Genomic DNA, 57,671 nt, shown 5'->3' on the forward strand with positions numbered 1-57,671 from the left:
CGGGCAATCAAAAATTTTGCGCATTTGGTTTTTCAACGATAAAAAAGCAAAGGCACAACTAGCAATTATCACTAGTTGTGCCTTTTTACGCGCAAAACTTCCGATTGTCCCCTATAAGAACCGTCCCCACGGTTTTCAAGTATATGATGGCAATAATGGGAGATCTGAATAAGTTCTTTTTTTGTCATATTCTTTTCAACTAACTTCATCTTTAGTGTTGAATAATTAGTGTATGTATTAACCATTTTTACGGAACAATACCTATATAGTAAATAATAAGCTAGGTGAAATAGATGATTTTTCTTATGATAAAAATAATTATTTGTATTATCTTAATTATGTTATGGTTACGGGAGTGTAAAAAAGATCCAGTTCAAACCTTAGGAAACTTTTTTTTTATCCTTTTTATTTTTACTCTAACTTTTGACGTTTTCGCACTAAATTATAAAATGATTACTTTAAAAGAAAAACCAATTAATATCTACCACTTATTTATCAATAGAAATATTTTTTTACCATTAACACTGTTCTTATTTCAAAGAATATCTCAACGACTTTTCAAAAAGATTTTCTATTCAATCGGATGGGTTTTTATGTTTTATTTTTTTATCAAATTAAATGAACAGTTCCATATTGTAAAGCTCAAGGATTGGACACTACTTAATTGTGGTTATATAGGAGGAATTATTGTCACTTTGTCTCTTTTGATGTCGTATGCACTTAATAAACTAGCAAGGAGTAGCGTGAATAATGCCACTTCCAATTAGATTTGACACGAACGAAATATTTATTATTGTAAATGGAATCATTCTTACTCTAATTGCAGTGAAACTTCTTCCTAATCGACTTACTTATACAACAAGTATTATATTGTACCTACATAAAATTGCTGTTGCTATTGTAGTTGACCATTTACTCGCAGGTCCACCTCTTGATCTCTATGATGTAATGGATACACCAAAATTTGAATTCTTCGATTTGATTATATATATTTTTGTATATGGACCATTCACTTATATCATTATTTACATTTATGATAAATGGTTTTACCATAAGTCTCATTTTAAAAAATTTATTTATCTGCTACTCATCACTCTAATAAATTTAGGTTGCGAATTTATTGCAACTAAACTAAATATTTATATTTATAAGGGGTGGACACTTTATTACTCTATCCCAATATATTTAATTGTCTATATTACGAATTTTTATTTACTTAAATATCTGAAGGATTACGAGAGTGAGTTAAGCCAAAAGGTAATTAATTAAATGATATATCTATTTGGTATACCAACAAATATTAATAACACTTTTGCATCAAAAAAATTAGCAGACCAAATAAATAATTTGGTCTGCTTTTTCTAATGTTTCTCCATTAAAATAGAACTCTTTTTTTATGATTCCTATATTTTATCTATTACTTTGTAAATTATTTATTATTGACTTATCCACAACTTTTTCTAGTTTCTGCTTTACCATCACTTGTGATACGGTTCCCCGTAACAAATATAGTGTACCTAATACTGCTTATGGGCAGAATAATCCTAATCTCTTCTGTAAACCTTCGTTAACTTCTATTGGCATTTCCTTAATCTTGATATCTTCACCGAGGAAAAGCAGCCAATTTGTTATTTCGGTCAATTCTTCGGGATTTTTTACATTGATAAAGGTCTTTAGAATGGCTGTGGCTTGGTAGGGATTCGTATAGGAAATGGATACTTTTAAAGGGTGGTATTTTTTAAACTGGGCAATTGCCTTCGGGCCAAGTTCAAGGGATAGGTTGGTTTCTCCTTCCTGCTTACGTAATTTTTCTAAAATCTTTTTCTTACTCCACCTTTTGTTCGTTGGGCTGGGTTGGACATTGGTAAGGTTGTCGACGTGAAAAATCTGCTTCTTTTCTTCCTTTGTGTCAAAGCCTTCAATCAGCCACAGGCTTTTTTCTCGATAAAGGTGCAAGAGATAAATGTGATACGACTCTTCTTTACTGGTAATGACTAAATTCCGATCCACAAGTAGGAGTTGGATGAGCTTTTCTAACATGTGATGGGGAAGGTCTGACAAATCAAGCAGGTCCGGATTATTCGGGTTGGTCCCTTCAAATAGTAAGATTTGATTTAATAGAACAAGGTCATCTTGCTGGTTTTCCGAGATGAGTCCTAGTAATTTTTCAGCTAAAGATTGGCGGCTCTTTAGATAAGGGAGCTGTTGGTTTCTTGTCGCCATAAAGGCGATAAAAAGTGCCTTAACCTCGTTATCGGTAAAACGGACATCAGGCAGGACAGAATTGTGCATGACAAAATAACCGCCATCCCTTCCAACTTCAGCAACAAGCGGCATCCCCATGGCTTCAATTTCTCTAATATCTCGAATAGCGGTCGAACGAGAGATAGTAAATTCCTGCATGATTTCAGAAATAGTAAAATGGGACCGGTTATTGATATAGCGCATGATGGTATTAATCCGTTCAACTTTTTTCATTCAGCTACGCATCTCCTAAACAGTATCACTTTTTGACATGATTTAAGGTTATTATAAACTCAGGAAGTGAAAAGACAAATTAATTTTTTAAAAAAGGAAGGTTTTGAAGATGGCAGATTATACATTAGAAGAAAAAGACAGCTTTACCGTTTTAGGTTTTGGAACGGAGCTTAAGAGCGACTACACAGACTATGCTGGCATTATGAAGGAAAAGTCAGACTTTTGGAATGCCGTGAACCAAGATGGAACGCTCGATACTTTAAAAGCTGTTGCAACAAACGACTACATTTTCCTTGTGAACGAAGCGGTGAACAACAAGATGATGCATTACGCCGGCGTCATGACAGAAAAAACATTGCCAGATGCAACCCGAGTGATTCAATTTCCTAAAGGGGAATACCTCGTTGTGAAAGGGGAAGCAGGAAGTTCTGAAGAGTTGAGTAATTTGCTAACGGGTATCGCCTTTGGCCAAGCCTTGCCAGAAGCGAGTGATGTTGCCTATGTTGGCGGGCCAAATGCATCGGTTGAGATGGGGCAGCGCAACGGTAAAGTTTTTGGTGAAATGTGGATTCCGGTTGTTCGGAAATAGTGGCATTAAGGAGAGTAGCGAATGTCCTATAACGTAGATTTTAAAAATGTTTCGACAGTTGGTTTGGAGTCTTCCCCTGTTGCAGATGCACTTGCTGGTTTACGGGCGAATGAAGCTCGTTACTTTATGAACAAATATAAGCATGAATTTACAGTTGTACCAGCAAACGATAGTCAGGAAACCCTTGATTATGTAAACCATATTTTGAAAAAAGAACGTGATATTGAGTTTGGTGCCAGGCCTTTAGAAACATCGCATTTCCAAGTGGAAAATATCAATTGGGCCTACGTCTTTTATGAGGATGGTCTTGAGGTCAACGTCCTTTACACGATTGATGGCCCTAAGCCGAAGCGGGCCGTTGGGTTTAAGCTTTCTGAGGGTATGGAGGTACCGAAGGAATTAGAAGGAAAGTTTAAGTTTGCTAGGCAGAAATCTAAACTAGCTGGAACCATAAGGGGCTCGTTTTTTGTCATTAAAGGAGAATATTAAAGGAAACAAGAGGTTTTACAGCATTAAAGCAGCATATAATTTCCTATAAAATTGACAAGAGGTGCGACTCATATAAGAGTCGCACCTCTTGTTATTTATTTTCTATACTATGCCGCCTGGCAAGTGTGCCCCGTATTTAGGAAGAATGGTATCCTTCGTATAATCATCAAGTTGACGAAGTGTTTCAACAATTGCCGCCATCTCTAAAGCCTTTACAAGTTCATTAATTGCCTGAACACCCCTATCAGCAAATACCTCTCTATCTTCAGGTGTTTTCAAAGGCGGGGTAGCCATATGATCAGATGGTTCATTAAAGTAAGAACCTACTGCACCGGATTGATAAGCGTATTTTCCTAATACATTTCCAGGATTCTTACCCATTCCTGCTAACATATGCTGCACATCATACGTAACAGAATGAGATTCAGGTACATTCAATGGAACATCTTCTAATCTGCCTAATACTTTATATGCACCAATGCTGATGTCGTGGAACGTATCCATCAGATTGAAATTGGCCGCCTCTGCTGCTTTTAATACATCCATATACAAGATAGGCACTTTTGTTTCATCAAAGAAATCACGAACCATACCACTTACTGTCATATGTGCTGGACCATGACTGGTGATATATATTTGTCGTCTAAAGCCTTGATTAAGTAATGACTTTGCTATTTTATCTAAATAAGCCATACCATCCTTAATGCTCATTTGAACTGTTCCACGACCAACAATCGTTCCGCCTGGAAAGAAATAAGGTAAGTTGTGCAAAACAAGCCCATCTGATTCTTCTGCCATCTTTAACGCAATGGCTTCTGCTAAAACAGTTTCAGCATCCAGTGGCAAAGCTCCATGAGTTTCCGTTACTCCAACTGGAACAAAGATAATATCATTACGATCTAAATAATCTTCGACTTCCCCGTTTGTCAGTTTTGAAAGAAATCTAGTACGCATATGAACCTCTCCTATTATTCTATTTAATAAGGATTTACCATAATGAACTTTCCTTATTACGATGCTCTTCTTTCTTTTAATACTGCATACATTTCATTTGTGCTCTTTGAATTTAGGTTAAAGATTAAACCTACACCGATTAGTATCAGAATAAATGCGACAACTGGCAAACCTGTGTACATTTTTAAAATACCTTCAGCCACTTCTTGTGATTGTGATTTTGCACCAGATACGAATCCAACCCAACCTAAAGAGTAACTACCAACCGCTGCCCCTAATCCCATTCCCACTTTACGAGCGAAAGAGTAGAGCGAGTAAAGTGTTCCTTCGATTTTCTTTCCAGTTTTGTATTCTGTATAATCAATACAGTCTGTAACCAATGCCCAAACAAGGATAACGAACACGGATGAACCGATTGTAGCGAAATTGTATAATGCCGCAAATACATATACATTATCAAACGTAACAAGTGTCATTAAAGCGGATGCAACTAAACTGAATGCTGAAGTACCAAGTATCAAGTTGCGTTTATTGAACTTTGCAACGAGTTTTGGAATGAAAACGAATAACACAAGGATAATTCCCATACTAATGAAAGAGTTGATCGCAAATGCACTCGGCATATTATAATACTCAGCAAATACATAAGCAGCTAAAGTAGTTGCACCAGAAATAATTAAGGTAGAGCCGAGAGTTGCCACCATCATACCGATTAAAGGTCTGTTGGAAAATGCTTCTTTAAATGCATCCTTAAAATCGTAATCCGGCTTAGCTCCAGCAAGCTTTTCGTCACGAATCCGTTCAGTTGTTAATTTTACAAGCCCTGTATAGGATAATAAGGATAAAATACTGAATACAATCGCGATATAGAAGAATGCTTCTGGAACAATATTTCCAGCTTTATCATAGATGAACGTTGGAACAAAAGATAAGAACCCAACGCCAACAATCATACCGCCGATTGAGCGGGCACGTGATAATTTTGTACGTTCCACAGGATCATTGGTGATAACAGAAGCTAATGAACCATATGGAATCGCATCAGCCGTATACGCAACACAGAAGAATAGATAAGCAGATACTACCCAAATATGAGTCGCGGCAGATCCCCAGCTTGAGATATCAGCAAAAGCGATTAAACATGCTGCTGCTAGTATCCATTTCGAAAAGCTAATCCAAGGCAGGAACTTATCTCCGCTCTTTCCTATTCTGTAACGGTCCGTAATGGTTCCCATAATACCAGTGATAATGGCATCGAATACTTTACCAACTAAAAACATCGTCCCCATAAAGTAAGGGCTTACACCTAATACATAGGTACAAAAGACAATAAAGAAAGAACCAATGTACAAGTTAACAAAACTTCCCCCAACATCTCCTAGCATATAACCAACTTGATCTTTTACTCCAAACTTTTTCATTAATTTCCCTCCCTAAATCGTTTACATTTTTTAATAAGTGCAAGCCTGTAAATCAAAGTAAAAGTAATACCTTTTTTGTAAGCCCTTTATTTAGTACTTTCAAAGTATACAACGAAGAATAAAACCACTTTTGTTCTACAATTGCATTGTTTTTGTATTATAATTGCATGAAATGTTGCCCAAAAATAGGAATAGACGCATGAAATATCATGCGTCTATTTGGTCACTTCTTGCTATTCTTTTTAAACTCAACAGGAGTTGCCCCTTCGACCTCTTTGAAAAGTTTAGAAAAATACTGGGGGTTGCTAAACCCAACCATGATGGCAATTTCAGTCATGGAAAGATTGGTGAAAAGGATTAGTTGTTTTGCTTCTTTTAGTCTTCTCAGATTCCGAAAATGACTAATGGTTATGCCTTTTTTCTTTTTAAACGCACGCATTAAATGGGACGGATGAACATGTAACTTTCCTGCCATTTCCTCCATTGAGATATCTTCAGCAAAGTTCATTTCAATATAGTTTTCTGCACTTTCTACAATGGTTACGTTCCCTCTTTTTGATTTTCGGATGGCTGGGTCGGAATACTCTGTTAACATATTTGAGTGAATCATATCTAGTTCAGAAAGGGTTTCAGTATGCTCAATCATAATGGCATATTTTTCAGATAAAAAGTGGCATTGCCAGGCACTTAACCCTCCCTTTCCAGCTGCATAGCTATAAAGGGTATTATGTGATAATAATATGTTTTTATAGGATCGAACCTTATTATTTGGAACTCTATTAAGAATGTTTAATAGATCAAATTTCTGAAACGCACCCTTATCAAATTCTGCTATCAAATCCCGATCACAAGTTTGAATTCCATAGAGAAATTTTTCCCTCTGCCTATGGACATCTTCAATATATTCAATAGTAGGCCCATTTCGATTTATCTGTAAATTTGGAGTATCTGCCTGCCAATGTTCCTTCATTTAATGTCCCTTCCCTATGAATTTTTCCTAAGGATACTATTTATCACAAAAAAAGCAAAATCCTATTATTGGAGATTTTAAAAAACAGCTTTATTTATGCTATTTTAGCTCCAAATGTAAAATATGTATATTATTACTTAGGACTACAAGAAATACCTGACTAATTTACTAGTCAGGCATTGTATTTTACATGGTTCGTTCTGTAATAGATCAAAATTAAGCTTCTACTATTTTATAGAGTTTATGAACCCTTATTTATCATAGATCTGACACCAATATGTCGTATACTTTTTTATTATACGGTAAGTCGCCGCTCCTTATGAAGAACCCGCTCCGTCAGCCTTCACACAATCAATGGCAACTACGAGTGCAATCATAATGGTCTCCATCTCTTCCTCCAGTATTTCTACCTTGTAGCTATCTCCCCAAGTGAACCACTCCTTGCTCACTTGGCCCACGACTTTACCATGCTGTACTACCTGAAAATCCATATCCCACCAATTTCCATGTACTTCAATGCCTGCACCATCAATCGTATAGCGTGCTTTTAAGGAAAACTCCTTCTTAATCGTTACGACCTCCCGACCCTTCACCTCAACGAAAAACTTTGGTAAGAAGCTGAACGCCTTTTTCGTAATGTGCGCTACTTCATCTCTTGCTGTATTCATAATGGAGAAAGTCTTGGGAATCTGCATAAAACTGCCTTCCACATAATAGACATCCTTCTCCTGCTGATCCTTTACTGTAAATTTGCCACTAAGACTAAATACCTTCTGCTTTATATAAAACTGCTTCATCTTTATGCCCCCTCTTATTTAGCATATTACGAATAAACAGAGTATTTCAACATTTTCATACCTTTATCATTCGAATCATATATAATGATAAAAAGTGAAACAGGTTTTTATCCGAAAGGGTGCTTAAAATTGCTGATTATCACTAGTTTTTTGGTGTTTGCATTACTCGGTGGATACCTCATTTTAAGAGCAAGCGGCACAATTATATTTATTGGGTTTCTCTTAGGATTAGCAGTTATACATTTGGGGATATGGAAAAAGAATGGCCTGCTGACAATACTAGGAGTGGTAATGATGATACTTTCATTCCTATTACCTAGTATTATATTTTTTTGAACTAAAAATATGGGGGAATAGTGTGAAAGTATTCAATAAAGTCATTGTCGTAACTGGTGCTGGCGGTGGGATTGGGAGAGAACTCGTTTGCCAGCTATTAGAAAAAGGAGCTAAAGTCGCGGCCATCCTCCACAAATCCGGGCTGGAGGAGACAAAGTCTTTCGCAACCATCTATGGTGACAAGATTTCAACACACATTGCTAATTTAGCTAACAGAGAGGAAGTGGAAAAGCTTCCAGAAGAAATCATCGCCGTTCATGGATGCATAGATGGAGTAATTAATAATGCAGGAATTATTCAACCGTTCCATAGCGTGAATGATCTTGATTATGAACAAATTCAACGGGTCATGGATGTCAACTTTTACGGTACGCTCTATATGTGCAAATCGTTCTTACCACACCTTTTAAATCGACCAGAAGCCCACATTACGAATGTTTCAAGCATGGGCGGATTTCTTCCTGTACCACGTCAATCGATTTATACAGCATCTAAAGCAGCTGTCAAAATGTTAACAGAAGGTCTTCATTTAGAGCTTAGAGATACCCGTGTAGGCGTGACCGTTGTCTTTCCTGGAGGAGTCGATACGAACATCGTTCAAAATGCTGGAATCGAAATAACAGGAGTGGAAAGCCATTCCTATAAGATGCTTAGCCCAAAGAAAGCAGCTGCCATCATTATTCACGGTATGGAAAATAAAAAATACCGAGTATTAGCCGGAAATGATTCAAAAATAATGGACTTTTTATATCGTTTAAATCCGAAAAAGGCAACGGACCTTATTGCTAAAAAGATAAAAACACTTTAAAGGAAACCGGGAACCGTGGAGACGGTTCTCCGGGTCACTTTCACTTGATTAATGGTTAAATGGTAGTGAAATGCTACCTAAGTCAGAATAAACAAAAAATATGTCCAGGAGAACCGTTCCCATGGACTCTGGACTTTATCTATACTCAAATATCCCCTTATCAAGTATGGCTTTACCAGTATCAGAGTTTACCAACTTAAAGTATACTCCGTTATCTACTTTCCAGCCGACAAATTGAACGTTTGTGCCTGGATAGCAAATACTTCTCATTTGAGTGGAGATTCGCGTCATTCTTTCTGGCTCATTTGGAATGATGGCTTCGATACCCATTCTGCATGCAAATCCAAGCGAACATAATCCCTGCATAAAAGGAGCCTTAAATCCTGCTTCTTTTGCTAGTTCTGGATTTACATGTATATGATTGGTATCCCCTGTCAGACGATAAAGAACGTTCTGAATCTCGCTGATAGAATCAGAAATAACATAATCTGGTTCACGATCAGGAATGACAACATTACTCTTAGGAGGTTTTTCTCCACCAAAGCCTCCCTTAGCAAAAATGACAGTGCTTGAATGGTTCGTGCAAATCAAATTCCCAGCTTCATCGAAAACCGGCAATTGCGTTTTAACAATAATGCCTTTATCCTTCCCACGATCATAAATATTGGTTATCGTATCTTCAAAAACAAGAGAACCTTTAATTGGATCAATGGGTCTATGCATGATTAATTCATGCTCCATGTGAAGAAAGCCTGGCGATACGCCTAATTCCCTTTGTAATGCTTCCTTGACAATAAGGGATGCAGGATATGGAGTTGGTCTTTGAGGAGTAGTATTAACTGCATTCCAATATGGGATCGCTCCGTAGGTTGGGATTACCTTCATGTTTTTTTCATAATAGTAGTTTAGATCTTCTTTACGAGCTCCTACGGCAAGAGCATAAAGGGCAATATCTCTCCAATTGTATTCCAATTTTCGCAGACCCGCACTGGCTCCAATATATTTCTCAACATCCATAATTTTCTCCCCTTGTATAGTAGGAATTATTTAAGTGACCGCTCTCCAAAAAGAGTACCTAAGCGGCTCAGTCCTTTTTCTGCCGTTAAAATCATCTCATCAAACAATTCCTGAACCGTAGGAATCGTTTTTATAAGACCCACTACCTGCCCGGCCCATCCGAAACCATCCAATTCTTCACCATCATAGATATACCTGCAATTCGCTTTACCGCTAATCACATCTTTCAGGTCTTCATAGGTAGCTCCTACCTTTTCACGTTCGAGAATGTCTAATGTATATCCAGATTTCAATACGCGTCCTGGCGAACCGATTGTTCTCTTGATAACCACTGTATCCGTCTCTTTTGCAGTAAGGATTGCCTGTTTATATCTCTCGTTTGCATGAACACACTCCTTTGTTGCGATAAAGCGAGTCCCCATTTCAATTCCTTCCGCCCCAAGTGAAAAAGCTGCCAATAAACCTCGTCCATCGCCAATCCCCCCACTGGCTAATACGGGAATCGATACAGAATCTACGACCAGGGGAATAAGCACCATTGTCCCAATATCTTCGCGTCCTAAATGTCCTCCCCCTTCCTGTCCCACCGCCATTACCGCATCTGCACCAAGTTCTTCAGCCTTTTGTGCCTGTCTAACGCCTGATACAAGTACAAGTGTTTTAATGTTTTCTCCTTTAATTCGTTCAAAAATAGGCTGTGGATTCGCCCCTGTTATCGAAATGACTGGCACCTTTTCCTCGATAGCAACTTCAAGCAGTTCTTGATATTGACCGTCATGCCGTGCAATGGCAAAGTTTACACCGAATGGCTTATTGGTAAGGCTACGTACTTTACGAATTTCATTCCGAAGTTTTTCAGGGGTACCTAGCGTTGCGGCAGTAATTTGTCCGAGTCCTCCTGCATTAGAGACGGCAGCTGCCAGTTCGGCATAGGCGAGGTAAGCAAGTCCACCCTGTACAATTGGATAGTCAATTCCGAAAATCTCTGTTACTCGTGTTTTCATCCATTTCTCCTCCAATACTTTGAATAAGATATATATTTGACCTACTAAATGAGGAACCCTGTTTTTTTCTAGAAATACTTGAATAGGAAAAAATGCTTTACTCCTTGATAGAAGCAAAGCATCCATTCAATAGAACAACTTGATCATTTTGCCTAAATTTCCACAACGATGTCCAGAAGTACCGACTCACATCAGTTGTTCATTTCCAGCAGGACTTTTCCTGTGCTTTGTCTGCTCTCAACCAAACGATGTGCTTCTGCTGCCTCTTCCATTTTAAAACTCTTTCCTACCTTCATGTCCAAACGACCTTCCGCTAAAAAACTCATTACGCGTTCAGCTGGTTCACGTAATAGTTCTGGACGGTTATTTCTCGTCGTACCTAAACTAAATCCGAGAACAGCCCGACAGCTGGCATGTAAATCTTTCGTAATAAATTGACCGAAATCTCCGCTCGCATTCCCAAAGTTGACCAAACGCCCGTACATCGCTAAACAATCCAGGCTTTTTTCTGTCACTTTACCAGCAATGGAGTCTAAAATGACATCGGCTCCTTGTCCGTTGGTTAGTTCATTTACTTTAGGGGCAAAGTCATCCTTCTCGTAGCAAATGACATGATCCGCTCCCGCTTCTAACGCAGTCGCAACCTTGCTTTCACGTCCTACGGTTCCAATGACACAGCCCGCACCTAAAAGTTTTGCCAGCTGGATCGCCGTCGTTCCAATACCTCCAGCCGCAGCATGAATCAGAACACTTTCACCCGGCTGCACCCTGCCTACATCGGCAAGAAGTTTATATGCCGTAAAAGCAACGACTGGACTTGCTGCTGCTGTCCGAAAATCAACGTTAGTTGGGATGGTAAAGGTAAGATTTTCATCTGCTACGATATATTCCGCATATGATCCGTTTTTTGGAAAAGCAATCACTCGTTGTCCCACTTTAAAGCTTTGTACATCGGATCCTACAGCCTCAATGATTCCTGCAGCATCTAATCCAGGAATAATCGGAGGTTTCCCTGCTGCATGATAGTTACCATGTCTTGTTTGAATATCAGCAAAATTGACACTTGTTGCTTCCACACGGACTAACACTTGGTTTGGGCCGATAGAAGGGATATCCATGTTAACCATTCTTAATACTTCAGGTCCCCCAAATTCGCTGATAACAATTGCCTTCATACACTATTCCTCCAATTGATTCATAATCACGAGTGAAACAAGAGGTTCACAACAGCTCGTATGAATAACGTAATTATTGATTACTACTAGGGAAAGCAAACTCAGTCTTGCTATCTTCCTTGGCTTCCGGCCATCTTTCTGATACCGTTTTTGACTTTGTGAAGAAGCGTGCGGTATCTGGTCCAAACATGTGGGCTTCACCGAACTTTGAACGCTTCAATCCACCGAAGTTGTGGTATCCAACTGGAATTGGAATCGGTACATTCACCCCAACCATTCCTACTTCAATTTCTTGTGTAAACTTTCTTGCAGCAGGACCACTTTCAGTGTAGATGGTCACCCCGTTGCCAAATTCGTGACTATTAATGAGGTTAATCGCTTCGTCTAATGTACTTACCCGTACAACGATACGTGCTGGTCCAAATACTTCATCACGGTATATTTTCATATCCGGAGTAACATGATCTAAAAGAGTGGCTCCTAAATAGAATCCCTTTTCTGGTGCATTCACTTCAGGATTACGTCCATCTACGGTTAAAACTGCGCCTTCTTCGATACTTTCATTAATATACTTGAGAACACTATCCTTTGATTGCTGTGTAATAACAGCCCCGAAGTCTGCACTTTCATCCGTATAAGCACCTACTTTAAGTTGTGCTACACGTGCTTTTAATTTGGCTACAAATGCTTCAGCCGTTTTTTCTCCAACTGGCATGGCTGCAGAAATAGCCATACAACGTTGTGAAGCAGATCCGTATGCAGCACCTAGAAAGGCGGTTACTGCTTGATCTAAATCTGCATCAGGCATGATAATCATATGATTTTTTCCGCCGCCAAAAGCTGCTACACGCTTATTATTTTTGGTTCCTTCACTGTACACGTATTCAGCAATTGGAGTAGAGCCAACAAAACTAATCGCATGAATCTTTGGATTCTTCAGGATCGTATCTACAGCCTCTTTATCTCCATTGATCACGGTCCAAACGCCATCTGGCAGGCCCGCTTTTTTCCAAAGTTCGGAAATATATAAGGCAGAGTTCGGAACCTTTTCGGAAGGTTTTAAAATGACAGCATTTCCGACCGCTACCGCCATAGACGTCATTGCAAGAGGTACCATAACTGGAAAGTTAAAGGGAGAGATCGCAGCCACTACGCCTAATGGTTGTTTGATTGAAAAGGAATTAATATCTCCACCAACATTTACGGAGTATTCCCCCTTTAACAAATGTGGGGCATTGATAGCCAAATCAACGGATTCAATTCCACGGACAATTTCTCCTTTTGCATCAGCGACCGTTTTTCCACTTTCCAAACCAATCATTTCAGCAAGGCGATTCGTTTCTTCCACTAACAAAGCTCTAAAACGATGAAGTACCTCTACTCTTTTTCCTAAAGATATTCTCTTCCACTTTTCGAATGCAGCATGAGCCACTTCAACCGCTTCATTTACTTCCTCTGTTGACGCAAGAGGACATAATGCAATAACTTCACCTGTAGATGGGCTATATACATCCCCGAAGCGTTCACTTTTACCTGGTGTCATTTCACCGCCAATAAAATGAGTTAATTTTTTTACTGCATTTTGTGTTGTAGTAGTCATATTCATTACTCCTCCTAATTAATTTTTTGATGCAACGAGGTTGTTCTCATTAATAGACTCTTTTACCATTAGATAGACGGCTGACATATCCTGTGGACCATATCCTTTTTCGACAGCCTTTGTATATAAATCAATCAATTGATCTCCAATTGGGAGTGGGCTTCCAACTTCCTCCGCCATTTGTTTTGCTAGTTTTAAGTCTTTTAGTAATAGATTTGTAGAGAATCCAGGGTTAAATTCGTTGGGTGCAATAAACCCTTTGTAGTTTCTTTCATAGATTCTGCTTTGCCCAAAACTTACGCTTAATACATCATAAATTGTTTCTGCGTCTACACCCATTTGCTCCCCTAATGCAACGGTTTCGGCTACTGCCTCCGTATAGAAACCGATCATTAGATTATTTAATAGTTTAATAACCGTTCCAGTACCAGCACTTTCTCCTAAATGAAAGATATTCTCTCCAAGTACATTCAAGACTGGAAGGGATTTTTCATAAACAGATTTTTCCCCGCCTACCATGATGGTAAGAGTGCCATTCACTGCACCCGATACACTTCCACTTACGGGAGCACCCAGGTAGTCAATCCCTTTTTCCTTTGAAGCAGAATAGACACTTTCATTTAATTGAGGAGAGATGGTACTAAAATCAATCATCGTGAGCGAAGCGTGTGCATTTTCGATAATTCCATTTCCACCCAGATACACCTTCTCTACGATTTGCGGCGTTGGAAGACTCGTCATAATCACGTCTACTTCCTTTGCTAAAATAGCAGGAGCCACTCCGATTTTTCCGCCGGCTTGCGAAAATTTATCTTCAGCATCACGAATCGTATCTACTCCATAAACTTCATACCCTGCTTTAACCAGATTAATAGCCATCGGAAGCCCCATATTCCCTAACCCGATGAATCCAATCTTCTTTGAAAGGTTACTCATACTATTTTCCTCCTATTTTTAGTTGATTGATTACTAACCTAAGAATGTGTATAACAAGATTGCTAGTGTGAGTGCGATTATTGAAATCCCAACGGTAAGAACAAAGATGGGCATATACGCCTTCTCATGCGTTTCATTACATACAGCTCGGATGGTGGTGACGATATATCCATTATGAGGAAGGGAATCAAGTCCTCCGGAAGCAAGGGATGAAATCCGATGCATCGCACCTGGATCAAGCCCTTGTGCCATATAGGCAGGTGCTAAGATAGGAAGAGCAATTCCAAGTCCTCCTGATGCTGAACCTGTAATTCCTGCAATAATCGTTACAGCTGCTCCTAATCCTGCATACGCCATTCCAGGCATACTAACAAGTGCATCGACAATCGAACTAAAGGCAGGTGACTGCTGAGCTACTGCACCGAAACCAACGACCGCACATATATTTGCCGTTGCAACGATAGCGTTTTCACTGCCTTTTCCAAAAATGGCACTATACTTCCTAGAGTATTTATTCATTAAGACAAGTCCAGCAATGACTCCTGAAAACAATCCCAATAACGCTGCTGCAGTTGGAGATATAAACCTTGACGCAACATTTAATACCGCAACAACAATGACTAATGGCAAAATCGCTAATAGGAAAGGCGGCAGTTTTACATTTGTTTGCGTTTCGATAGCTGCTGCCACTTCAGAAAGTGCACTTTCACTTCCTTTTTGAGAACCTGGTAAGGTAAACGTCTCACCATTTTTCACTGCCTTTGTAACCATGTACTTAAGGGCATAGCCCCCTGAAACCATGATAAACAGAGCAGTGATGACACCAATCAATCCTCCTGCAGTAGGCTGTGTTCCAAAGAACTGCATCGGAATAAGATTTTGAACCTCTGGGGATCCCGGTGCAGTCATTGTGAAAGAGATAGATCCGAATACGATTGCTGCAGGGATAAATCGATGGGGCAGATTGGCTACTTTGAATAAGGAAACAGCAATCGGATAAACAGAGAAACCAACGATTGCAATACTAACTCCGCCATACGTCATTAATGCACAAGCTGCTACAACGGCAAAGACTGCTCGTTTTGCACCCACTCTGACTTTTACCCATTCCGCAATGGAATCCGCAGCTTTCGTTTCCTCCATTACCTTTCCAAAAATGGCGCCTAATAGGTACACGAGAAACCATGAAGCAAAATAACCGGTGAATCCAGTCATATAATTCTCCGTAAGCGCTTTCTCTAAAGACAAACCACTTGTTAACGCAAGCAAAGTAGAGCAGAGAACGGCAGCAATAATAATATTTACCCCTCGCATAGTAAATAAAATTAGTAAAGCCAAGCTTAGGAAAAGACCAATAAAACTAAGCATGCGACACCCCCAAATTAATGTTTGTAATTATACCCTTTATACTGCAAGAAGTGTGCCAATTTATACTTTTGTGAAAATAACCAATATTTAAAACATTTAAAATGAAGAGTGTCTAAACTATTAGACAAATTGTTTAATAGTTTAGACACTCTGTTTAAATAATTAGACACTCTTATAGGTTGAACTCTTTTATTTTATTGTATAGAGTGGCTCTTGAAATACCTAACTTCTTAGCCGCACGTGTCTTATTCCCTTGTTCTTCTTTTAGTATTTGTATGAGCAACTCTTTTTCCTTTTGTAGTTCAGAGCGTTTCAGTGTATGTAACGAGGTAATCGGAGCGATTTTCCTCTCCAACACGGAATACTCGCTCACCTGTTCTTTATTCGGTTTATTCCGTTCCAAGAAGTAGCGTTGAAAGTCATCAAAATAAATTCCTTGACCATCAACCAATGTGATAAGCCTTTCCATCACATTAAATAACTCTCTGATATTACCTGGCCAAGTATATTCCATCATACCCGCAACGGTTTCTTTACTGATTTCTTTTTGCTGGATTTGATATTTCTCACAGATGGTTGTCATAAATTGCCCAATTAACAGAGGGATATCTTCTTTTCTTTCTCTTAGCGGTGGAATCGTAATGGGGATAACATTGATACGATAATATAGGTCTTCTCGGAATTTGTTTTCCTTTACCATATCCTTAATCGAACAGTTTGTAGCCGCAATGAGCCGAAAATCAACGGGAATCGGTTTCGAACCTCCTACTGGTTCTACCTCCCGTTCCTGTAAAACACGTAATATTTTCGATTGCATATGTAAAGGCATATCTCCAATCTCATCTAGAAAAAGTGTCCCCTTATGGGCTAAAAGGAATTTTCCTGGTTTCCCCTTCTTTCTCGAACCAGTAAACGCACCTTCTTCATAGCCAAATAGTTCGGATTCAAGTAAATGCTCTGGAATCGAAGCACAATTCACACTGATAAACGGACCTTCACAATATTTACTCAAGGAATGAATAGCCTTTGTAAATATCTCTTTTCCTACGCCGCTTTCTCCGGTAATTAAGATAGATGCAGAGGTTTGTGCAGCACGCCGGGCAATATTTTTTGCATGGATAAACCGTTCACTCTTCCCAATAACTTGGTTAAAAGTTGTCGGTTCTTCTTTTTGTTTTGGTTGTTCAATATGTACAGACGAGAGACCCGTCGTTCCATTTAATTCTTGAATTCTATCAAAAATGGTATAAAGTTCAGAAACTCCTTGAAAAACAAGGATGCCGATTCCCCCGATGATTTTATTGTTTTTCCAAATGGGGATGCGATGAGCTACAACTTCTTGCCCTTGCAAAAATTGAACTTGATTATGTTCAGGAATACCCGTTTGAAGGACAATATGTAAACGAGTGCCATCAATCACATTTACCACATGTTGATCAACCACTGCATCTTGATTGACTCCGAGATAATGACAATAGGCTTTATTAATCATTTTGACATACCCATTTTCATCGACGACGACAATTCCTTCATGGATATTGTCAAAACAGGTTATCAACCATTCAATCGTTTGTTCCAATACATCCATTTTTTTATACATTTGGGTTAATCCTGCGAAAACATCATTTTGATTCAGCATGCCTAATAAAACACCTTGTTTATCGACAACCGGAATACTGGATTTTCTTAGTGACAGTGACGACAATGTTTCTGAGAAGTAAAGAAAACGTGCGTTTTTGTCGTAATAATTCTCAATTACTTCATCAGGAGAAACACTATTTAACAAAGCATCCGTGATGATAGCCAATGACAAGATACCAAGATATCGATTTTGACCATCCACTACAGGAGCCTGATTTAACTCATTTTCTAGTAGAAGTTCTGCTGCATTTCTTAATGTAGCCCTAGTAGACAAAGAAAGAAAATCTGTATTCACCCAGTTTCCTACTTGCAACTCCCCTTTATAATAGTGACCTTTATCTTCTGTTAGGTGATGCTCCATAGGTTTTGTTCCCTCCGTTCACATTCATCAAATGGGTTCTAGAAATTCCATACTTTAAAATAGTAATAGTATTCAGATTAATAGAAATAAAAAAAGCTCCCCTTTACTATCCCATATAGCAGAGGGGGCTGTCATTACTCATTTTGAAATTTCACTCTATATACCGCTGTAGCAGATCAAGGAAAACTTCGATAAAGGGAAATGTGTTTTTAAACTACAAGTGAGAAACCAGTGAAATAAATAAGCGGAATTTTTCCGTCTAATGATAAGATTGGGTGCCCAGCTTAACGAATAACCTCAATTACAAGTAATAATCAAAGTAACTTTTGTGATATAAATCACATTTGTCCCTCATTACTAATGCTATCATTAGTAATGAGGTCAGATAAATAAACAACTAGAAGTTGCCGATTTTTTTCTCGCTAACATTTTTACTATTTCATTTTTCTCATAAACAGAGATTATATATTGGAGGTTTTTAAGATGTCTGAAGAAAAATTGTCTGAATTAATTAGTCCTGAAGCTGTCATTAATTTTGAAACTGGTGCAATTAAAGCAAGCACTTTGGATTCAATTATCAATATATTACCATTTGAAATGGGTTTTTGCGATGCCGACGATATTTTCCGCTGGTATTCAAATAATCCTAACCGAGTGCATGGTCGTCGTAAAGAAGCGATAGGCCGCCATGTACTTGAGCTTCACCCAAAAGTAGCTCACCACGTTGAAAAACTGTTGAATGACTTTCGTTCAGGAGCGCGTGACGAATGGGAATTTTGGTTTCCAAAACGCTCTGGTGAAGAGGCAGGGCAAATTTATCAAAAATTCATGGCGGTACGTGATGAAAACGGAAAATACCTTGGCTGTATGGATGTGACCGTTAATATCGACCTTTTCCAAGGAAAAGAAGGTAAACATACCCCTGAAACGATTGACGAATTTATAGCTGTTAAGTCTGAGAAAAAACCTTTCCATTTCAGAATCAGCTGAAAAACACATCGAATCCCCCGATTCAATGTGTTTTTCTTTATGATAGAAGTTTAGTCCGATTCACCAAATAATTAGCCAAGGAGAACTGTCCCGGTGGGCACGCATAACAAACAGGGAACGGCATGTGAAAATCAGAGCAGGGATTTTCTCTTCTTTCTGAACCGTAGTAAGGTCATTCTTTTTTTCAAATAAAAGAGGCGTAAGCATAAAGATTACTCTTTAAGCTTACGCCATAGGGTTGCACGATTAATACCTAATCGTTCAGCTGCCTTTGTTTGATTATGATTTTCCGCCTTCAGTACCCATTTAATGATTTCCTTTTCAATTTCCTTGAGAGTACCTTTTTGAAGAATGTCATTAGATGGTAAGTGTTCATTCGTCATCACTTTTTCAATGGTTTCTTTTTGAATCACATAGTCCTTCGAATTGAGGGCAACTTGCTTGATTAAGTTTTTCAAATCATCAATCTGATTCGGATAGGTATAGTTCTCTAAAAAACCTATTGCCTCACGGGTAATCTTCACAGCTGTTGTTCCATATTTCTGATTGTAGTAAGCAATGAAATATTGGGCCAGAGTGCGAATATCCTCTTTTCTTTCAGTAAGAGTCGGCATAATGATTTTCGTAAGTTTAAGTCCTGGAGGGAGCCCAGGAACAAACCCATTTTCTGAAATGATGAAAATACGAACCTGATGTTTTTGACATTCCTTTAGTAAGTGATGAAGCATTTCGCAATCGTCTGCAAACTCTGTATTCATCAACTTGATTGTCCGAATCTTACTTAACGGCAGCTGTTCCAAATAGTGTTGCTCAAATTCCTTGAAATTAATGGTAACAAGCATGCTGCCATCTGTAAGCTTTTGATGGATATAATGCGTAATAAAGGCCTTGCTTGTTCCTTTCCCTCCTTCTAAAAGGATGATTTGATTGCTTTTATATAGTGTTTCAATATGATTGAGTATCGTCTTTATCGAAACAGAAGTATCCGCAATTGGTTCACTCGCGATTTCCGTCTCGATTGCAAGCCCCTTCCGCTCGATTAGTGGCATCGTACTTTTTTCTATTACGATGACCTTGTAACGCTGCCCATCCACTTGAACACAAGTGCCCGTCACATTAATCATCCTATCATCAAGCATAAGATTTCTTGTCGCCTTATGTTGATTGACTTCAAGGTCTGTATTCAATAAATATAAATGGTCATCTGTAAGTGGATTGGAAGGAAAATCCGTCCAATGCTCATAAATCATCTTATTTTGCCCATCGATAATCATCAGATTTTGATTGTCCTTTACTACATATTGCTCGAAGACCTTTGTGACATTGTTTTTGTCTTGTAGATAACGATAGAGAATCTCCGCACCCTCAAGTGAAGTCATAATCGACTCTTTGCCCGATTGGAGCAAAAAACCCTTAAGACCATATGCCTTTGAGGTTTTTAGTGTAATCACATCACCCACAATTTGCTCATAGCCAGTGTTTTTTAGCTCTAAAATTAATGGGGCTACCTCTGATTGATCGGAAATCGTGAATACCTTTAATGGAAGGTCTAATAAGTCAATAACAGCTTGAGCCCCAGACGTAATATTTGAGAAGCCCACAATCGCTGTCTTTTTTTCCAAATTCGTGGCCAAAGAGAGCGATCGAATCATGTCATATCCGGATAGGTGCATATCCAAAACAGGAATCCGAACGTTCTTCTTAATTAATTGAGCCGTTCCACCCCTACTGATAAGAATGTCTGCTCCATTTTCCTCCGCATCAATCGCCTTCCTAACTCCTTCCTCTAAATCCCCAAGTGAATAGGAAATATCAAGTGTAGGAAAAAGAGGGATACATTCCTGAATAACAGGAATCATTGCTTCATACGGTACCACAATATGTATATTTATCTTCATCTGAATTCCTGCCTTTTAGCTAACATTTATCCATTGTATCATCCTATATTTTATCACAAAAGAAGAAAACCTTCCCCATGGTCCCCCGGACTCAACTTCCAACAGTCTAAATCTCTAACAAAATATACATGAATTAAGTAGAAGGGATCCAGTGCAACGAAACCAATAGGCCGTGTCTTCGGGATAGGAGTATCCATAGAAAAAGGCGAAAAGCACTTCTGCTTTTCGCCTCAGATTGTCGAGAAAGGTATCTTTCTCGACAATCTTTTTCTGCCTTCCCAAAGGCCTGTTGATTTCCGCTCCAATCAACAGGGGAAATGAACCAGGAAATTGCCACACACTTTTTCAAACCTGGCTATGTGCGTTGCAATCTTTTTCATATTTTGGCATGCTGCGGTAAGTAACACCTGCACACTCGCATTGTGCAATCCTCGTAACCTACAATAGTGATGCTCATGGAGTTCTTTTGAAACTGCGAAGCTTCACACTACCTTTTCAGTTCTAAATTATAAAGTATTTTACCCCAGACTTTGAAAGTCGGTTAAAATTAAAGCACGAATCGAAAAAGTTATTGAAAATTAAAGGCTCTTTTCTAACAGATAGATGCTTTTATCAATATTGAAAGCAAAGAGTGGATTGGAGCGAAAGGTGCTTGACTCCTGCGGGATGTAGAGGAAAAGTCGAGACCCCACAGACGCGCAGCGTCGAGGAGGCTCGACTTCCTCCCCGCGGAAAGCAAGCACCTGTAGCGGAAAGGAACGGTCCATATGTATACATAAGACAACGTTTTATACGAAAAGAGCCAAAATAAAATACTGTCGAGAGTTTCTCGACAGCCTGAGGCGAAAAGCACTTCTGCTTTTCGCCTTTTTAAGTATTTATAAGGTTAGTTTAATTCTGGCCAGTAACCTTTATTCGCTTCAATTAAATCATCCAAAATGTCTTTTGCGACTTTTGCGCTTGGTACTGTTTTTGATAGTGTTAAAGCCTGCCATAATTTTTGATAGCTTCCTTCAATGTAAGCTTGTACAACCAATTTTTCAACCGTTACTTGCTGGTACATTAATGCTCTTTGGAACTCAGGAATCTTTCCTTGGCTTAATGGCTCTGGACCATTGCTTCCGACAATACATGGAACTTCTACCATGGCATCATCATCAAAGTTCGCAATCGCACCATTGTTTTCAACAATCAACAGCATTCTTTCGTGTGTGTTAAAGGCAATAGCACGGGCAAGGTCAACGACAAAGGTTGCGTGAGCACCCATTTCAAATTCACAGCCTTCTGCTGTTCCTCTTTCAATGATCTGTCTAGCAGTAGTAAAGACCGTCTTTTCCCTGCCATCGATGACCTCATTTGCTCTTGTATATTCCGGATTTGAAGTCTTCACGACATAATCAGGATATAAATAGTATTTTAGATACGTATTTGGCAAGAATCTTGGATCAACGGCTAACAAGTCTTTCGCTTTTTTATGTGTTTCCTGCCAGCTGGCATCCGTATGCTGCGTATCTACTTCTTTTTGAGTCAGATAGCCGTTCTCTGCCACATAGTCTCGTACTTGTGGCAGATATTCATTACCTTCTTTATCTTTAATGCTTGTCCACCAGCCAAAGTGGTTTAATCCGAAATAACGAACTTCTAAATCCTGCGGTTCTTTCCCTACGATATGTGAAATTCTGCGAAGTGTACCTACTGGCATGTCACAAATATTCAATACCTTTGAATTTGGACGAAGCACGCGGCAAGCTTCCGCAACAATGGCTGCAGGATTAGAATAGTTTAACATCCAAGCATCAGGTGCATACTTTTCCATCATATCAATCATTTCAATCATATCACCGATGCTTCTCATCCCATAAGCAATTCCGCCAGGGCCGCAAGTTTCTTGGCCGACAACACCATGCTTTAATGGAATTTTTTCATCCTTTTCACGCATTTCATATTTTCCCGTACGGATATGAGCAAAACAGAAGTCAATATCCGTGAAAGCTTCCTCCGGATCCGTTGTATAGCAATACTCGATATCCGGCGCTTTTTCTTTTAATACAATTTCAATGGCTTCCCCTAAAACGGCTTGTCTTTGTGCGTCATTATCATATAATTTTAATTTTCGAAGCGGGAAACGATCCAGGTTATCCAATAACATCATAACAATCCCTGGTGTATACGTACTTCCTCCACCTGCAATAACGATTGAGAACTTTTTCATTTTCTCCATTCCCTTCTTGTAATCTTTGTTGTATTTATCTAGGTTCTACTCGTTTGTTGATAATCCCAAATAGCTGTCGACAGCTTTCCGAATGGTTGTTACCTGTAAACCATAAACAACCTGAACATTCTTATCTTTAATCACGACTCCACTGGCACCTGTTTCTCTTTTCAATACGTCTTCGTTGACCTTTTCAGGGTTATCCAGTGTTAAACGGAGTCTTGTGTAACAATTTGTTACGGTATTAATGTTGCTTGCTCCACCTAATGCATCGACGATCACTGGGGCAATTCCGTCATTTGACTGTGTCTCAGGAGTTCCAGTAACTCCTTTGCTTTTCGTTTCATAATCTTTTTTTGAATATAATTTTGTTTCAACGTCTTCATCTTCTCTTCCAATTGTTTTGAAGTTAAATTTCACAATTAGGAAGCGGAAAACCAAATAGTACGCCGCAAAGGAGAATAATCCTACTACGATATACATTGGCCAATGTGTTTTTTCAATTCCAAGCGGTACATTGAACAATAGAAAATCAATCATTCCATTTGGGCCAATCGCTCGGACATCTAATAGATGATACGCTACCATCCCTAAACCGCTTAAAGCAGCATGAACAACAAATAACAATGGTGCTACAAACAAGAATGAAAATTCAATTGGTTCTGTTACACCAGCAATAAATGAGGTAACAGCAGCCGGAATTAAAATGGCCTTTACTTTGCCCTTGTTTTCAGGCTTTGCAGTGTGGTACATAGCCAAACATGCACCGATTAAACCAAACATTTTTGAAATACCGCGAGCGTCCCAAACGACACTTGATGAAAGCTCTTTTACAGTTGGATCGATAATTTCCGCATAGTATATATTTCTTGCACCCTCGTATACTTGGCCGCCAATTTCTGTGGCTCCACCCAATTCGGTATATAAAAATGGCGTATAAATTAAATGATGCAAACCAGTTGGAATTAACAAACGTTCCAATGCACCGTATAGGAAAATTCCGAAGCTTCCGCTATGTTGGATTAGACCTCCAAGACTGTTAATTCCCGTTTGGAAAAATGGCCAGATGAACGTAAGCCCAACTGATAACAACACAAGAACAGGAATCAGGACGATAAAGACAAATCGTGATCCGCCGTAAATTTGAAACGCACCTTTAAATTCTGTATCAATAAATTTGTTATGAACGATAGCGGTTACAATACCGAGAATAAGTCCCAGAAACACACCCATATCAAGAATTTGCACGCCCAAGACCATCGTTTGTCCTGTTCCCTGCAAAGATTCTCCTTCATAAAGAACCCCGGTGAGCTGCATAAATTTATTCATGGCATTTACAAATACCAAATAGCCTAATAAAGATGTAAATCCTGCGATAGCTTTGTCTTTATTCGCCAACCCAACTGCTATCCCGACACAAAATATGAGCCCCAAGTTGGTAAGAATCGAAACCAATGATCCAGTTAGGATTGTCCCGAATCCGGTAGTAATTGGATTATCTAAAAAAGGAAAAACCTCCATTAATCTTGGGTTGGTGAATAAATTTCCGAATGCAATTAATATACCTTCAATCGGCAAAATAAGTATTGGAATGAACATCGCTTTTGAAAAGCGCTGCATGCCTTCCATGACTTTCGCTTTCATTTGCCTTCCCCCTTTTATTATGTTTTGTTTTTGTATTTGACAGGTTTAGAATACAATGTAAACGTTTTATAGTCGATAGATTCCACGTAATAAAGAACGTGTTTCAAACATTGAAACACGTTTCACTCATTCCTATCTTTTTTGGGTATTAATGTTCCTACATACTGTTTAACAATATTTTCGAACATCAGTAGTAGACCGGGGAAAAAACTATTCGGCAACATGTTTCTATCGTCTAGTTTATTATGATCAATGATTTTAAAATTTAAATCCGAAAGCTCTGCAATCCGATTTTCAGTTTCCTTTGTGAAAGAAACAGTAAAAATATGATGCTCTTTAGCAGCCTGCATTTTATCGAGGACAAGCTGAGTTTCACCTGATTTGGAAATGACCACTAAGGCACCGATATCCTCTAGATTATTTTCGAATACGCCAATCGAATCGGTTCCACTGGCAAAAATCGTTTTTCTCCCAAGTACTAATAGTTTTTTGTACAAATACTCTGCTGCTATCGCAGAAAAACCTGTAGCATATATAAAAATATAGCTTTGTCGGAGATTTAAGACTTTTTTAATGAAGATTTCAATATCTTCCATTGAATTATGGGCCATAAACTCCTTTACATTAATCTCAAGAAAGTCCTCCATCACTGCGCTATCCGGTAAATCAGCTTTTTTAACGAGTGGAATGAGGTGGTAATACATGTCGATGAATCCCGTATAGCCTAATTTTTTCGAAAGGCGGATTACAGTTGCAGGAGAGGTGAAATTCTCTTTCGCAATATTTCTTACGCCCATTTGCAAGACATTGTCGATGTTACGAATGATATATTTTACAATTTGGACTTCTATTTCTGATAAATTTTTCCCTTGAGTAATTTTGCTGATATCAACCATATCTTCTTCACTCTCACTTTTCCATTGTAGCGTTTGGGATTTTTCGTTCAATATTAAAAACCTCATTTACATATGATAAGGTTCATTGCGATTTATTCTAAACTCACTTCCTACCTACACACAATCACTTCACGATTGAATACCCCTTTCTTCGCAACGGCTCGGTCAACAATGACAAACCCCGCTTCAAGGAGAACTCCATCAACTGGTTCAACCGTTACGATTACCACTTTATCCGCAAACCTGCGGGCACTTTGAAGCATTTCCAGTTGTTCTTCAGGCGAAATGACCGAACACAAATTGTAGGGTAAATCGATAATCGCAACGTCGTACTGCTTCGTGATGTTCCGTATATCTTCAAACTTCACTTCACATGAATAACCAAAGTGTTCGATATTCTCTCGTGTTCCTGCAAGAATAACAGGGTTATTGTCGCTCCCCTTGATATCAATTCCCATCGACAAAGCTTCCACTAGGACCGTACCAATTCCGCAGCAAGGATCTATTGCTCTTATTCGGGTTGGATCCGGAATGGCAATATTCACTACTGCTCTTGCCACCCGAGTGCTGAGCGCAGTGGAATAATGATGCGGCTTCTGCTGATGTTGATGCCAAACAGATTCACTTTTTACGTAATCACCAAATACCCATCTTCCGTTGATATTCATAATCCCATGCAACCGCTGCGGCTGCCGGATATCAGCCACACCTTTAATTTGTAACCCGACTTCTCTCTCAATGGCACGCCGCTTCTCAAATGGTTCTTCCACGCTGCCAGTTTTCACATACATCACTTTAAACGTTTCCCCGATCTGCAAGGTGGCGACTTTCTCAAGAAGCTCGTGATAACTATCCGCTTCAAAAATAACTGCTAGTCTTTCTTTCATAAACGGACTCCGACTGGGATTAATTTTTACAGAACTCTCCAAAATACTCGTGTGTGACTCACTCCCAAATAAAGAGCGCATCTCCAAAGCACGCAATGAACGTTCATCTTCATAGCTGGCATACGTATAGATATAGGTATCCATTTCCTCACCTTTCCATATAAAAAAGACAATAGGATTTCCCCATTGCCTTCATTCTTTATCTAAAAAACACCTTGTCGACATTGTACTTCGACTTGGATTCATTAATGATAAACGTCTCATAAATTTCTCTATGTACGGGATCTTCAATGACACAAACTTCTATTTTTGTCACTTCATCACGATGGTTTTTGATTGGGGAAACTGTATCCTCAAAATGCTTTTTAATTCTTGGACGTAACTTCCTTGCTTTCCCTACAAACAGCAGTTCATCGTTTTTGTTATAAAACATGTAAATACCGCCCTTTTCACGAGTGATCAGGTGAAAATCGGTAAATCCATAAATATTACTTAGCTCAGGGTTGACCTGTTTGGTAATCGTAACATCTGGTTTTGGAACAGTTATATTAATCATGCAAGCTCACTTCCTTTTCTATATCGCTGTATATGCTAACACAAAACATCTATTATTACTATTTCCTGATATCATCTTTTTAAAACTCAGTGGACCGGGGTGACGGTTCAATCAAAGGAGCCCATTGTTTGGAATAATTCGCTTGATTGGGGAGATACGTAAATGGTTCGGCTTGGAAAGGCGACTTCTACTCCCTCTTCTTCTAATATCCCCATGATTTCAATGTTAATTTCATGTTTGATTTTAACATGTTCTGCCCAAACGGTTGTATTTGTGAAAAAATATAACAGAATATCAAGACTGCTATCATTGTAATGATCGAATGCTACCATAATCGTATCCGGATGAATCTCTTCATGGGTTCTTAACATTTGTTCAATCCGATGAACCACTCTTTGAATTTGTTCTTTAGAGGTTTGATAATTAAGTCCCAAATGAAAATTGATGCGACGTTTCCCCATACGGCTCCAGTTGGTAATCGGTTCGTTCGCAAGTGTAGAATTTGGAACGGTTACAAGTGCTTGACTAAACGTTCGAATTTTTGTACTTCGGAAGTTAATATCTTCGACTGTCCCCTCCACGCTAGGTGTTAAAATCCATTCACCAATGGAAAAAGGCTTTTCGGTCACAATGACGATTCCGCCGATTAGGTTTCCTACCGCTTCTTTTGCAGCTAAAGCAAACGCCAGTCCCCCGAGTCCAAGACCTGCGACCAATCCATTCACGTCATAATCAAATTCCTGACCAATAATACTGATACTGATGGCAATAAGAATGACCCGAACCGTTCTTGAAATAAACGGAAGGAGAATTAAATCAATCTTATTGTTCATCTTTTGATTCACACTGACTAAAATCCCCGAAGAAGGAGACGATAAATTAAACAATCCCCATGTAATCAAAACAATAACCATCGAACGCAAAAATTTTAAAAATAACGCATTATGCTGCTCGATAAAAGGAAAATAGTCCATGGCCAGATACAAGCCTATAATAATGAACCCCCAGCCTAAGGGACGCTCAAAACTCAAACATATTTGTGTAAAAAAATCAGTTGGTGTTTTTCTAGACAATTTTAAAATCAGCTGAAAGACATACTTCGTAAACAGATTTCGAAAAAGAATAAATAAAACCAAAATCCCGATAGAAATTCCTACATTTTTCAACATGTCATAGTCAATCCCCACCGGCAAAAAGGCCATGACAAACAGTTCTAAAGACATTCTACTATTCCTTCTCTCTTTTTGATTAAATTAGAAAAAATTACACCAACATATAATAACTGCTTAAAACAGATATTTGAATACACCAAAAGTCATAGATTCATTATTTTTTTCAGCGTTAACAGCCTTAATAAATTGCTCTGGCATATAGTAGATAAAAGCCATTTTAAGGTGGTGTTCATCATGACCAGTATCCAGGATGTTACGGATGTACTCTCCAGTCTGCCTCATCATCTGGCCAAAAATTGGCTGGGCAACGACCTTATTAAAAAGACGATTGCGGTAAGCTATGATTATTGGTTAGAAGATACCAACATTCCCATGACCTTAGAGGAATTCGTGATGCAGTATCTTGACCACTCAGCGTATCTGGGTGAATTGTTTGAGTAAAGCTTGAAGGGGGGAAATCCTGTGATTTCCCCCCCTTCAGCTTGATTTTAATATTCATAAAGCTCAATTGGCATCCCATCTGGATCACCAAAGAAGGTAAATTTCTTTTGGGTGCAGGGATCAATCCGAATTTCTTCCACCTCCACATGCATGAAGGTTAGATGACGAACTGCCTCTTCAATATCGTCCACTTCAAAGGCCAAATGCCTCAAACCAGCCGCTTCCGGATAACTCGATCTTGCCGGAGGGTTTGGAAAAGAAAACAGCTCAATTTGATAATGGCCATTCACCTCGAGATCAAGTTTATATGAGCCTCTTTCCTCTCGATACACTTCTCTTATAGGAGTAAGGCCTAATATTCTTACATAAAAATCCTTTGACACTTCATAGTTTGAACAAATAATAGCGATATGGTGGATTTTCTCCAATTTCATAGCTTACACTTCTTTCATCTTAGAATAAAACGCTCCGTAACTTCTATTGATTCGTATACTATTCGACTTGTTTCTACGAACCTCCTCCTAATCAAACGTTTGATTATATTTGGCATATTGACTTGTATATAACGTACTTTCTCATTTCCGAGGAAATTTTTATGTCGAATCCCCTGCTGCCTTTTCTACTAAAAATTTACACTTTCCTTAGAAAATAATTTAATTCTCCCAAACTCACTATTTTTCAATCATTTTCCCCATACCCATGTCCTAAACAAACGTTTGATTAGATTGGAGCTAAGTCCTTTTCTGAAAAGGACTTAGCCACTTTTTTCAAAAAGGTTTTTGTCGAGGATGATTGATTATCTTTATTCATTTCAGCCTTTCCTCTTAATAAAATCTAAGTACCTACAAACCTTGACAAGGTAATACAAACATAATTCCAATCAAACGTTTGATTAGTTTTTGCTAAAATCCCTCTACATTCGTTTTTTCACTCATTTCCTGTAAAAAAGGTGTCGATTAAACGTTTATGCATAACTAAAGGCAAGTGTTCAACAACCTCAATGCCATGCAATTTTAACCTACTAACAAGTGGAATAAAAAAGGGAGGGTTCTACGTTAATAGAACCCCTCCCGTTCAAAGTTACCAGCATCTACATCTAAATATACAAGTAATATTCCTGCATTGTTTGCGTTCATTGTAATCATGATCATATTTTTCGTTTTCACTAGAATTACAAGAATCATTTTTCATTTGATTATACTTGTTGTTTTGTTTATACGTACGGGTATAATCATTCTTTTTATATTGACCGTGTTGGTCGTTTTTGTCTTGTTTTTTACATCCGCAATCTTCGTGTTTGTCATCCCGGTCCTGCTTTTTCCAATCATCATGCTTGTTGTTATTATCTTGTTTTTTGCATCCACAATCATCGTGTTTGTCATCCTGGTTCTGCTTTTTACAATCATCATGCCTGTCGTTTTTGTCTTGTTTTTTGCATCCACAATTCTCGTGCTTATCATCCTGGTCCTGCTTTTTGCAGTCATCATGCCTGTCGTTTTTGTCTTGCTTTTTACATCCGCAATCTTCGTGCTTGTCATTCTTGTCCTGCTTTTTGCAGTCATCATGCCTGTTGTTTTGGTCTTGTTTTTTGCATCCGCAATTTTCGTGCTTATCATCCTGGTCCTGCTTTTTACAATTATCATGTCTGTTGTTTTGGTCTTGTTTTTTGCATCCACAGTCATCGTGCTTGTCATTCTTGTCCTGCTTTTTACAATCATCGTGTCTGTTGTTTTGGTCTTGTTTTTTGCATCCGCAATCATCACGCTTATCATCCTGGTCCTGCTTTTTGCAGTCATCTTGCTTGTCATTTGTGTCTTGCTTTTTGCATCCACAATCTTCATGCTTGTCATTCTTGTCCTGCTTTTTACAATCATCCTGCTTGTTGTTTTTGTCTTGCTTGTTACAACCACAATCATTGTGTTGGTCATTTTTGTCTTGCTTATTCCTATCCTCATGCTTATCGTTTTGATCATGTTTTTCCTTTTTGTTATGCTTGTCTTTACCATGATGATGCTTATGATGAGGTTTCTTCTTTCCTTTCATACCCTTACTCCCTTTCTTAACAAACATTTTTATATTGTTAGTTTATTAAGAATATGAAAAAGGGTTTGGACGAACTCCCCCATTCGAAAGCGGAATTCCTTCGGGGCTTGGGCCCTTGGGGAGGGTTCTCATGGTCATATGTGGTTAGTGCTGACCGCAAGAACCGTCCCCACGGTCCTATTTTTTACCGTAAAATCGGTCTCTTACACGTTTAAGTCTTGCATGGTAGTTTAGAATATCCAATCTCGCCTTTTCTGCCTCAGGGGCAATTGGTCGAAGATTCTCGATGTCCCAATAATCTACAATGACATCAAGTACTTGATCAAAATATTCAAGCGGCCCATAATTGGCTTCCTTTGCAATAATGGCCATCCGGTCTTCAAAATCAGGCATGACCGTACCTGGCATCTGAAAGTTCTTAATCACATACCCGAGGTAGTAGCAATAATTCGGCTCCAATTGCAGGTGTAGCTTAATGACATCTCGATAAAAGGCATAATGAAGCGTTTCATCCTTGGCCAGTCTTCTAAGAAGCGTAGCCAATTCCTTATCATGGGATCCTGCTACCTTCGCCACATTATAATAGAAAACCATCGTTGCCAGTTCCTGTAGTGAAGTATAAACCATGGTTTCAAACGGGGTATGAAAATCAGGCTCCCAGCCTCCTTCAACCGTCCTCTTGTGCAATTGACGAATCCGTTTGGGATCTGCGTTTCTGGTAATCAACAGGTAGGTCTCCAAAAGGTTCGAATGCTGATCCTCTTCCGCCGTCCAAGTATGGACAAAATCCTTGATGACTGTTAGCGATCCTTTAAACGTTTGATCTAAATGGGAGGTAAACCAAGGCAGATTCACCTCTGTCAAAAGTGCGGTCTCGACTGCCGTTACCACACCTGGAGGCAGAGTTACCTGCTCTGGGTTCCAAGGTACCCTCTTGAAATCCTGCGCTTTATCCCAAGGCAAGAAATCATGATAGCCCCAATCTATTTTTGCAGCCCTTCTTTTATGTTCTTCATAAAGTTCCTTTAATTGCGGTTCAAGTCTGAAATCCAAATGGTTCGTAAGCAATATTTTTTCTCTCCTTTTCATCACTTTACCGTATCACTCTATTAAAACATATAATTTAAAACATTCCGAATTTATGGCTTCTATTTTTGAAGGGACTTTTGTAGAACTTACACCATAATTTTGAAAACCTAAAAACCTAATATAAATAAAAAGAGTATTTAACTATCCTTCATAAATATCATCTTACCTTCCTAGGTTAACCATTCAACTTGCCATGCCCGACATTTTTCTTCATAATTGCCCCAAGAATAAACAATTACAAAGAGCCAGGCGATGTGCCTGGCTCTGGTAATTGAATAAAAAGTCGATTGCAACTGTAAATAAATTATTGGAGGAAAATGCTGTAGATTAATTAATCTGATTGGCAAAGTTCTTAAAAAATGTTTGCCAAACTTGGTTGTTTTTCACCATCTTTTCAGGATGAAATTGAAACCCGAACACAAATTTATGATTCTTGGATTCAAATATTTCAACAATTCCATCTTCCATAGAAGTTGCTGCTAACCTCAAACCAGTACCTAGTTTATTCATATGCTGGCGATGGAACGAATTGACACCCAGCTGTGTTTGTCCTGTTAATGAATAGAATAAGCTATCTTCTTCTACCTTAACTCTATGAACAATCTGATCTCCTGATATTCCGAGTTTTTCTTGGTGGTGTTCCACACCTGTATCAGGAATATTTGCAAGGCTGCCGCCGAGGGCATCGTTAATCATTTGTGCCCCGCGGCAAAAGCCAATCATAGGAAGATCTTTATTTAGCCCATAGTGAATCAACTGTTGCTCTGCTTTATAACGTTCTTGTCCTGTCGTTTCCAGTGATGATAATTGAGAGTTTGGCTCAGACAAGGATAAAAAACCACCACCTGTGAAGATAATTGCACTTAGATGGTCTAAAGGCGGCAGGGAGCCGTCTTCGTACACAGGTATAAGATAAGGAATCAAGCCCATCTTATGGATGAGGTTGATCGTATCACGTTCAACGTATAAGAGTGGATGATTTGGATATAAGTCACATTCCCTGCCACTATCGACATGCACGGTTACGCCAATAAAAGCAGTGTTACTTTTTATCAATTTAGACTGTCCCTTCTGCTCCATTTAATTTTATCTCTTTTTGAATTTCCTCAGGATCTGCTGTTTCCATTGTTAAGGTATGTTCTTTTTTGAGGTAAATATTAATTATTCCAGATAAGGTCGCTACTGCTGCAATGCGAATACCCCAAGTCATTAATTTGCCAGCAAAGACAGCAATACTTTCTCCTGTACTACCTCCGATTGCAAGACTTACGATAAAAATGAAAGCTACACTTACCCCAAGAGCCATAGTTATAAGAGCAAGCCAAGTATATAACTTGTCTGTGACAGAAATCATTCTCTTCATCTTATCACGCCTTTCTTATTATAATCCGATTATTGGCAGGATGCCTGTTAACAAAATGATGCTGAGCAGGACATGCAGCACGACCCATATTATTGCAAATTTCGTGGTTTGTACAAAGGAGGAACCAGCAATACCCATGGCGACATATAACCCTAAAGCAAGTGGAGGAGTCATACCTTCCAATGCACCAGTCATTGCTGGAAGCATAGCTGCAAGTAATACAGGATCTCCACCTAGGGACCCAAATACGGTGATCATCGCGCCACCAAGAATGGCCACTTGAGCAGAACCAGGTAATACCATGCCTAGCACCATAAAAAACAATGGTAATATAATGAGAATTGCTGTTTTACTCAATCCAAATGATAGGAACCAGTCTCTAACGGCAGCATCCATTTGCAACCCAAGGAAGATTTGAGATGCGGCATAAGCCATATAAATTGTCACACCAATTGGAACTACCTGAAGCAATGATTTACTAAACATATTGAGAAGATTCTGTAGGTTAAGTCTGTGAGAAGGCAAAGCTTTTCTACCAATGGTAAGTGCATAGGCTCCTGCAAGACCTGGGGTAAACATTAAGACAGAAGAAGACAATGCACCTGCTCCATCTTCACCAATTCGACCGATGAAGAAATCCTTAAATTCGGCGTCAGCGAATAACGGCAGGAAAATAACGATTGGTAAAGCTAATGCTGGCCAGCCCTTCGCTAAACTTTCTTTAAATTTTGGAAGCTCCTGTATTGGAACGGGTTCTACTTTGTAGATTTTACATAAAGCCCAAAGCGTCAACCAGCGCTGAATCAGAAACCATAATCCAATTCCATACGCTGCCACCATCCAGCTGCTTAAAGAAATACTACCAGGGTATATACCTTCTAAAATTCCAAAAGTAAGAATGACGATACCAGAGGGTGGAATGATGTTCCCCAGCATACTAGATGACATCTCTACAGATGCGGCCAATGCAGGAGGGAAATTTGACCTTTTCATCATTGGAATCGTAAATACACCCGTAGCCGCTACATTCCCTGGTCCGGTCCCTGAAAGCGATGCCATAAATGTGCTAGAAAGAAGGGCAACATATCCTGCTCCCCCTCTAACCCTTCCTACTATTGAGAGCATCAATAGTATAATATTGTTCACCACTTTTGTTGCGTCAAAGATAACGGCTACCACCATAAAAGCAATAATGGCATAAAAGAGTGAACTGGTAGAAGGATAAAGAAGCGCTTCCCAAAATAATTCGTATGAACCCGTTATCACAACTAAAAATACAAATGATAGTGTCATAACTTCATACATTGGCCTTTTAAAACCGACAAACAATACAACAACAAATAATAGTAAACCAACTAAATACAAAATAGCACTCGGAATACCGAACACAACCACACCCCCTTATACTCCCTTGATATAACCATTTGCATTGTGGTTATATCAAGCAACTTGATTATAGCAAAACTCATAATTAAATAAAAGAATTTTTTGAATATTTTTTTAATTATACCAAAAAATGTGTTATAATAACCGCATAGAATTCATTAAGAAAGGCTAGTTTTGCTGGCGATTTCCACAGTGGATATAATCAGTTATAATGAGAATTGGGTGAGTGTGATGATGTTAAATCGAAATCAATCAGTATCGTTGTATGAACAATTAAAACGTATTATTCAGGATAAAATAAAATCTGGAGAATGGGAGCCTGGGGATCAACTTCCATCCGAACGGGAATTGGTGGAAGAATACCAAATCAGCAGAATCACCGTAAGACAAGCGATTGATCTTGCTGAAAGAGAAGGATTGGTAAACCGCGTTCATGGAGTGGGTACGTTCGTAGCCCATCCAAAAATCAAGCAAGAACTAAGTAAAGTAAATACCTTTCAATCAACACTTGAGGAGCAAGGATTAGTAGCCTCAACAAAAGTGTTACAGTTAAACGTTATAACCAGTGATATGCAGCTCGCTAAGATGCTTGATATTGAAGTAATGGACAAGGTGCTAACCCTTAAGCTTTTAGGATATGGCGATAGCAGGCCCATTGTATATTATCATAGTTATTTTTCTTTTTCAGTGGGTAAAAAGATAGAAAGTGCGGTTGAACTTGCATTAAAAGAAGGAAAGCCATTTTCTACACGTGATTTTTATACAACCTATGATGTATTTGATTCTCCTCCTACCCATGTCGATCAAACCTTTGAGGCAGTTGGAGCGAATGAATATTTATCAAAGGTTCTTGATGTGGAACTGCATTATCCCTTGTTCCGGGTCACTTCCATTGTCTATCGGGATAAAACTCCTCTTGAGTTTAAAGAAACCTACTATCGAGGAGATAAGTATAAATTTTTTATTACAAGACAAATGTAGCTTTTGCCAGTGCATTTGTTTTTTTTATTTTTTGAATTGACAAAATATTCTTTAAAAGATACACTGTGGATATAGCAACTGGTTATAACCTGTTAATACAAACAAGGAGGATGAACAATGAAAAAACAGCTAAGGATTCTTTGCCCAAATGGACATCTAGGATTTGCACCAACGAAAGAAGAAAGTTTTTATCTAGGAGCTGCCACGAAACCTGATTATTATTGCTGTGACTCAGGCAGTGATGATATTGGTGCCTCCGCTCTTGGAGCAAATCGTTCCGTTAGTATGTATAGTTGGCAAAAACACGATTTGGAATTAATGCTGCTCGCTGCAAGAGAACAAGGTGTCCCGATGCTCATTGGTTCAGCTGGTGATACAGGTGCAAACAGCCGCGTGGATATGTATGTTCAGATCATCAAAGACCTTGCAAAAGAACATAGCCTCCCTCCTTTTAAACTAGCTTACTTCTATTCAGAAGTGGACAAAAAATACCTAAAAGACAAATTGGCAAATGAAGTGATCATTGAAGGGCTTGATGCCCGAGCCCCACTGGAAGTGGAAGAGATTGAAAGAACAGAACGGATTGTCGCTGTAGCAGGTATTCATCCTTTTGTAAAAGCATTAGATATGGGGGCGGATGTAGTAATTGGTGGGCGCTCAAGTGATTGTGCCATATTCGCAGCTCCTGCAATCCGTGAAGGATTCCCTGAAGAACATGCTTACTACATGGGGAAGGTGCTTGAGTGTGCGTCTTTCTGCGCAGAACCATATGGGGCAAAGGAAAGCATCATCGGGACCATTACACACGATGATGTGAAAGTAACGGCAATGCACCCTGAACAAAGCTGTACCATTGCCTCCGTTGCGGGTCATGCCATGTATGAAAGGTCAAATCCGTATTATGAATATTTTGCTGGCGGTATGCTCGATATGACGAATTGTCATTATGAACAATACGATGCAAAAACGACAAGGATTACTGGTCAAAAATATGTACCAGTAGATGGGGACGTAAAAGTGAAGCTTGAGGGTTCGGCAAAAGTCGGGGAAAAATATATTGGGATTGCCGGTGTACGTGACCCTTATACCATTCAAAATATCGATCAAGTTCTTAATTTTGCCAGAGAGCAAGTAGCGAAAGAGTTTGAGGGAAAGAACTATCATTTGAATTTTAGAACCTTCGGGAAAGACGGGGTTATGGGAGCGCTCGAGCCGGTGAAGGAAATTAAATCTCATGAACTTGGGATTGTCGTTGAGGGTGTGGCTGACGAGAAAGAAATTGCCGAAGCTTTAACGCTGTTTGCGACACGTCAAATTTTCTACGCCCGACTTCCTGAGGTAAAAGGAACAGCTGGAACAGCCGCTTACCTCATTGATGATGTCATTTATGCTGGTGCCACTTACAGCTGGTCTATGAACCACGTAGTTCCGGTTAAGGACCCACTTGAATTATTTGATGTTCACATCGAACAGGTCGGAGCAGATCAATTGGTTAATAGCTAATAAAAGGAGAGATTCTGATGAAAACCACTTCACTACAAGAGTTAGCAAAGACCATTCGGTCAAAAAATGCAGGAACAGATAAAATAACCTTCGATATTATTTTTAAAGAAAAAGAAGCCTATGACCTAGTTTGCAACAGCGGAGTGATTAATAGAAAATCCATGGCAGAATTATATAACATTTCAGAGGATAAAATCACTGATTTCGTTCAATATGATCCGGCATATGCCATTAAATTCACCATTATGCGCGATAGACCCAGTGGAGATCCGGGGGATGGAGATATCTTTGGTTCGCAGCAATATCCCCCGCTCTTATCAATTCAAATTCCGACTGCTTACTAGGGGTATTTCTTAACCGAGAGACATATAGATGAAAGTGGGTAAAAAAATGGCCGGAGCATTAGGCGGAATAAAAGTGCTTGATCTTACAAGAGTTCTAGCTGGTCCATATTGCACGATGATTCTTGGGGATTTAGGGGCCGAAATTATTAAGGTGGAGGCACCTGGCGGAAGTGATGACACAAGATATTGGGGCCCTCCTAATACAGGAGGCGAAAGTGCCTATTATCTTTGTGCGAATCGGAATAAACGAGGCATTACGTTGGATTTAAAATCGGCAGAAGGTAAAAAGATTTTAATCAAATTGATCAAAGAAGCCGATGTTGTGATTGAAAACTTTAAAAATGGAACCATGCAAAAATGGGGATTAGATTACGAATCTCTCAAACTGATAAATCCAAGAATTATTCATTGTTCCATCACAGGGTTTGGCAGGAACGGACCTTATCAAAATTTACCCGGCTATGACTACATTATTCAAGCGATGGGCGGCCTAATGAGTATAACAGGCAGTGAAGAGTCTGGACCCGTAAAAGTTGGGGTTGCCATAGCTGATATTCTAACCGGTTTATACGCAGCCGTTGGCGTTCTCGGTGCATTAAACGAAAGAAATACTTCAAAGCTTGGGCAAAGTGTTGATATCTCTTTATTTGACTCCCAAATCAGTGCCTTAGTAAATGTGGCTAGCAATTATTTAGTATCGAATCATCTTCCAAAAAGATTAGGAAATCTTCACCCTAATATTGTTCCCTATCAAACCTTTCCGACGGCAGATGGCGAAATGGTCGTGGCAGTTGGGAATGACGGACAGTTTGGAAAGCTATGTATGCTTTTGGGTATGGAAGAACTAGCTAAGGACCCTAGTTTTTCTACCAATCCGAAAAGGTTGAAAAACCGGGAGCAATTGATTGGAATCATTTCAGAAAAGATGCTGCAAAGAAAGTCGAAAGATTGGCTGCACCTGCTAAATGAGGCCGGAGTTCCTGCAGGACCAATTAATAATTTACAAGAGTTATTTAAAGATGAACAAGTAAACGCTAGAGAGATGGTGAAAGAAGTCCCCCATCCTACAGCAGGTTCTGTTCGTTTAGTAGGAAGTCCGCTTAAACTGTCGCGCACGCCTGTTGAAATAAAAAGACACCCTCCTCTAGCTGGTGAACATACAGAAGAAGTGTTATTGGAAATTGGAATAACAAAAGAACAAATAGAAAAGATGAAAGCGAAACAGATTATCTGAGGAGTGATAAAAATGATGAACTTTGCATTTTCAGAAGAACAAGAGATGGTGAGAAAAGTCGTTCGCAGCTTCGTAGATAAAGAGATTATGCCCTTTATTGGCGAATGGGATGAAAAAGGCCAGTTTGAAGTTGGAATTATGAAACGTTTAGCCGATTTGGATCTTATGGGAGTGTGTATCCCGGAAGAATATGGCGGAAGTGGAATGGATTATAATACACTCGCAATTGTGTGTGAAGAGTTAGAAAGAGGAGACACTGCTTTTAGAACCGCGGTTTCTGTGCATACAGGATTAAATAGTTTAACCCTTCTGCAATGGGGAAATGAAGAGCAAAAGCAAAAGTATCTTGTACCTCAAGCGCAAGGAAAAAAGATTGGTGCGTTTGGTTTGACCGAACCAAATGCCGGTTCTGACGTTGCTGCTTTGCAGACAACCGCAACAAAAGATGGAGATTACTATATCCTTAATGGTTCTAAAACATGGATTTCCCTTTGTGATTATGCGGATCATTTTCTTGTTTTTGCCTATACTGACAAAAGTAAAAAGCATAAAGGTATATCGGCATTTATTGTGGAGCGAGAGTTTGAGGGATTTTCTTCAAAAGCCATCAAAGGTAAGTTAGGAATTCGTGCTGGAAACACTGGGGAAATTTTCTTCGATCATGTAAGGGTTCCAAAAGGAAATTTATTAGGTGAAGAAGGAGATGGCTTCAAAATCGCAATGTCCGCATTAGACAACGGTAGATTTACGGTTGCTGCCGGAGCATGTGGTCAAATCATGGCTTGTTTAGAAGCAAGTTTAAAATATTGCCACGAGCGAAGTACTTTTGGAAAAGAAATTGGGAAACATCAATTGGTTCAGCAAATGATTGCGAAAATGGAAGCCGGTCTACAAATGTCCAGACTATTAGTTTATCGTGCTGGGTGGCTGAAAAATGAAGGAAAACGAAATACAAGAGAAACTTCATTAGCAAAATGGCAGGCATGCGATTTTGCTAATGAGGCAGCTAATGATGCCGTTCAAATCCATGGTGCCTACGGATATTCAAATGAATACCCTGTCGAAAGATACTTAAGAAATTCCAAAGCTCCAGTCATTTATGAGGGTACTAGAGAAATCCATACTATTATGCAAGCAGAATATGTCTTAGGTTATCGCGAAGATAAACCTTTAAGTCATACACTTCCACAATGGCCTTTTGAACCTGCAACAGCAAATGTGAAATAGTCAAAACCTTTCAAAGGCTAACACTTTCTGAAAAGCTTAGATAAATCCGAACGAAAACCTGTGAGGGAAGCTGTCTCACAGGTTCTTTCTTGTATAGATATCGCTTAAATCCTTCCCTTTAAGTAGGGGTCCCTTCCTTCTTCCTTTTCTCCTTCTTCACGACATAGTACAAATAGAGTCCCATTAATAGATACGTTATCAGCATGCTTGTAATTAAGCGTGTTTCCTCGTTGAAGGTAGTAAAGGAAAGTAGGAGTGTTGGGAGGTGAAGGGCGATTAAGGTTACAATCAACACCGCAGTCTTCGCCCAAACCGAAAAGAATATGATAAACACAAGAAAAATAACGCCAATGAGGTAACTGCCTGCAACGCTAAAATTAATTACAGGCGTTTGATAAATAGAATCAACAATCAATATAGCCCCGATGAAAAGCATACTAATCATAATTGGTAACATAAAAATCAAAAACTCTTTTATTTTCGAAACTTGATTCCTCGCTGCATAGCGAAAGGCAAACATAACTCCCCCAAGGAACAGGATACTATTGATCATACTTCCGATAATTTTTAATAAACTATAGCTTAATGGGCCTTGCATTAGGTCACCCAAAATCGAAAACGACATCGCACCAATAATAATCAGTGGAACATATTTGGCCCAAGCTCGATAGTCATTCTTCATTTCACTCGAAATGCTCTTCATGTATTCTTTCGGTGAGGCACCTACAATTTGGTCAATGGATTTGCCATTTTGTTCGGCTTCATATAAATGAACCTCTAGTTCTTCCGTAATTTCTTTAATCTCCACGTCGTTCTTCCCGCTTGAAAACAAGTATAGCTTTAGATCATCGATAAATTTCTCACTTTTTTTTGATAATTGGTATTCCACCACTTTTCCACCCCTCCCATTAAATTCCCTCTTTAATAACGGCGTTCACACATTTTTCAAGCTGAAACCATCTCGTTTGAAACTCAGTTAATTCTTGCTTCCCCTCGCTGGTTAACGAATAGTACTTTCTCTTTGGGCCAGCGGTTGAATTTCTAAGGACAGAGGTAACAAGTCCTTCACGCTGCATCCTCATTAATAACGGATAGATGGTCCCTTCACTGATCGTATCAAAACCATACTCACTTAAACTTTCTGCCATCTCATATCCATAACATTCCTTCTTAGCAATAATAGCCAAGAGACAGCCGTCTATAATTCCCTTCATCATCTGTGTTTGTGACATTTCTTCACCACTCTCACTATCTTGTATTACAAGGTATATATTCAGTATAAAACACTATACCTTGCATTACAAGAGTAATGTTGGATAATATATACATTTCAACCATTTTTCCGACAAAGAGAAAAGGAGCAGCCTCCTGAGCTACCCCCTTTAAATATTATTTCAAACCTGGAGCTTTTGTAATATCACTAAGCTTAGGGTTGATGGCCATGATTTTCGCGTTGACGCCTGTGATACCAAATCCAGCCAGTCTTTTCGTATGCATATCCAAATATTTTTGAGCTGTTTCTTTTGTTTCGAAAATATAAATGCCGCCTGCTTCGTTAGTTTCAGGGCTCTCTGTCCAAATTTTCCACATAAAGCCTTCTTCTTCATTAATACTCTGTGCTAAACCAGAAAACGCTGCCGCCATTTCATCTCCGAATGGTCCATTCATTGTAAAATCTACTTGTAATACGTATGCCATATGTCATTCTCCTTTTATTTTGTAAAATAAGATTCCCCTAGAATTTCTTTTTTCTCATAACTGCCTGGTGGTAGTTCTTTTTCAATAAAGGCGTTAAGTTCCGATGGTTCAAGATGATACATGACTTCAATTTCTTTTGAAAATAACAGTTTTTCTTTTTCAAGTAAGCTAGAAAGGGAAGGTTGTGGGTTTGGCTGGAGTTCTTCCTTGTTTAGAACCTGCTTTAATCCATCAACATAATATTCAAACGGACGTCCGCCTACAATTTTCACACCTTTGTTTTCTTCATTGATCATAATAATTGTTGGAAATCCTCTAGCACCAAGGCTTCTTGCAAGAGCAAAATCTTCATTTAATAATTGTTGTCCTGCAGGCTGTTCGGCTTCCCTTACAATACCTTCTCCATCAAGTCCAAGTTTATTGACGATTTCGATTAGAACAGAGAGATCTGAAATATTTTGATTGAACGAAAACAGGACTTCCCTAGCACGACGTAAAAACTGATATGCTAGTGCTTCGTTATGATTTTTTTGAATAACCTTATAAACACGTGAAGGCGGGTAGGAGGACTGAACGGGATTATCAATCATGAGTGATCCATCAATCGGCATCCGAGAATGCTCGCCTACTTCCCTCCAGTGCGGGGCAACGTCCGCCGGTTTGTAAATTCCGTTTGCAGGATCGATTGGCCCATCATGCCATTTTTCCAGCAATCCACCCATCACCGGATGAAAATTAAAATAGTGTCCATACTGTTCTTTGAATCGGCGTAAAACCGGTTCAATCGCCCAGCAATGAGAACAAATCGGATCCGTTACATAATAAACTTCAATAGATTTCTTCGGTTGATTAAAATCAATCATCTCCATTTCTTCCTCTCCAGCCACACCACATACACCGGTTTCTAAATCACACATCATATTATTGTTGTTCATGTTCAATCCTCCTACAATCCTTTGTATTTGCTTTATACTAGTATCATAGTAAATAATGATAGTAATCCATACCGATAGTTCCTTCGATTTGTCGTTTATCCAACACATTGATGAAATTGTTGAAAAAGTAGGAGTGATACCAAAATGACTCAACCAAAGAGTGATCCACGAGTTCTCCGGACTCGCAGATTAATAATGGATTCTTTCATTGAACTTTCCGCTAAAAAGGAATTTAAGGATATTACCGTAAAGGATATTACAACAGAAGCGATGATTAATCGTGCCACTTTCTATTATCATTTCGAAGATATCTATGACCTATTAGAGAAGGCATTATCTGAAGTATTATTAGTCAATTTGAACGGTGATTTTTATAAGAATGACAAACTAGATGAAGAGGCGTTTGTTAGTATTTTTCTAGCGGTCACCAACTTTCAAAAGTCATTATCCAACCGTTGTCATAGAGGATACGAAGATACCATTGCTCGTATTATCAGGGAGCAGCTCGAAATCATTTTTTATAAAATGTTGGTAAAACAAAATGCCGGAGAAGAAGATGAAGCGCTTAAACTGAATGCCGTTATCTTAAGTTGGGGGATTTACGGAGCATCTGTAGAATGGAAACGAAAGGGTATAGATGTTCAGCCGGAAGAGTTCATTAAACCAGCCCTTCCCTATTTACTGTCAGGGATCGAGTATGTTTAAAGCCCCTGCTTGGCGACCGTAAAAAATCTCTTCGACAAATGTCGATTGAATTCTTCTCAACTAAACGTTTGATTAAAACTCCCCTAAACCCATATAAAAAACGAACTTTACCCTCCTTTCAGATGAATTTCTTGTCGAGAAGGAGGTTTGTTTTCTCCCCAATTCCTACAAGGTTAGCCAATAAGAACGACTTTCCACAATCCTTGACGGGTTCTTCCAAAATAGCATGGTAATCAAACGATTGATTAAATATGCCCCAAACCCTTTCAAACACATGGTCGACACCCAAAATCTCGAGAAAAATTTATCGAAACCTGATACCTAATTAATGATTGCACCGGCAATAGCACACATGTAAATGAAAGTGAATAATGTGTTAAAAAGCTTTTTAGGAGTGATGACTCATGGATATACCTGTTTCTGGCTTTATGTATGCTTCAGACGATTCAGACCCAATGCATTCCCATCGACTTTACATTACTTCGTGGGATGGAAGGCCCGTTCATTCTCATGGATTTAGCGGCGTAACATCTTTTGACGATGGACATAGCCATCACTACGCTGGACAGACTGAACCGGCACCTACCGGGGTCCCACATACCCATAGATATTTCACCTTTACCTCTATTGATGACAGACATAGGCACCAAATTCAAGGAGTAACAGGCCCTGCCATTCCTTATGGAAATGGTGGGCATTATCACGAATTTAGTGGTTTTACCTCTGTAGAAGAAGCCCATAGACACCATTATGGTGGAACAACACGTCTCTAAAATCAAGCCCTTCCGAGGTGGATTTTTTCCATATAAAAAACAAAGGGAGGTTTCTATGTAAATAGAAATCCCCCCTTTTTAGATTACCAACATCTACATGTAAATAAACAATTAATATTCCGGCATTGTTTGCGTTCATTATTATTTTGATTTTTATTATGATTGCAATTACTGTTTTTCATTTGACCACATTTGTTGTTTTGGTTATCCATACTCTTTTTGTTCTGATTTTGTTTGCTGTTTTGGTGTTGCTTTTTATAAATATCCTGCTTGTCATTTTTGTCCTGTTTTTTGCAATCATCCTGCTTACCACCATCTTCGTGCTTGCCGTTTTGATTCTGTTTTTCTTTATCTTCATGCTTGTCTTTACCTTGATGATGCTTATGCTGGTGTTTCTTCTTACCCTTCATTCCCCTTACTCCCCTTCTTAACAAACTCTTATATAGCTAGTTTATTAAAATAGTTGAAAAGGGTTTGGACGAACTGCCATCATAAGTAGTTTTTTATTTAAAAATCCTTGGGAACGGTTCTCCTACCCTTTTTCTTTTAACGTGGCCTCTCAAGAACCATCCCCCTGTCCCTTCAACAGCGTATCGACCCCAGCGTTGATTCTATTTATACTTTTTAATGGGGCAATGTCCACATGGATGTCTTTTTTATTTAATGTGGGGAATTTCCCGCTGATTTGAAGGTCCTTCCAATCATCGTGCATAAATCGGTACAGATAGTCCTCAAATTGATAAATATCCCCACCGATTTTTTGACTTTTTAAATAGGCAGTATATACTTCTTTACGTATTTCTTCTTGAATCTGTCTTTTGATGGTTGGGGAGAGAATCTGTTTGCTTGATTCTCTGACAATCGCAGAGATTTTTATATCTAAACCAATTTGTATCCCATTTTGATCAATGTTCACCTTTCGTTTCATCTTTGGGTTCAATAATTCGATTTGTACAAATTCCTTCTTTCCTGCATTTTTATCACTGAAAACAACGGGCGAACGGACAGATTTGTTATTGACTCGAATAAAACCCTCGAGATCCTTTTCCGTTAAGTGACCCTTCAATTTTTTCCCTTTTAAAAGATAGGCACCATTAAAAATAGTCACAGGCAATTTATCTTGATCCTTCAGGATGATGGCATCATTCGTGGATATGCTTGGCACTAGTATCGTTTTGGATGGTTCATGTAATTGATAGACAAGTCCCTGCAGTGACAAAGCTGGAATAGAAGAATCCTGCTGCTGCATGTATTCTGGCTGAACAATCCTGGCGTTGGTGTAGGCATAATTAAACGGAACCTTCGTGGTAAAAATCTTTGCCACCGGTTCCTCCGTACCGTAAACCCAGCCCGTTAGGCGGATATTGAAATTCGTATCTAACGCCTCTACTGTTTTACTTATTCTGTTTTCTAATACGGACTTTCCAAAAACAAACACATTTAACTGATCGTAATTTACTGGAATTTGAATGCCATGGTAGATCTTAATAATCGCATCTTCTACCGTTTTTCCTTTTCCTTCGCCAAGCCAAACAACGCTAGGTTTGTCACTTTTTCCCTGATCCGATTTCGCAACATTTGAGAAATCTAGGAACTGGAGCACCACATGATACTCATCATTCACATAGTCAATTCCAATCCCAACTGCATAGGCTTGGGATTGAATTTCAGGAATCTTAACACACCCCGTTAAAACAGTAAGAATACAGATCATGTATAGAAATTTCCTCATTTATTCACCTGATCTCGTGCCATCTTTATTATGTAGTGCTGCAGTCCTTTTTTTCATGAGTGAAAACGGAATGCGGAAAAAGGTATAGAGGAGATCTCTGCCTCTTGGCGAAGAGATATCCGCTAATAATGGAACTCCAAAGGATTTCAACCTTGTTAAATAAAGAAAAACGAACATGAGGCTGATGAAAAACCCATAAATCCCCATATAGTAGCTAAAAGTTAGAACGAACACTCTAAATAGAAAAATGTTACCTGCTAGAGACTGGTTAACAAGAGTAAAACTAGAAATCGCTGTGATGCCAATGACAACCAGCATGGTTGGAGATGTGATCCCTCCGCGAATGGCTGCATCACCTATTATCAATCCTCCAAGAACGGCAACGGTTTGCCCAATTCCCTTCGGCAAGCGTGCCCCTCCTTCTTTAAACAACTCAAACATGACAAGCATGAGTAATGCCTCCATTAATGGTGAAAGTGGCAATCCTATTCTCGAAACCGTAATCGTTGCAATCAGCGGAAGGGGCAATTGCCCAACATTATGTGTGATTAAAGCCGTATAAAAGCCAGGCAGGAACGTTGTCGTAAATAGACCGATAATCCGCAAAGTTCTTTCCAACGAAGCATAATAAAAACTCGTATTTTCATCTTCTGGAGTCTTAAAAAGAAAAGACAGATCAATCGGTGCAATCAACGCTGTCGGGGCTCCATCCACTAGAATGGAAAACCTCCCTTGATTGAGGGCCTCTGTGACAAAATCAGGTCTGCCTGTATAGTCAATGAGAGGTACAAGCGTAAATTTATTGTCCAATATATGTTCCGTCAGCATAGAGGAGCTGGTAAGGATATCAATATCTAAAGCCGTAAGACGTCCTTGTACATCTCTTAAAATTTCTTCATTTATGATATCCCTAATATAAAGGAGAGAAATTCTTGTATTCGTTCTTTTGCCGATCGTGTAATCTTCTACCACTAAAGATTTCGTCCGTAGCCTTTTGCGGACTAGTCCAAGGTTTATCGTGATATCCTCCACAAATCCATCCTTCGGTCCGCGAACCGAAACCTCTGCCACCGACTCATCCGGCTGTCTTGCGGGAGATTTACTAATATCATAAAATAGAATAGTATCTCCAGGAGGTATCACCATAAGCTTTCCTGAAAAAATCGCTTCCTCTATTTTTTCAGCATCAATATCCTTTTTACTGATAACCTCCATCTGTAAAGATTGATAAATGGAGCTGGAAGTTTCCATTGAGGGCAATACAAACGAGGGAATCAAACTCGCATCACTTAAGGGCTTACAATAGACAAAAACAGATGATTTCCCCTTAGAATGCTCCTCTTTTATTTCGATATCAGATGAATGGTTGAATAGCTTCTGCAGGTTTTCAATAGAGAAAAGCTGTTCATTCATGATTCAATCCTCCCCCCTGACCACTTCTGTTTATTCTTTACAACAAATATCGCCAAGATGGAGATTTGTATGGTTAAAAAAAAGAATGACAGAGGTCTGTAATATCCATAGATAATGGTAGAGAATGTACTTTGATCAAATGGATACATACAGGCGATAAAAAGGATACCGTATAGAATCCTTACTACTTTTACATTCACTCTTCCTTTGGTAAGAATCCGGGATGCGATGAATACATATAAACTGATTCTAATCACTCCACCTGAAAGCCACTGAAAAATCGCAAAAAAATCAGCATGAGAGAAATATCGGCCAATGGTAATTAGGCGCCACTCTTCATAAGCGGGATATCGATAATGAGAAGCCTGTTCTGGTCCAAACTCAACAATCGCTGCCATTGTAGGTCCTAGCGTTAAGCCTATGATAACCAATCCAACAATGAATAATTGCTTTCTTGAAACAGCCTTTTGTAATACTGGAGTTAAAAAAATGATGATAAATAATTCTAAGATTGGTAAAGAAGTATACAGAAGACCCTTCGTCATGGGTAAATAGCCATCCGTAAACACTGGGAATAACAGTTCATAATGCTTTTTCTTCATATTGGCAAACGAAATAAAAAATCCTAAGAAAAGAACGATAGGGCAAAGAATACTGCTTAAAAGTCCCATCGAAAACAAGCCAGACACTGTACAGAGCAAACAGAAAAGGAGTAAGACAAGTGCCAGTGTAAAACTGTTAAATCCTTGCATGTAGCTCAATTGTGACCAGTAAATGATATCCTGTGCCGTTACAAAAGCATCAATCAGCATATAAATAGACAATGGTAATAGAAGGAGGTAATAACTAAGCCTACTCCCGTGATCCTTTACTAGCTGAATAATGGAAGTTTTGTTTACGATCGCGACAATCTTGTAGAGAACATATATCCATAAAGGTAGAATGATAATCGTTGCAAGGATACTAATCCAAGAATCTCTTTTGGCTGTGGTTAACAGAAAGGGAATAATCTCCACATGAGCAAACAAGCCAACAGATAGTAAAATCATGTACACAATTGAAATAAACCGTAACTTATTTTGCATATACTTATTTCCTTTTTTCCATATTATTCATCTAAACATTGAAACCTATGCACTGTAGTGATTGATACCGATTCGTGTGTTTATTTGGCTCTTTTTGTATTAAACCAATTTTTTAGTCACAAGTGCTTAATTGAATGAAAATATACAGGAAGAAAGTTACATTTGGTGCCAGGCACCAAGTGATATAATAGTATAATCATGGAAATTTCACTAAACAATACGAATACAAGTAGCAAGATGCCAAAAGGAGATTTTAGGAAATGACTGGAGAAAACATTTCTGATTTTAAAATAGTCTTATCAAACCTATTAAAAGCTAGATTTCCCTATTTATATATATCTACATGGGAAGAAGAACGCGCAGTAGACGTGATCCGATTGGTGGCTTCCAACGAACGTCTAATCAAGACAACACGTAAAGTCTTTACTTGGAGTGTCACAAAAGGGTTATCTGAAAATGGTCAAAAAGGAAAAGAAGAAACAAAGGCCCCCCTCAAAGCACTCGATTTTATTGAGAATTTTCAGGAGCCAGCCATTTTCATCCTAAAAGATTTTCATGTGTACTTCGGTGCACATGGCCGGCAGGGTGATAATCAATTGATAAGAAAAATTCGCGATCTCTTACCGACATTGAAACAAAGCCCGAGTCCTAAGAACGTGATTTTTGTCAGCCCAAGCCTAGTACTGCCAGATGACTTACAAAAAGATTTGACGATTGTCGATTTTGACCTGCCCAACTTTTCTGAAATTAAACTGGTATTAGATGAAATGATTTATGCGAACCAGAGCAGCGGCAGAATTGTGATTGACCTTGAAGACGAAGAAAAGGAACGACTTGCAAAGGCTGCTTTAGGATTAACACTGCATGAAGCGGAAAATGCATTTGCACGTGCGATGGTAGAAGACGGACGTTTAGATATAAATGATGTCGAGGTTATTATTGAAGAAAAGCGGCAGATTATTAAGAAATCAGGAATTTTAGAATTTATTAAAAGTGACCTGAAAATTGAGGATGTCGGCGGACTTGAAAATCTCAAGCGCTGGTTAAAAAAACGAGACAAATCCTGGCTTGATTCTGCACAGAAATATGGACTTCCTGCTCCTAAAGGAGTACTGATCACAGGGGTACCTGGCTGTGGGAAAAGCTTGATTGCAAAATCCATCTCTGCGATGTGGCAACTTCCTCTTCTACGCCTAGATATGGGGAAAATTTTTAGCGGAATTGTCGGAAGCAGTGAAGAAAATATGCGCAAAGCGATTCAAACCGTTGAGGCCATCTCTCCTTCTATTCTGTGGATTGATGAAATTGAAAAAGGATTTAGCGGCCTTTCCTCTGGTGGAGATAGCGGGACATCAAGCCGAATTTTTGGGACCTTCCTTACATGGATGCAGGAAAAAACCAAACCAGTTTTTGTCGTGGCGACAGCCAATAACATTCATTCGTTACCGGCAGAGTTACTGCGTAAAGGACGCTTTGATGAAATTTTCTTTGTCGACCTCCCTACGATTAAGGAAAGAATGCAAATCTTCCGAGTACATATGCAAAAGCGGTTAAAGGATCCTTTCGTCATTGGACAATTTGAAATCAATGAAAATGTACTTGAAAGATTGGCTCAGATGACCGAAGGCTATGTAGGAGCGGAGATTGAACAAATCGTCATTTCTGCTTTGTTTGAAGCATTCTCAGAAGACCGAGGGATTGAATTTGGCGACTTTGAAAAAGCCATCGTTACTACAGTTCCCCTCTCCATCACCCAGGCAGAGCAAATTCATTCCATTCGAGAATGGGCCAATGTTCGTGCCGTCGCAGCTACACCAAAGGAAGACCGTGTCGAGTACAAAAGTAAAAAAGAAGTCGTCTTATCCCCTCCTCCACAAGATGAAGATGTCAATATGGAAAGAGGCGGCAGAGCGGTAGATTTTTAACTAGTAAGGACGGTGTATAAAATGTCAAAGCAATTACGAATACAAATTTTCCAAGACGGTCAAATCCAAGCAGAAGTGCTAGGCGTGAAGGGGAAAAAATGCACTGATTATATCTCCTTGCTTGAAGAACTATTAGAAGCAGAAATCATTGAATCACAATATACCTCTGCTTACTACGAAACAGAAGAAGTTCATGTAGAGGATATACAAGCACACTCCATTACGATAAACAAAAAGGGGGGTAACTAAATGTCTGTGTCATTGGCTTTAATTCCAATCGCCCTCACCCTTCGCGCCGTAATGGGTAAGGACCAATTCCATAACTGGGTGGATTCCATGCAAGTAAAGGTGGAGACAAGTTTTGAAAATGAACAGGATCTACTACAGACTCTTCAAAGTGCTGGGTATGATGCGCAAGAATTTGGTGGATCGATTAAGACCCATTTGAACGGGGAAAATCAATTTTTCTTTTGGGAACGTATCGATGGCAAATGGCATGCTATTTTTGAAAAAGGGAATTCAGAAAAAGACATCCAGCAATTTATGCAAGACCTGGAACATCATTCACAACGAAAAATCTTTACTGGTGAATATACCCCAACTGTGCTTGAAAAAGAACCTGCACATGTTTTCCCTACCAATTTCCGAGATGGAAACATTTTAACTCGGACGTTAAAAGAATTCGGTGTCAACACCATTCAAGGGAATAATGGTGATATTTCCTGTACCGTACAAGGAACTCATTTAACGTTTCGACAGAATGGAGAATCTCCTTTTTCGGTTGAAATTAAGAATGCACCAAGTTTGCAGGATATTTATATGTATATCTCTGATGTAGATGATGAATATAAGCGATGTGTACAGGCATTGGTATACGAAAAACTAAAACAAAGAGCGGCAGAGAAGAATTTAAGTGTTGAGTCGGAAGAAGTGCTAGAAGATAACTCGATTGTCATTACGTTAAATATCCAGGGCTAAACGTAGCCTTTCTTTTACGATAAAAGGGTTAGTCCGATTTCACCTCTGTTGTGCAAGGGATGAATCATAGAGTGAGAGATTTTTATGGGAGGACACATAGTATGACAACAAAACCGAAGGGGAAGTTCTGGAGGGCTAGGAAATCTTGGTGGATTTTATTAACCTTTACGATTGTTTTTAACTGGCTTGCATTTTTCATTATCGGCTTTAAAGTAAAACATAAAAAATGGAAAATGTATGGAGCTCTTTATTCCATTCCTTTTATCCTCACCATGGCATTCGGAGACCGTTACGAAACAACTGAATGGCAATGGGATTTAATTGGTTTTTCTCTGGTAGGGGGATGGATCGCTTCCATGATTCATGCCTTCCGTATTCGTAAAGAGTACTTGTATCGATTAGAAGCAATTGAATTAAGAGAACCTTATGAGGATTATAAATTACGAGGTCAAATTCAAGCAGAATATGGAGTAAAGTTCAACCGCACTCCACTAGAGCAGCCGCCTACTCCACAGCCCTCATATGTGGAGCAGCCAAAGCCAGTCTTGCAGAAAGTTCCAACACAGCCTGCTAATAATCTTCCACCTACTCAGCCAGAGCCGCCTAAAACGGAACCTATTGATCTGAATAAGGCTTCAGAGTTCGAACTTGCAGGGTTGCCCGGTGTGGGTCCTATCTTAGCAAAAAAGGCAATCATGGAACGTGAAAGAATCGGAGGCTTCCAATCATTGGAGGACTTCTCACAGCTGTTGAATCTAAAACCGCATCACGTTGAAAAGATACGCCCACTTGTGGTAGTGGGACCGCCACAAGTTGCTGCACAAAAACGATCTGGACGGATGGTTGATTTTTAATGAAGCTACGCATTCACCAATTTATCCCCTTCACCCGTGTGGAAGGTCCCGGCGAAAGAGCCTGTCTTCAAGTTCAAGGCTGCCCGATTCGTTGCTCTGGTTGTGCAGTCCCTTTCACATGGTCCACAAAGGGTGGGTACGATGTAACCGTCAAAGAACTCGCTCAAAAGATTCTAGATGGCCCAAAGGTAGAGGGGATAACCTTTTTAGGTGGCGAACCTTTTGAACAAGCAGCAGCACTTTCACAATTGGGTGCCACTTTGAAGGAAGCGGGGTTATCGGTCATGACCTTTTCTGGGTACCTGCTCGAAGATATTAAGCAGGGTAATCGAAAGGATTGGAATGATCTATTACAAGTAACAGACCTTTTAATTGATGGCCCTTTTGTAAAAGAAAAACGTGACCTCAGCCGGCCATGGGTCGGGTCAGTCAATCAAAGATATCATTTTCTAACTGACCGCTATGCTTATTTAAAGGATGAGTTAACGAACACTCCGAACCGGATGGAAATCACGTTAAAACCAGATGGACGTGTCTTTGCGAACGGGATGGCGACCATTGAGGATTTAGAAGGGTTATTTAATGAACTAATAAAATAGATTTAGAACCGCGGACCTCGGATAGTCTGCGTCAAAATGCCGGGATAAAGGTTTTTCCTCGGCATTTTTTTAATTCCAGCTCTACTGCATTGACTCAAATTCCTCTCATACCATCGTTTCGGGCACTCCAGGGCCTCTGCATTAAAATATGAATCTGTTAATTGTTGATTTTCCTATATATAAGGAAACGAATAAGCGAAAATACTCCGCTTATTTTCCGAACCAAACCGAAACACCCCACACACAAAAAAAATAGCTGTCGAGATTTCCTCGACAGCTAAAGGTTAACCCTTTAATCTTTGTGCCTGACAGCTAGGGCATGCACTTTGACTTGAATCATATTGTTTCCCACAGTTACGACAGAATACCACTCCAGATACTTTTGCATGCTTTTGTTCTTTTGAAGCCGCAACTTGTGTGGAGGCCTCGACTACATTTGATTTTTTCTTCTTTACCATAACAATCACTAAAACCATTGTAATCAGGTTAACAACGAAACTAGCAATGGTTAGCCAATTCCATAGGGTAAGATTTTCAAACATCCTTGTTAACCTCCCATTACTTCATTTTCAGGTTCTCGGTTGTGATTCTTTTGTCTGCGTAAAATAACCAATGCGGAAATGGCCAAACCTAAACCACCTACCCCGCCAAGTGAGCCCGCAAACAATGGCTTATTGTTATACCAGCGGACAAATGGGTTCGTCGATACAAGCAATTCTCTCACTTCTTTCGATAGTTCATTGCCAGCTGCATCGACTGCTGTAATTTTAACATTCTGCAAGTCGTTCGAGCTTCCAATCGCAAATGTGAAGTTCTCTCCATCTGCATGGTGCTCCACTCGTTTACCATTTAAATAAATAGCAGCATCGTTCAGAACAAGATTGTCCTTAATGGTGACAGAGACCACTTTTTCCTCAACTGGATATTGTTGACCGTTCTCTAAATCAATTGGAACAATAACAGGAGCAGTCTTGTCGATACCAAATGTAACTTCCGCTTTTTTGACTTCATCAATGTTTTCATTAATGTTACCAGCTGCATCCTCTGAGTAAATCGCAACGGTGTATTTACCATCGGCAGCAAATAAATCTTTCTTCACCACATACTTGTATTGACTCCAAGTACCTTCACCACCGGTTTCGGATACGGAGTAATCTGTTCCTGCAACCAAATCATGAGGTGTACCATTTTTCGTCATCTTTACCTTAATGGACTCTTTCTTCAAGCTATCAACATTTGTTTCTGTCAAGATTACGTCTTGTTCCTTCTTCACATACTTACCTTCAATCGCCTTCAAACTTTCATCAAAGGTATAAACAGAACCAAAACGGTTCACAGAGAACATGATTGTTTGCGTCGATACATTTCCTGCAAAGTCAGTAAGTGTGGCTGTTAAGGTATAAAGATCATCATTCTCTTTGACTTTTTCAAAGTTATTGAACGTATAAACTTGACCGTTTGCAGCATCTGCAAAGCTTCCGGCTAATGCGACATTCCCTTTATTCGAACCTTTTAGATTAATCGAAACTCCACTCTTATTAAAATTTGTATCAGAATAAGAGATGACGGGAGCAACATCGCCATTATTAGCAGACTTGTCTGCAACACCTGTGATGGCAAGCTTCGGCACTGTTTGGTCGACGATGAATTGATCCATAGAATAATCCGCAGCCACATTTCCTGCCATATCACTATAAGCAATATCAAAGCTATATGCCCCATCAGCAGCATAAGAGATCGTAGCTGTGTGAACATCTCCATTTGTAGACCAGCCGCTAATTTTCGGGAATGCAATTGGATTGCCTCCGTCTGTTGCGGTGCCTGTCACCTGAATTCGACCCGTTTCAAAGTTATGCTCTCGAATTGAAATCGTTGCAGTTCTGGCATTTTTATAATAGTGTCCGTTTGCTGCTGAATTGTTGTTGTATGCTACGTTAATGACAGGTATGGTTTTATCGATTGTAAACTTATGCTGGGCGAATGGTGCTGCCTTATTTCCTGCCATATCACTGTACGCAAGATCAAAGGTGTAATCTCCATCTGCACTGTATTTCACGGTTGCAGTATGAGTGGTTTTGTCTGGGTCTTGAGCATTTGCTTTTGTTGACCAGCCCACAACTTCAGGGATACCACCATCTGTATTCGTAATACGATGGACCACATCTTTTGCATCAAAGTTACGCTCGGTAACCACAATCGTTGCGATACGATCTGCCTTGAAGTAATCAGCATTCTGCGCATCGGCACTGTTGTTATTGTACATAACTTCCATTGTCGGAGCAGTCTTGTCGATGCTGAAATCAATAAACTCTTCCGACGTGTTACCTGCTTGGTCCGTGATTTTCACTTTGACCACAATACCATTACTATTATTCGTTACAGGCAGGGTTTTGGTCATTTCAGTGACTAAATTCTTATCTGTCTTCTCTTTATTCCAGCCTTCAAGACTCCCAGCAAGTTGGCCGTCTTTATTGATTTCAACCTTGCCAGTTTTATTATGAGCCGTATCATAAGGAGCCACAACGGACCATTCCACACTTGCCAGACCTGAATACGTATCGGTTACCCTTACCTTCACATCTACATTTTTGTTATAAAAATCTTTATTTTCCTGATCCTTTAAGGTTGTTTTTTCTGCTGGTTCAATCTTGATAGCAGATGTATCCTCGTGTTTTTTCTCATTTTCAATAACCGTACCTTTTGGTGTAACAAACTCGCTGCTGTTGGTAACGTGGTCTGTCGCTTTGGCAAAAATCTGACCTTTAAAAGATGCCGGAATCGTAAATGTCACTTCATCATTCGTTGAAATACCTGCAATACTTCCAATACCACTCTGCTCTATTTCAGATAGTGAACCATTTGACTGTAATGCATAGTATTTACCATTCTCGTAATCTTGCAAATAAATAATCATGGATTTAACGCCACTCGCTGCCATGCCACTTTCTGCTTTATCTTCTGCTGTTACGGTAACTTGCGTTGTTTTTTTGAAAAACAAACCATATTCCGTTAACTCCACACTATGGAATGGAGACTTTTGTTCCTCCGTATTTTCATCTACGGCACTAAAATGGAACTGCGTGATTTCCGGAAGTTTTTTATCGATATAAATCGTTTTTGTTACTTTGGTTGGATCTTCACTATTTTCAAGATTCTCTAGCAGATTTCCGGCATTATCACTTGCCTCTACAGAGATATCGTATGATCCATCTTCATTAATTTGTACGTCTGTTGTATGAACAGGATCTAACGCCTTCGTCGGTACTAACTCACTGTCATACTTATATTCTTTTTCAACACCGTTCACCTTAACTTTGGCATCCTTAATACCAGATACGATATCTGAATTGGTATCTTGGACGTTAACTTCAAAGGTTACATCATTGCTGTAAAAGACTTTACCAGAGGTCTCCTCCACATATGGAGTTACGCCCTTATCGTGGGTTATCTGAATATCAGCAGTAGGAGGTGTTTTTTCAATCATCACTTCGTCATTGCCCTCTGCTTCGATATTGGAATTTCCTGCGTTAACCCGATAGATTTTTTGATTGTTGACATGGTCTGTGACGACTACATCAAACGTTCCTTTAAAGCTTTCAACATCAAGAGTAAATGTAGCTTGTGCATTCATGCCATCTCTTTTGATGTCTGCTTCTAATTTAGTTACTTCCTGGTCCTTTGATGATGTAGCATTGACATATAAATCTTTGACGCCAGAAATATCATCTTGTACCTGAACAGTAATCTCCATTCTTTCATTGAAGAAAGTACCAAATGTGAGGAAATTGATTGCTTTTGCAATCTCGCTATCATACGTAGGATCAAAGGTAATCGGTTCACTTCCATTTAGCTTTGGCTCCTCGGTATCCAAATAAATCGTTTTTCCCACTGCGGCAGTATTGCCCGCATTATCCTTCACATTGGCATACACATGGTAAGAGCCATCTTTCCCAATGTCTATTCCCGCTTTGTTTAAGTCCTGTGTGGTGAAGGTATAAGGAACCTCATGGGTTTCTTTATCACGATAATCATCATTTTTGTAGTTCTTATCACCATTCGAATCAATCGTAACGGTACGAACACCCGATTGCTGATCACCCACAGCGACATCAAATGTAACATCACCGCTGTAAATTTCTTTACCAGACTCCTCTACATATCTTGTTACTTTGCTTTCATCGTGTTTCACCGTAATGTTTGCATCTGGAGCAATGGTTTCGATCATCACTTTTCCATTTTCCGCAACCATATTGGAGTTCAAATTCGTGATTGGAATAGAGGTTAGACGATGAACATTGTCAATCACTTCTACGGTAAGAGTACCTGCAAAATCTTCTTCAAGAGTAAATGTTGCCTCTGCCTTTCCTTCCCCTCTATCGAAGTCCTGTATCCAAGCCTTCGTTTCCTTGCCATTCGCCGAATTCGCTTTTAAAATAATGCTTTGAATCCCGGAATCAGCATCTTTCGCCTTAACAGTAACCTCTATCTCCTCGTTAAAGAAAGTTCCAAAAGTAAGGAAGTTAATGGCCTTCGCATAGAAACCATTATTCTTCGCCGTTAATGTAACGGCTTCTTTTTCACCATCTAGTTCTGGAGCAGTTTTATCAATGTTGATAGCTACTTGCTTAACTCTTGATTCATTCCCCGCTTTATCAACACTCCAAATGCTGTAAACACCTTGGTACTTCTCATCCTCCGTTTGGAATTTAAATTGATTTGTTTCAGCATCAAAATCTGCCTCTTTACGGTTTTCTTGCGCGTACTCACCCTTACTATAGTAAACCTTATCAATAGCAGTCGAGTAAGGAACGCTAAATCTGCCAATACTCTCTTCACTATTATCGATTGTACCGGAAACTGTAACAGCACCGCTAAACCAGAGAGAATCTCCAACTCTTTCTTTATCCTTACCGGTTAGCTGCAGTTCCTCATTTACTTCAGGTGCTTGCTTATCCATTACTAGATATAAGTTTCCAGGCAATATAACCCACTGCTCATTTTTCGAATAAAACAGTTCCTTTGTTTTAACGTTCAAGTAACTGATTTCAATCGATTGATTAAAGTTATACTCAGATACCCATCCATAGTTAATTCTTAACCGATTATATGGGTCTACAGGTACTAATTTTAAGTTGGCATTTTTTGAATAAATGTACAAGTTTTC

At 39.2% G+C, this 57,671-nt stretch carries 54 protein-coding genes and 1 pseudogene (1 of these 55 running past the window's edge); 18 read left to right on the forward strand and 37 right to left on the reverse strand.

Going from position 1 to position 57,671, the window contains the following annotated elements; translation table 11 throughout:
- Positions 1-750: 750 nt before the first annotated feature.
- On the forward strand, positions 751-1,269 hold the full coding sequence (locus M3189_RS23470) for a hypothetical protein (protein ID WP_251638632.1): 519 nt from the start codon (positions 751-753) through the stop codon (positions 1,267-1,269).
- A 258-nt stretch (positions 1,270-1,527) separates the two neighbouring features.
- Here the strand turns inward: M3189_RS23470 and M3189_RS23475 are convergent, their stop codons facing one another.
- Positions 1,528-2,478, reverse strand: a complete 951-nt coding sequence (locus tag M3189_RS23475) for a helix-turn-helix transcriptional regulator (protein WP_251638634.1) — start codon at positions 2,476-2,478, stop codon at positions 1,528-1,530.
- 109 nt (positions 2,479-2,587) lie between these two features.
- Between M3189_RS23475 and M3189_RS23480 the strand changes: the two genes are divergently transcribed.
- Together M3189_RS23480 and M3189_RS23485 are read left to right on the forward strand one after the other, a co-directional pair.
- Positions 2,588-3,067 (forward strand): GyrI-like domain-containing protein, encoded by a 480-nt coding sequence (locus tag M3189_RS23480; RefSeq protein ID WP_251638636.1) that lies wholly within the window; start codon positions 2,588-2,590, stop codon positions 3,065-3,067.
- 21 nt (positions 3,068-3,088) lie between these two features.
- Positions 3,089-3,556, forward strand: a complete 468-nt coding sequence (locus M3189_RS23485) for a phage tail protein (protein WP_251638638.1) — start codon at positions 3,089-3,091, stop codon at positions 3,554-3,556.
- Between the two features lie 102 nt (positions 3,557-3,658).
- On the opposite strand, the gene M3189_RS23490 is transcribed toward M3189_RS23485, so the two are convergent.
- The 4 genes from M3189_RS23490 to M3189_RS23505 form a co-directional block, all read right to left on the reverse strand.
- Positions 3,659-4,510, reverse strand: a complete 852-nt coding sequence (locus M3189_RS23490) for a creatininase family protein (protein WP_251638640.1) — start codon at positions 4,508-4,510, stop codon at positions 3,659-3,661.
- A gap of 56 nt (positions 4,511-4,566) precedes the next feature.
- Positions 4,567-5,931: an MFS transporter gene (locus M3189_RS23495; protein WP_251638642.1), complete on the reverse strand. Its 1,365-nt coding sequence runs from the start codon at positions 5,929-5,931 to the stop codon at positions 4,567-4,569.
- 223 nt (positions 5,932-6,154) lie between these two features.
- Complete coding sequence (locus M3189_RS23500) at positions 6,155-6,901, reverse strand: AraC family transcriptional regulator (protein ID WP_251638644.1); 747 nt, start codon at positions 6,899-6,901, stop codon at positions 6,155-6,157.
- Positions 6,902-7,218: 317 nt separating this feature from the next.
- On the reverse strand, positions 7,219-7,698 hold the full coding sequence (locus M3189_RS23505) for an LURP-one-related/scramblase family protein (protein ID WP_251638646.1): 480 nt from the start codon (positions 7,696-7,698) through the stop codon (positions 7,219-7,221).
- 358 nt (positions 7,699-8,056) lie between these two features.
- On the opposite strand from M3189_RS23505, the gene M3189_RS23510 reads away from it, so the two are divergent.
- On the forward strand, positions 8,057-8,842 hold the full coding sequence (locus tag M3189_RS23510) for an SDR family NAD(P)-dependent oxidoreductase (RefSeq protein ID WP_251638648.1): 786 nt from the start codon (positions 8,057-8,059) through the stop codon (positions 8,840-8,842).
- A 135-nt stretch (positions 8,843-8,977) separates the two neighbouring features.
- On the opposite strand, the gene M3189_RS23515 is transcribed toward M3189_RS23510, so the two are convergent.
- The 7 genes from M3189_RS23515 to M3189_RS23545 form a co-directional block, all read right to left on the reverse strand.
- Positions 8,978-9,859: a MaoC/PaaZ C-terminal domain-containing protein gene (locus M3189_RS23515; protein ID WP_251638650.1), complete on the reverse strand. Its 882-nt coding sequence runs from the start codon at positions 9,857-9,859 to the stop codon at positions 8,978-8,980.
- A gap of 26 nt (positions 9,860-9,885) precedes the next feature.
- Complete coding sequence (locus tag M3189_RS23520) at positions 9,886-10,863, reverse strand: NAD(P)H-dependent flavin oxidoreductase (RefSeq protein ID WP_251638652.1); 978 nt, start codon at positions 10,861-10,863, stop codon at positions 9,886-9,888.
- 191 nt (positions 10,864-11,054) lie between these two features.
- A complete protein-coding gene (locus tag M3189_RS23525; RefSeq protein ID WP_251638655.1) occupies positions 11,055-12,038 on the reverse strand; it encodes a quinone oxidoreductase family protein in 984 nt (327 codons plus the stop codon).
- A 73-nt stretch (positions 12,039-12,111) separates the two neighbouring features.
- Positions 12,112-13,638, reverse strand: a complete 1,527-nt coding sequence (locus tag M3189_RS23530) for a CoA-acylating methylmalonate-semialdehyde dehydrogenase (protein WP_251638657.1) — start codon at positions 13,636-13,638, stop codon at positions 12,112-12,114.
- Between the two features lie 18 nt (positions 13,639-13,656).
- Entirely contained in the window at positions 13,657-14,574 is a 918-nt protein-coding gene (locus M3189_RS23535) for an NAD(P)-dependent oxidoreductase (RefSeq protein ID WP_251638665.1), read from the reverse strand.
- 33 nt (positions 14,575-14,607) lie between these two features.
- Positions 14,608-15,942: a GntP family permease gene (locus M3189_RS23540; protein WP_251638667.1), complete on the reverse strand. Its 1,335-nt coding sequence runs from the start codon at positions 15,940-15,942 to the stop codon at positions 14,608-14,610.
- A 172-nt stretch (positions 15,943-16,114) separates the two neighbouring features.
- On the reverse strand, positions 16,115-17,944 hold the full coding sequence (locus M3189_RS23545) for a sigma-54-dependent Fis family transcriptional regulator (protein WP_251638668.1): 1,830 nt from the start codon (positions 17,942-17,944) through the stop codon (positions 16,115-16,117).
- A gap of 483 nt (positions 17,945-18,427) precedes the next feature.
- Between M3189_RS23545 and M3189_RS23550 the strand changes: the two genes are divergently transcribed.
- Positions 18,428-18,934 (forward strand): PAS domain-containing protein, encoded by a 507-nt coding sequence (locus M3189_RS23550; protein ID WP_251638670.1) that lies wholly within the window; start codon positions 18,428-18,430, stop codon positions 18,932-18,934.
- 212 nt (positions 18,935-19,146) lie between these two features.
- Here M3189_RS23550 and M3189_RS23555 read toward each other — a convergent pair whose 3' ends face one another.
- From M3189_RS23555 to M3189_RS23590, 8 genes and pseudogenes are all read right to left on the reverse strand, one after another.
- Complete coding sequence (locus tag M3189_RS23555) at positions 19,147-20,832, reverse strand: sigma-54-dependent Fis family transcriptional regulator (protein WP_251638679.1); 1,686 nt, start codon at positions 20,830-20,832, stop codon at positions 19,147-19,149.
- Between the two features lie 305 nt (positions 20,833-21,137).
- Positions 21,138-21,314, reverse strand: a pseudogene (locus M3189_RS23560) (transposase); the annotation flags it as partial.
- A 404-nt stretch (positions 21,315-21,718) separates the two neighbouring features.
- Positions 21,719-23,053: a 6-phospho-alpha-glucosidase gene (locus M3189_RS23565; protein WP_435368120.1), complete on the reverse strand. Its 1,335-nt coding sequence runs from the start codon at positions 23,051-23,053 to the stop codon at positions 21,719-21,721.
- A 36-nt stretch (positions 23,054-23,089) separates the two neighbouring features.
- Complete coding sequence (locus M3189_RS23570) at positions 23,090-24,688, reverse strand: PTS transporter subunit EIIC (protein WP_251638683.1); 1,599 nt, start codon at positions 24,686-24,688, stop codon at positions 23,090-23,092.
- Between the two features lie 122 nt (positions 24,689-24,810).
- A complete protein-coding gene (locus M3189_RS23575; protein ID WP_251638686.1) occupies positions 24,811-25,635 on the reverse strand; it encodes a MurR/RpiR family transcriptional regulator in 825 nt (274 codons plus the stop codon).
- A 59-nt stretch (positions 25,636-25,694) separates the two neighbouring features.
- On the reverse strand, positions 25,695-26,615 hold the full coding sequence (locus M3189_RS23580) for a TRM11 family SAM-dependent methyltransferase (protein WP_251638688.1): 921 nt from the start codon (positions 26,613-26,615) through the stop codon (positions 25,695-25,697).
- A 55-nt stretch (positions 26,616-26,670) separates the two neighbouring features.
- Positions 26,671-27,027 carry a nucleotide excision repair endonuclease gene (locus M3189_RS23585; protein WP_251638690.1) on the reverse strand — a complete coding sequence of 119 codons (357 nt, stop codon included), beginning with the start codon at positions 27,025-27,027 and terminating at the stop codon, positions 26,671-26,673.
- Positions 27,028-27,134: 107 nt separating this feature from the next.
- Positions 27,135-28,250: a mechanosensitive ion channel family protein gene (locus tag M3189_RS23590; protein WP_251638691.1), complete on the reverse strand. Its 1,116-nt coding sequence runs from the start codon at positions 28,248-28,250 to the stop codon at positions 27,135-27,137.
- A 183-nt stretch (positions 28,251-28,433) separates the two neighbouring features.
- Here M3189_RS23590 and M3189_RS23595 point away from each other — a divergent pair, with 183 nt between their 5' ends.
- Positions 28,434-28,640, forward strand: a complete 207-nt coding sequence (locus M3189_RS23595; RefSeq protein WP_251638693.1) for a hypothetical protein — start codon at positions 28,434-28,436, stop codon at positions 28,638-28,640.
- A gap of 47 nt (positions 28,641-28,687) precedes the next feature.
- On the opposite strand, the gene gloA2 is transcribed toward M3189_RS23595, so the two are convergent.
- The 6 genes from gloA2 to M3189_RS23625 all read right to left on the reverse strand — a co-directional run bounded on the left by gloA2 (position 28,688) and on the right by M3189_RS23625 (position 34,524).
- On the reverse strand, positions 28,688-29,074 hold the full coding sequence (gloA2, locus tag M3189_RS23600; protein WP_251638695.1) for an SMU1112c/YaeR family gloxylase I-like metalloprotein: 387 nt from the start codon (positions 29,072-29,074) through the stop codon (positions 28,688-28,690).
- 753 nt (positions 29,075-29,827) lie between these two features.
- Positions 29,828-30,646 carry a hypothetical protein gene (locus M3189_RS23605; RefSeq protein WP_251638697.1) on the reverse strand — a complete coding sequence of 273 codons (819 nt, stop codon included), beginning with the start codon at positions 30,644-30,646 and terminating at the stop codon, positions 29,828-29,830.
- 214 nt (positions 30,647-30,860) lie between these two features.
- The gene (locus M3189_RS23610) at positions 30,861-31,751 is read right to left on the reverse strand and encodes an acyl-ACP desaturase (protein WP_251638700.1); all 891 of its coding nucleotides are present in this window, start codon (positions 31,749-31,751) and stop codon (positions 30,861-30,863) included.
- A 348-nt stretch (positions 31,752-32,099) separates the two neighbouring features.
- Positions 32,100-32,828, reverse strand: coding sequence for a gamma-glutamyl-gamma-aminobutyrate hydrolase family protein (locus M3189_RS23615; protein ID WP_251638701.1), 729 nt, complete (start codon positions 32,826-32,828; stop codon positions 32,100-32,102).
- 1 nt (position 32,829) lies between these two features.
- Positions 32,830-33,135 carry a hypothetical protein gene (locus M3189_RS23620; protein WP_251638704.1) on the reverse strand — a complete coding sequence of 102 codons (306 nt, stop codon included), beginning with the start codon at positions 33,133-33,135 and terminating at the stop codon, positions 32,830-32,832.
- Positions 33,136-33,153: 18 nt separating this feature from the next.
- Positions 33,154-34,524, reverse strand: coding sequence for a TRAP transporter large permease subunit (locus tag M3189_RS23625; protein WP_251638706.1), 1,371 nt, complete (start codon positions 34,522-34,524; stop codon positions 33,154-33,156).
- 231 nt (positions 34,525-34,755) lie between these two features.
- On the opposite strand from M3189_RS23625, the gene M3189_RS23630 reads away from it, so the two are divergent.
- The 5 genes from M3189_RS23630 to M3189_RS23650 all read left to right on the forward strand — a co-directional run bounded on the left by M3189_RS23630 (position 34,756) and on the right by M3189_RS23650 (position 39,810).
- Positions 34,756-35,502, forward strand: a complete 747-nt coding sequence (locus M3189_RS23630; protein ID WP_251638708.1) for a GntR family transcriptional regulator — start codon at positions 34,756-34,758, stop codon at positions 35,500-35,502.
- Positions 35,503-35,619: 117 nt separating this feature from the next.
- Complete coding sequence (locus M3189_RS23635; RefSeq protein ID WP_251638710.1) at positions 35,620-37,005, forward strand: acyclic terpene utilization AtuA family protein; 1,386 nt, start codon at positions 35,620-35,622, stop codon at positions 37,003-37,005.
- A gap of 17 nt (positions 37,006-37,022) precedes the next feature.
- Entirely contained in the window at positions 37,023-37,349 is a 327-nt protein-coding gene (locus tag M3189_RS23640) for a DUF4387 domain-containing protein (RefSeq protein WP_251638712.1), read from the forward strand.
- 46 nt (positions 37,350-37,395) lie between these two features.
- Positions 37,396-38,583: a CaiB/BaiF CoA transferase family protein gene (locus tag M3189_RS23645; protein ID WP_251638803.1), complete on the forward strand. Its 1,188-nt coding sequence runs from the start codon at positions 37,396-37,398 to the stop codon at positions 38,581-38,583.
- A 12-nt stretch (positions 38,584-38,595) separates the two neighbouring features.
- A complete protein-coding gene (locus tag M3189_RS23650; RefSeq protein ID WP_251638721.1) occupies positions 38,596-39,810 on the forward strand; it encodes an acyl-CoA dehydrogenase family protein in 1,215 nt (404 codons plus the stop codon).
- Between the two features lie 118 nt (positions 39,811-39,928).
- Here the strand turns inward: M3189_RS23650 and M3189_RS23655 are convergent, their stop codons facing one another.
- The 4 genes from M3189_RS23655 to M3189_RS23670 all read right to left on the reverse strand — a co-directional run bounded on the left by M3189_RS23655 (position 39,929) and on the right by M3189_RS23670 (position 42,443).
- Positions 39,929-40,702, reverse strand: coding sequence for a DUF1129 family protein (locus M3189_RS23655; protein WP_251638723.1), 774 nt, complete (start codon positions 40,700-40,702; stop codon positions 39,929-39,931).
- Between the two features lie 16 nt (positions 40,703-40,718).
- A complete protein-coding gene (locus tag M3189_RS23660) occupies positions 40,719-41,042 on the reverse strand; it encodes a PadR family transcriptional regulator (protein WP_251638724.1) in 324 nt (107 codons plus the stop codon).
- A 157-nt stretch (positions 41,043-41,199) separates the two neighbouring features.
- Positions 41,200-41,508, reverse strand: a complete 309-nt coding sequence (locus M3189_RS23665; RefSeq protein ID WP_133369983.1) for a monooxygenase — start codon at positions 41,506-41,508, stop codon at positions 41,200-41,202.
- A gap of 14 nt (positions 41,509-41,522) precedes the next feature.
- Positions 41,523-42,443: a DsbA family oxidoreductase gene (locus tag M3189_RS23670; RefSeq protein WP_251638726.1), complete on the reverse strand. Its 921-nt coding sequence runs from the start codon at positions 42,441-42,443 to the stop codon at positions 41,523-41,525.
- Positions 42,444-42,587: 144 nt separating this feature from the next.
- Here M3189_RS23670 and M3189_RS23675 point away from each other — a divergent pair, with 144 nt between their 5' ends.
- Positions 42,588-43,148 carry a TetR/AcrR family transcriptional regulator gene (locus M3189_RS23675; protein WP_251638727.1) on the forward strand — a complete coding sequence of 187 codons (561 nt, stop codon included), beginning with the start codon at positions 42,588-42,590 and terminating at the stop codon, positions 43,146-43,148.
- A gap of 118 nt (positions 43,149-43,266) precedes the next feature.
- Here M3189_RS23675 and M3189_RS23680 read toward each other — a convergent pair whose 3' ends face one another.
- Positions 43,267-43,422, reverse strand: a complete 156-nt coding sequence (locus tag M3189_RS23680) for a hypothetical protein (protein WP_251638729.1) — start codon at positions 43,420-43,422, stop codon at positions 43,267-43,269.
- Positions 43,423-43,552: 130 nt separating this feature from the next.
- Between M3189_RS23680 and M3189_RS23685 the strand changes: the two genes are divergently transcribed.
- On the forward strand, positions 43,553-43,921 hold the full coding sequence (locus M3189_RS23685) for a YmaF family protein (RefSeq protein ID WP_251638731.1): 369 nt from the start codon (positions 43,553-43,555) through the stop codon (positions 43,919-43,921).
- Between the two features lie 83 nt (positions 43,922-44,004).
- Here M3189_RS23685 and M3189_RS23690 read toward each other — a convergent pair whose 3' ends face one another.
- The 4 genes from M3189_RS23690 to M3189_RS23705 all read right to left on the reverse strand — a co-directional run bounded on the left by M3189_RS23690 (position 44,005) and on the right by M3189_RS23705 (position 48,151).
- The gene (locus M3189_RS23690; protein ID WP_251638734.1) at positions 44,005-44,331 is read right to left on the reverse strand and encodes a hypothetical protein; all 327 of its coding nucleotides are present in this window, start codon (positions 44,329-44,331) and stop codon (positions 44,005-44,007) included.
- Positions 44,332-44,480: 149 nt separating this feature from the next.
- On the reverse strand, positions 44,481-45,653 hold the full coding sequence (locus M3189_RS23695) for a Ger(x)C family spore germination protein (protein WP_285889795.1): 1,173 nt from the start codon (positions 45,651-45,653) through the stop codon (positions 44,481-44,483).
- Entirely contained in the window at positions 45,654-47,066 is a 1,413-nt protein-coding gene (locus tag M3189_RS23700) for a spore germination protein (RefSeq protein WP_251638738.1), read from the reverse strand.
- Complete coding sequence (locus M3189_RS23705; protein WP_251638740.1) at positions 47,063-48,151, reverse strand: GerAB/ArcD/ProY family transporter; 1,089 nt, start codon at positions 48,149-48,151, stop codon at positions 47,063-47,065. Before M3189_RS23705 ends, M3189_RS23700 begins: the two co-directional genes overlap by 4 nt.
- Positions 48,152-48,411: 260 nt before the next feature.
- Between M3189_RS23705 and M3189_RS23710 the strand changes: the two genes are divergently transcribed.
- From M3189_RS23710 to M3189_RS23730, 5 genes are all read left to right on the forward strand, one after another.
- Entirely contained in the window at positions 48,412-50,076 is a 1,665-nt protein-coding gene (locus M3189_RS23710) for an AAA family ATPase (RefSeq protein ID WP_251638742.1), read from the forward strand.
- A gap of 21 nt (positions 50,077-50,097) precedes the next feature.
- Positions 50,098-50,325 carry a DUF2997 domain-containing protein gene (locus M3189_RS23715; protein WP_251638744.1) on the forward strand — a complete coding sequence of 76 codons (228 nt, stop codon included), beginning with the start codon at positions 50,098-50,100 and terminating at the stop codon, positions 50,323-50,325.
- On the forward strand, positions 50,326-51,054 hold the full coding sequence (locus M3189_RS23720) for a hypothetical protein (RefSeq protein ID WP_251638747.1): 729 nt from the start codon (positions 50,326-50,328) through the stop codon (positions 51,052-51,054).
- Positions 51,055-51,155: 101 nt separating this feature from the next.
- On the forward strand, positions 51,156-51,908 hold the full coding sequence (locus M3189_RS23725; RefSeq protein WP_251638749.1) for a ComEA family DNA-binding protein: 753 nt from the start codon (positions 51,156-51,158) through the stop codon (positions 51,906-51,908).
- Positions 51,908-52,507, forward strand: a complete 600-nt coding sequence (locus M3189_RS23730; protein ID WP_251638751.1) for a 4Fe-4S single cluster domain-containing protein — start codon at positions 51,908-51,910, stop codon at positions 52,505-52,507. The genes M3189_RS23725 and M3189_RS23730 overlap by 1 nt, the downstream gene beginning before the upstream one ends.
- A 284-nt stretch (positions 52,508-52,791) precedes the next feature.
- Here M3189_RS23730 and M3189_RS23735 read toward each other — a convergent pair whose 3' ends face one another.
- Positions 52,792-53,049, reverse strand: a complete 258-nt coding sequence (locus M3189_RS23735) for a hydrogenase maturation nickel metallochaperone HypA (protein ID WP_251638753.1) — start codon at positions 53,047-53,049, stop codon at positions 52,792-52,794.
- Between the two features lie 5 nt (positions 53,050-53,054).
- Positions 53,055-57,671, reverse strand: the 3' portion of a protein-coding gene (locus tag M3189_RS23740; protein WP_251638755.1) for an InlB B-repeat-containing protein. 1,443 nt of this gene lie beyond the right edge of the window; the window shows 4,617 of its 6,060 coding nt (coding positions 1,444-6,060); the start codon falls outside the window, past its right edge — the gene reads right to left on this strand; its stop codon occupies positions 53,055-53,057.

This window comes from Neobacillus niacini (assembly GCF_023715415.1).
Taxonomy (GTDB): domain Bacteria; phylum Bacillota; class Bacilli; order Bacillales; family Cytobacillaceae; genus Neobacillus; species Neobacillus niacini_C.

Coding starts and splice junctions, on each gene's coding strand:
- M3189_RS23470 (WP_251638632.1), top strand. CDS start 751: ATGCCACTTCCAATTAGATTTGACACGAACGAAATATTTATTATTGTA.
- M3189_RS23475 (WP_251638634.1), bottom strand. CDS start 2,478: ATGAAAAAAGTTGAACGGATTAATACCATCATGCGCTATATCAATAAC.
- M3189_RS23480 (WP_251638636.1), top strand. CDS start 2,588: ATGGCAGATTATACATTAGAAGAAAAAGACAGCTTTACCGTTTTAGGT.
- M3189_RS23485 (WP_251638638.1), top strand. CDS start 3,089: ATGTCCTATAACGTAGATTTTAAAAATGTTTCGACAGTTGGTTTGGAG.
- M3189_RS23490 (WP_251638640.1), bottom strand. CDS start 4,510: ATGCGTACTAGATTTCTTTCAAAACTGACAAACGGGGAAGTCGAAGAT.
- M3189_RS23495 (WP_251638642.1), bottom strand. CDS start 5,931: ATGAAAAAGTTTGGAGTAAAAGATCAAGTTGGTTATATGCTAGGAGAT.
- M3189_RS23500 (WP_251638644.1), bottom strand. CDS start 6,901: ATGAAGGAACATTGGCAGGCAGATACTCCAAATTTACAGATAAATCGA.
- M3189_RS23505 (WP_251638646.1), bottom strand. CDS start 7,698: ATGAAGCAGTTTTATATAAAGCAGAAGGTATTTAGTCTTAGTGGCAAA.
- M3189_RS23515 (WP_251638650.1), bottom strand. CDS start 9,859: ATGGATGTTGAGAAATATATTGGAGCCAGTGCGGGTCTGCGAAAATTG.
- M3189_RS23520 (WP_251638652.1), bottom strand. CDS start 10,863: ATGAAAACACGAGTAACAGAGATTTTCGGAATTGACTATCCAATTGTA.
- M3189_RS23525 (WP_251638655.1), bottom strand. CDS start 12,038: ATGAAGGCAATTGTTATCAGCGAATTTGGGGGACCTGAAGTATTAAGA.
- M3189_RS23530 (WP_251638657.1), bottom strand. CDS start 13,638: ATGACTACTACAACACAAAATGCAGTAAAAAAATTAACTCATTTTATT.
- M3189_RS23535 (WP_251638665.1), bottom strand. CDS start 14,574: ATGAGTAACCTTTCAAAGAAGATTGGATTCATCGGGTTAGGGAATATG.
- M3189_RS23540 (WP_251638667.1), bottom strand. CDS start 15,942: ATGCTTAGTTTTATTGGTCTTTTCCTAAGCTTGGCTTTACTAATTTTA.
- M3189_RS23545 (WP_251638668.1), bottom strand. CDS start 17,944: ATGGAGCATCACCTAACAGAAGATAAAGGTCACTATTATAAAGGGGAG.
- M3189_RS23550 (WP_251638670.1), top strand. CDS start 18,428: ATGTCTGAAGAAAAATTGTCTGAATTAATTAGTCCTGAAGCTGTCATT.
- M3189_RS23555 (WP_251638679.1), bottom strand. CDS start 20,832: ATGAAGATAAATATACATATTGTGGTACCGTATGAAGCAATGATTCCT.
- M3189_RS23565 (WP_435368120.1), bottom strand. CDS start 23,053: ATGGAGAAAATGAAAAAGTTCTCAATCGTTATTGCAGGTGGAGGAAGT.
- M3189_RS23570 (WP_251638683.1), bottom strand. CDS start 24,688: ATGAAAGCGAAAGTCATGGAAGGCATGCAGCGCTTTTCAAAAGCGATG.
- M3189_RS23580 (WP_251638688.1), bottom strand. CDS start 26,615: ATGGATACCTATATCTATACGTATGCCAGCTATGAAGATGAACGTTCA.
- M3189_RS23585 (WP_251638690.1), bottom strand. CDS start 27,027: ATGATTAATATAACTGTTCCAAAACCAGATGTTACGATTACCAAACAG.
- M3189_RS23590 (WP_251638691.1), bottom strand. CDS start 28,250: ATGTCTTTAGAACTGTTTGTCATGGCCTTTTTGCCGGTGGGGATTGAC.
- M3189_RS23595 (WP_251638693.1), top strand. CDS start 28,434: ATGACCAGTATCCAGGATGTTACGGATGTACTCTCCAGTCTGCCTCAT.
- gloA2 (WP_251638695.1), bottom strand. CDS start 29,074: ATGAAATTGGAGAAAATCCACCATATCGCTATTATTTGTTCAAACTAT.
- M3189_RS23605 (WP_251638697.1), bottom strand. CDS start 30,646: ATGGTAAAGACAAGCATAACAAAAAGGAAAAACATGATCAAAACGATA.
- M3189_RS23620 (WP_251638704.1), bottom strand. CDS start 33,135: ATGAAGAGAATGATTTCTGTCACAGACAAGTTATATACTTGGCTTGCT.
- M3189_RS23630 (WP_251638708.1), top strand. CDS start 34,756: ATGTTAAATCGAAATCAATCAGTATCGTTGTATGAACAATTAAAACGT.
- M3189_RS23635 (WP_251638710.1), top strand. CDS start 35,620: ATGAAAAAACAGCTAAGGATTCTTTGCCCAAATGGACATCTAGGATTT.
- M3189_RS23640 (WP_251638712.1), top strand. CDS start 37,023: ATGAAAACCACTTCACTACAAGAGTTAGCAAAGACCATTCGGTCAAAA.
- M3189_RS23645 (WP_251638803.1), top strand. CDS start 37,396: ATGGCCGGAGCATTAGGCGGAATAAAAGTGCTTGATCTTACAAGAGTT.
- M3189_RS23650 (WP_251638721.1), top strand. CDS start 38,596: ATGATGAACTTTGCATTTTCAGAAGAACAAGAGATGGTGAGAAAAGTC.
- M3189_RS23660 (WP_251638724.1), bottom strand. CDS start 41,042: ATGTCACAAACACAGATGATGAAGGGAATTATAGACGGCTGTCTCTTG.
- M3189_RS23665 (WP_133369983.1), bottom strand. CDS start 41,508: ATGGCATACGTATTACAAGTAGATTTTACAATGAATGGACCATTCGGA.
- M3189_RS23670 (WP_251638726.1), bottom strand. CDS start 42,443: ATGAACAACAATAATATGATGTGTGATTTAGAAACCGGTGTATGTGGT.
- M3189_RS23675 (WP_251638727.1), top strand. CDS start 42,588: ATGACTCAACCAAAGAGTGATCCACGAGTTCTCCGGACTCGCAGATTA.
- M3189_RS23685 (WP_251638731.1), top strand. CDS start 43,553: ATGGATATACCTGTTTCTGGCTTTATGTATGCTTCAGACGATTCAGAC.
- M3189_RS23690 (WP_251638734.1), bottom strand. CDS start 44,331: ATGAAGGGTAAGAAGAAACACCAGCATAAGCATCATCAAGGTAAAGAC.
- M3189_RS23695 (WP_285889795.1), bottom strand. CDS start 45,653: ATGAGGAAATTTCTATACATGATCTGTATTCTTACTGTTTTAACGGGG.
- M3189_RS23700 (WP_251638738.1), bottom strand. CDS start 47,066: ATGAATGAACAGCTTTTCTCTATTGAAAACCTGCAGAAGCTATTCAAC.
- M3189_RS23705 (WP_251638740.1), bottom strand. CDS start 48,151: ATGCAAAATAAGTTACGGTTTATTTCAATTGTGTACATGATTTTACTA.
- M3189_RS23710 (WP_251638742.1), top strand. CDS start 48,412: ATGACTGGAGAAAACATTTCTGATTTTAAAATAGTCTTATCAAACCTA.
- M3189_RS23715 (WP_251638744.1), top strand. CDS start 50,098: ATGTCAAAGCAATTACGAATACAAATTTTCCAAGACGGTCAAATCCAA.
- M3189_RS23720 (WP_251638747.1), top strand. CDS start 50,326: ATGTCTGTGTCATTGGCTTTAATTCCAATCGCCCTCACCCTTCGCGCC.
- M3189_RS23725 (WP_251638749.1), top strand. CDS start 51,156: ATGACAACAAAACCGAAGGGGAAGTTCTGGAGGGCTAGGAAATCTTGG.
- M3189_RS23730 (WP_251638751.1), top strand. CDS start 51,908: ATGAAGCTACGCATTCACCAATTTATCCCCTTCACCCGTGTGGAAGGT.
- M3189_RS23735 (WP_251638753.1), bottom strand. CDS start 53,049: ATGTTTGAAAATCTTACCCTATGGAATTGGCTAACCATTGCTAGTTTC.